The organism is Saccharothrix mutabilis subsp. mutabilis, from assembly GCF_039521145.1.
Lineage (GTDB): Bacteria > Actinomycetota > Actinomycetes > Mycobacteriales > Pseudonocardiaceae > Actinosynnema > Actinosynnema mutabilis.
In genome coordinates this window covers 627,537-684,113 of record NZ_BAAABU010000003.1, presented here as the reverse complement: position 1 = coordinate 684,113, position 56,577 = coordinate 627,537, and the positions used below count along the sequence as shown (strand labels likewise).

The 56,577-nt window shown below is 72.5% G+C and carries 52 protein-coding genes (2 of these 52 running past the window's edge); 20 read left to right on the top strand and 32 right to left on the bottom strand.

Annotation, left to right across the window (positions count from 1 at the left end):
* Window positions 1-164 carry the final stretch of a DUF5107 domain-containing protein gene (locus tag ABD126_RS10805; protein WP_343933596.1) on the top strand. 1,597 nt of this gene lie to the left of the window's left edge, so only the last 164 of its 1,761 coding nucleotides appear in the window; the start codon falls outside the window, past its left edge; it ends in the stop codon at window positions 162-164.
* A 2-nt stretch (window positions 165-166) separates the two neighbouring features.
* On the opposite strand, the gene ABD126_RS10800 is transcribed toward ABD126_RS10805, so the two are convergent.
* Window positions 167-967, bottom strand: coding sequence for a methyltransferase domain-containing protein (locus ABD126_RS10800; RefSeq protein WP_343933595.1), 801 nt, complete (start codon window positions 965-967; stop codon window positions 167-169).
* 8 nt (window positions 968-975) lie between these two features.
* The gene (locus tag ABD126_RS10795) at window positions 976-1,866 is read right to left on the bottom strand and encodes a LysR family transcriptional regulator (RefSeq protein ID WP_343933594.1); all 891 of its coding nucleotides are present in this window, start codon (window positions 1,864-1,866) and stop codon (window positions 976-978) included.
* A gap of 72 nt (window positions 1,867-1,938) precedes the next feature.
* Between ABD126_RS10795 and ABD126_RS10790 the strand changes: the two genes are divergently transcribed.
* The gene (locus ABD126_RS10790; RefSeq protein WP_343933593.1) at window positions 1,939-2,331 is read left to right on the top strand and encodes a RidA family protein; all 393 of its coding nucleotides are present in this window, start codon (window positions 1,939-1,941) and stop codon (window positions 2,329-2,331) included.
* A 485-nt stretch (window positions 2,332-2,816) separates the two neighbouring features.
* On the opposite strand, the gene ABD126_RS10785 is transcribed toward ABD126_RS10790, so the two are convergent.
* Window positions 2,817-3,641 carry an NAD(P)H-binding protein gene (locus tag ABD126_RS10785; protein ID WP_343933592.1) on the bottom strand — a complete coding sequence of 275 codons (825 nt, stop codon included), beginning with the start codon at window positions 3,639-3,641 and terminating at the stop codon, window positions 2,817-2,819.
* 105 nt (window positions 3,642-3,746) lie between these two features.
* On the opposite strand from ABD126_RS10785, the gene ABD126_RS10780 reads away from it, so the two are divergent.
* The gene (locus ABD126_RS10780; protein WP_343933591.1) at window positions 3,747-4,145 is read left to right on the top strand and encodes a winged helix-turn-helix transcriptional regulator; all 399 of its coding nucleotides are present in this window, start codon (window positions 3,747-3,749) and stop codon (window positions 4,143-4,145) included.
* Here the strand turns inward: ABD126_RS10780 and ABD126_RS10775 are convergent.
* The 3 genes from ABD126_RS10775 to ABD126_RS10765 are packed head-to-tail and all read right to left on the bottom strand — an operon-like array spanning window position 4,142 to window position 8,525.
* Window positions 4,142-4,903, bottom strand: coding sequence for a class I SAM-dependent methyltransferase (locus tag ABD126_RS10775; RefSeq protein WP_343933590.1), 762 nt, complete (start codon window positions 4,901-4,903; stop codon window positions 4,142-4,144). The two genes, ABD126_RS10780 and ABD126_RS10775, sit on opposite strands and share 4 nt — an antisense overlap.
* Before the next feature lie 41 nt (window positions 4,904-4,944).
* On the bottom strand, window positions 4,945-6,798 hold the full coding sequence (locus ABD126_RS10770; RefSeq protein ID WP_343933589.1) for an ABC transporter ATP-binding protein: 1,854 nt from the start codon (window positions 6,796-6,798) through the stop codon (window positions 4,945-4,947).
* On the bottom strand, window positions 6,795-8,525 hold the full coding sequence (locus ABD126_RS10765) for an ABC transporter ATP-binding protein (protein WP_343933588.1): 1,731 nt from the start codon (window positions 8,523-8,525) through the stop codon (window positions 6,795-6,797). Before ABD126_RS10765 ends, ABD126_RS10770 begins: the two co-directional genes overlap by 4 nt.
* A gap of 85 nt (window positions 8,526-8,610) precedes the next feature.
* Here ABD126_RS10765 and ABD126_RS10760 point away from each other — a divergent pair, with 85 nt between their 5' ends.
* Window positions 8,611-9,240, top strand: coding sequence for a TetR/AcrR family transcriptional regulator (locus ABD126_RS10760; RefSeq protein WP_343933587.1), 630 nt, complete (start codon window positions 8,611-8,613; stop codon window positions 9,238-9,240).
* A gap of 62 nt (window positions 9,241-9,302) precedes the next feature.
* Here ABD126_RS10760 and ABD126_RS10755 read toward each other — a convergent pair whose 3' ends face one another.
* Window positions 9,303-9,737, bottom strand: a complete 435-nt coding sequence (locus ABD126_RS10755) for a GNAT family N-acetyltransferase (RefSeq protein WP_343933586.1) — start codon at window positions 9,735-9,737, stop codon at window positions 9,303-9,305.
* A 53-nt stretch (window positions 9,738-9,790) separates the two neighbouring features.
* On the opposite strand from ABD126_RS10755, the gene ABD126_RS10750 reads away from it, so the two are divergent.
* Window positions 9,791-10,438 (top strand): TenA family protein, encoded by a 648-nt coding sequence (locus tag ABD126_RS10750; protein ID WP_343933585.1) that lies wholly within the window; start codon window positions 9,791-9,793, stop codon window positions 10,436-10,438.
* 64 nt (window positions 10,439-10,502) lie between these two features.
* Here the strand turns inward: ABD126_RS10750 and ABD126_RS10745 are convergent, their stop codons facing one another.
* The 4 genes from ABD126_RS10745 to ABD126_RS10730 all read right to left on the bottom strand — a co-directional run bounded on the left by ABD126_RS10745 (window position 10,503) and on the right by ABD126_RS10730 (window position 18,627).
* Window positions 10,503-12,890, bottom strand: coding sequence for a tetratricopeptide repeat protein (locus ABD126_RS10745; protein WP_343933584.1), 2,388 nt, complete (start codon window positions 12,888-12,890; stop codon window positions 10,503-10,505).
* 272 nt (window positions 12,891-13,162) lie between these two features.
* Entirely contained in the window at window positions 13,163-15,223 is a 2,061-nt protein-coding gene (locus ABD126_RS10740; protein ID WP_343933583.1) for a bifunctional diguanylate cyclase/phosphohydrolase, read from the bottom strand.
* 126 nt (window positions 15,224-15,349) lie between these two features.
* On the bottom strand, window positions 15,350-17,722 hold the full coding sequence (locus ABD126_RS10735) for an HAD-IC family P-type ATPase (RefSeq protein WP_343933582.1): 2,373 nt from the start codon (window positions 17,720-17,722) through the stop codon (window positions 15,350-15,352).
* Window positions 17,723-17,769: 47 nt separating this feature from the next.
* Entirely contained in the window at window positions 17,770-18,627 is an 858-nt protein-coding gene (locus ABD126_RS10730; RefSeq protein ID WP_343933581.1) for a protein phosphatase 2C domain-containing protein, read from the bottom strand.
* A 174-nt stretch (window positions 18,628-18,801) separates the two neighbouring features.
* On the opposite strand from ABD126_RS10730, the gene ABD126_RS10725 reads away from it, so the two are divergent.
* Entirely contained in the window at window positions 18,802-20,295 is a 1,494-nt protein-coding gene (locus ABD126_RS10725; RefSeq protein ID WP_343933580.1) for an amidase, read from the top strand.
* 280 nt (window positions 20,296-20,575) lie between these two features.
* Here the strand turns inward: ABD126_RS10725 and ABD126_RS10720 are convergent, their stop codons facing one another.
* Genes ABD126_RS10720 through ABD126_RS10700 form a run of 5 tightly spaced genes read right to left on the bottom strand, consistent with a single transcriptional unit; the run spans window position 20,576 to window position 24,888 of the window.
* Window positions 20,576-21,037, bottom strand: coding sequence for a hypothetical protein (locus ABD126_RS10720; RefSeq protein WP_343933578.1), 462 nt, complete (start codon window positions 21,035-21,037; stop codon window positions 20,576-20,578).
* On the bottom strand, window positions 21,034-21,675 hold the full coding sequence (locus ABD126_RS10715; protein WP_343933577.1) for an NUDIX hydrolase: 642 nt from the start codon (window positions 21,673-21,675) through the stop codon (window positions 21,034-21,036). The genes ABD126_RS10720 and ABD126_RS10715 overlap by 4 nt, the downstream gene beginning before the upstream one ends.
* Window positions 21,676-21,686: 11 nt before the next feature.
* Window positions 21,687-22,913, bottom strand: a complete 1,227-nt coding sequence (locus ABD126_RS10710) for an adenylosuccinate synthetase (protein ID WP_343933576.1) — start codon at window positions 22,911-22,913, stop codon at window positions 21,687-21,689.
* Entirely contained in the window at window positions 22,910-23,890 is a 981-nt protein-coding gene (locus ABD126_RS10705; protein WP_343933574.1) for a hypothetical protein, read from the bottom strand. Before ABD126_RS10705 ends, ABD126_RS10710 begins: the two co-directional genes overlap by 4 nt.
* Before the next feature lie 2 nt (window positions 23,891-23,892).
* On the bottom strand, window positions 23,893-24,888 hold the full coding sequence (locus tag ABD126_RS10700) for a serine/threonine-protein kinase (protein ID WP_343933573.1): 996 nt from the start codon (window positions 24,886-24,888) through the stop codon (window positions 23,893-23,895).
* A 95-nt stretch (window positions 24,889-24,983) separates the two neighbouring features.
* On the opposite strand from ABD126_RS10700, the gene ABD126_RS10695 reads away from it, so the two are divergent.
* The gene (locus tag ABD126_RS10695) at window positions 24,984-26,549 is read left to right on the top strand and encodes a tannase/feruloyl esterase family alpha/beta hydrolase (RefSeq protein WP_343933572.1); all 1,566 of its coding nucleotides are present in this window, start codon (window positions 24,984-24,986) and stop codon (window positions 26,547-26,549) included.
* Window positions 26,550-26,560: 11 nt separating this feature from the next.
* Window positions 26,561-27,706 carry an MFS transporter gene (locus ABD126_RS10690; protein ID WP_343933571.1) on the top strand — a complete coding sequence of 382 codons (1,146 nt, stop codon included), beginning with the start codon at window positions 26,561-26,563 and terminating at the stop codon, window positions 27,704-27,706.
* Here ABD126_RS10690 and ABD126_RS10685 read toward each other — a convergent pair.
* From ABD126_RS10685 to ABD126_RS10675, 3 genes are all read right to left on the bottom strand, one after another.
* The gene (locus tag ABD126_RS10685; protein ID WP_343933570.1) at window positions 27,694-29,154 is read right to left on the bottom strand and encodes an aldehyde dehydrogenase family protein; all 1,461 of its coding nucleotides are present in this window, start codon (window positions 29,152-29,154) and stop codon (window positions 27,694-27,696) included. The two genes, ABD126_RS10690 and ABD126_RS10685, sit on opposite strands and share 13 nt — an antisense overlap.
* A gap of 138 nt (window positions 29,155-29,292) precedes the next feature.
* Complete coding sequence (locus ABD126_RS10680; protein WP_343933569.1) at window positions 29,293-29,949, bottom strand: HNH endonuclease family protein; 657 nt, start codon at window positions 29,947-29,949, stop codon at window positions 29,293-29,295.
* Window positions 29,950-30,043: 94 nt separating this feature from the next.
* Window positions 30,044-31,105: a chitinase gene (locus ABD126_RS10675; protein WP_343933568.1), complete on the bottom strand. Its 1,062-nt coding sequence runs from the start codon at window positions 31,103-31,105 to the stop codon at window positions 30,044-30,046.
* Between the two features lie 316 nt (window positions 31,106-31,421).
* Between ABD126_RS10675 and ABD126_RS10670 the strand changes: the two genes are divergently transcribed.
* The 3 genes from ABD126_RS10670 to ABD126_RS10660 all read left to right on the top strand — a co-directional run bounded on the left by ABD126_RS10670 (window position 31,422) and on the right by ABD126_RS10660 (window position 33,644).
* The gene (locus ABD126_RS10670) at window positions 31,422-32,351 is read left to right on the top strand and encodes an NAD(P)/FAD-dependent oxidoreductase (RefSeq protein ID WP_343933567.1); all 930 of its coding nucleotides are present in this window, start codon (window positions 31,422-31,424) and stop codon (window positions 32,349-32,351) included.
* A gap of 87 nt (window positions 32,352-32,438) precedes the next feature.
* Window positions 32,439-32,960 (top strand): hypothetical protein, encoded by a 522-nt coding sequence (locus ABD126_RS10665; RefSeq protein WP_343933566.1) that lies wholly within the window; start codon window positions 32,439-32,441, stop codon window positions 32,958-32,960.
* Window positions 32,961-33,023: 63 nt separating this feature from the next.
* On the top strand, window positions 33,024-33,644 hold the full coding sequence (locus ABD126_RS10660; RefSeq protein WP_343933565.1) for a class I SAM-dependent methyltransferase: 621 nt from the start codon (window positions 33,024-33,026) through the stop codon (window positions 33,642-33,644).
* Between the two features lie 60 nt (window positions 33,645-33,704).
* Here ABD126_RS10660 and ABD126_RS10655 read toward each other — a convergent pair whose 3' ends face one another.
* From ABD126_RS10655 to ligD, 4 genes are all read right to left on the bottom strand, one after another.
* On the bottom strand, window positions 33,705-34,280 hold the full coding sequence (locus ABD126_RS10655; RefSeq protein WP_343933564.1) for a helix-turn-helix domain-containing protein: 576 nt from the start codon (window positions 34,278-34,280) through the stop codon (window positions 33,705-33,707).
* A 41-nt stretch (window positions 34,281-34,321) separates the two neighbouring features.
* Window positions 34,322-35,101, bottom strand: coding sequence for an ion transporter (locus ABD126_RS10650; RefSeq protein ID WP_343933563.1), 780 nt, complete (start codon window positions 35,099-35,101; stop codon window positions 34,322-34,324).
* Window positions 35,102-35,236: 135 nt separating this feature from the next.
* Window positions 35,237-36,448 (bottom strand): cytochrome P450, encoded by a 1,212-nt coding sequence (locus ABD126_RS10645; RefSeq protein ID WP_343933562.1) that lies wholly within the window; start codon window positions 36,446-36,448, stop codon window positions 35,237-35,239.
* An 85-nt stretch (window positions 36,449-36,533) separates the two neighbouring features.
* Window positions 36,534-37,478 (bottom strand): non-homologous end-joining DNA ligase, encoded by a 945-nt coding sequence (ligD, locus tag ABD126_RS10640; protein WP_343933561.1) that lies wholly within the window; start codon window positions 37,476-37,478, stop codon window positions 36,534-36,536.
* Window positions 37,479-37,658: 180 nt separating this feature from the next.
* Here ligD and ABD126_RS10635 point away from each other — a divergent pair, with 180 nt between their 5' ends.
* On the top strand, window positions 37,659-39,662 hold the full coding sequence (locus ABD126_RS10635; protein ID WP_343933559.1) for a neutral/alkaline ceramidase: 2,004 nt from the start codon (window positions 37,659-37,661) through the stop codon (window positions 39,660-39,662).
* A 132-nt stretch (window positions 39,663-39,794) separates the two neighbouring features.
* Here ABD126_RS10635 and ABD126_RS10630 read toward each other — a convergent pair whose 3' ends face one another.
* Window positions 39,795-41,099, bottom strand: coding sequence for a pectate lyase family protein (locus ABD126_RS10630; protein ID WP_343933557.1), 1,305 nt, complete (start codon window positions 41,097-41,099; stop codon window positions 39,795-39,797).
* A 455-nt stretch (window positions 41,100-41,554) separates the two neighbouring features.
* Between ABD126_RS10630 and ABD126_RS10625 the strand changes: the two genes are divergently transcribed.
* Window positions 41,555-42,688, top strand: coding sequence for a trypsin-like serine protease (locus ABD126_RS10625; RefSeq protein ID WP_343933556.1), 1,134 nt, complete (start codon window positions 41,555-41,557; stop codon window positions 42,686-42,688).
* 44 nt (window positions 42,689-42,732) lie between these two features.
* Here the strand turns inward: ABD126_RS10625 and ABD126_RS10620 are convergent, their stop codons facing one another.
* Complete coding sequence (locus ABD126_RS10620; RefSeq protein WP_343933555.1) at window positions 42,733-43,506, bottom strand: SDR family NAD(P)-dependent oxidoreductase; 774 nt, start codon at window positions 43,504-43,506, stop codon at window positions 42,733-42,735.
* Between the two features lie 37 nt (window positions 43,507-43,543).
* Window positions 43,544-44,233: a carbon-nitrogen hydrolase family protein gene (locus ABD126_RS10615; RefSeq protein ID WP_343933554.1), complete on the bottom strand. Its 690-nt coding sequence runs from the start codon at window positions 44,231-44,233 to the stop codon at window positions 43,544-43,546.
* 63 nt (window positions 44,234-44,296) lie between these two features.
* Here ABD126_RS10615 and ABD126_RS10610 point away from each other — a divergent pair, with 63 nt between their 5' ends.
* Window positions 44,297-45,334, top strand: coding sequence for a LacI family DNA-binding transcriptional regulator (locus ABD126_RS10610; protein ID WP_425542778.1), 1,038 nt, complete (start codon window positions 44,297-44,299; stop codon window positions 45,332-45,334).
* Between the two features lie 287 nt (window positions 45,335-45,621).
* Window positions 45,622-45,945 carry a hypothetical protein gene (locus tag ABD126_RS10600; protein ID WP_343933553.1) on the top strand — a complete coding sequence of 108 codons (324 nt, stop codon included), beginning with the start codon at window positions 45,622-45,624 and terminating at the stop codon, window positions 45,943-45,945.
* Here ABD126_RS10600 and ABD126_RS10595 read toward each other — a convergent pair.
* The 4 genes from ABD126_RS10595 to ABD126_RS10580 form a co-directional block, all read right to left on the bottom strand.
* Window positions 45,926-46,528, bottom strand: a complete 603-nt coding sequence (locus ABD126_RS10595) for a hypothetical protein (RefSeq protein WP_343933552.1) — start codon at window positions 46,526-46,528, stop codon at window positions 45,926-45,928. The two genes, ABD126_RS10600 and ABD126_RS10595, sit on opposite strands and share 20 nt — an antisense overlap.
* A 24-nt stretch (window positions 46,529-46,552) precedes the next feature.
* Window positions 46,553-47,368, bottom strand: a complete 816-nt coding sequence (locus tag ABD126_RS10590; RefSeq protein ID WP_343933551.1) for a leishmanolysin-related zinc metalloendopeptidase — start codon at window positions 47,366-47,368, stop codon at window positions 46,553-46,555.
* A 71-nt stretch (window positions 47,369-47,439) separates the two neighbouring features.
* Window positions 47,440-48,087, bottom strand: coding sequence for a response regulator (locus tag ABD126_RS10585; protein ID WP_343933550.1), 648 nt, complete (start codon window positions 48,085-48,087; stop codon window positions 47,440-47,442).
* Window positions 48,075-49,313 (bottom strand): sensor histidine kinase, encoded by a 1,239-nt coding sequence (locus tag ABD126_RS10580; protein WP_343933549.1) that lies wholly within the window; start codon window positions 49,311-49,313, stop codon window positions 48,075-48,077. The genes ABD126_RS10585 and ABD126_RS10580 overlap by 13 nt, the downstream gene beginning before the upstream one ends.
* Before the next feature lie 134 nt (window positions 49,314-49,447).
* On the opposite strand from ABD126_RS10580, the gene ABD126_RS10575 reads away from it, so the two are divergent.
* Window positions 49,448-50,221 (top strand): CPBP family glutamic-type intramembrane protease, encoded by a 774-nt coding sequence (locus ABD126_RS10575; RefSeq protein WP_343933548.1) that lies wholly within the window; start codon window positions 49,448-49,450, stop codon window positions 50,219-50,221.
* Here the strand turns inward: ABD126_RS10575 and ABD126_RS10570 are convergent.
* Window positions 50,196-50,627, bottom strand: coding sequence for a helix-turn-helix domain-containing protein (locus tag ABD126_RS10570; protein ID WP_343933547.1), 432 nt, complete (start codon window positions 50,625-50,627; stop codon window positions 50,196-50,198). The genes ABD126_RS10575 and ABD126_RS10570 overlap by 26 nt on opposite strands.
* Before the next feature lie 70 nt (window positions 50,628-50,697).
* Here ABD126_RS10570 and ABD126_RS10565 point away from each other — a divergent pair, with 70 nt between their 5' ends.
* The gene (locus tag ABD126_RS10565; RefSeq protein ID WP_343933546.1) at window positions 50,698-52,110 is read left to right on the top strand and encodes an MFS transporter; all 1,413 of its coding nucleotides are present in this window, start codon (window positions 50,698-50,700) and stop codon (window positions 52,108-52,110) included.
* Here the strand turns inward: ABD126_RS10565 and ABD126_RS10560 are convergent.
* Window positions 52,107-53,489, bottom strand: a complete 1,383-nt coding sequence (locus tag ABD126_RS10560; protein WP_343933545.1) for a KamA family radical SAM protein — start codon at window positions 53,487-53,489, stop codon at window positions 52,107-52,109. The two genes, ABD126_RS10565 and ABD126_RS10560, sit on opposite strands and share 4 nt — an antisense overlap.
* Window positions 53,490-53,596: 107 nt before the next feature.
* On the opposite strand from ABD126_RS10560, the gene ABD126_RS10555 reads away from it, so the two are divergent.
* From ABD126_RS10555 to ABD126_RS10545, 3 genes are all read left to right on the top strand, one after another.
* Window positions 53,597-54,091, top strand: coding sequence for an FxsA family protein (locus ABD126_RS10555; RefSeq protein WP_343933544.1), 495 nt, complete (start codon window positions 53,597-53,599; stop codon window positions 54,089-54,091).
* A gap of 64 nt (window positions 54,092-54,155) precedes the next feature.
* A complete protein-coding gene (locus ABD126_RS10550; protein WP_343933543.1) occupies window positions 54,156-55,115 on the top strand; it encodes a TIGR03885 family FMN-dependent LLM class oxidoreductase in 960 nt (319 codons plus the stop codon).
* A protein-coding gene (locus tag ABD126_RS10545; protein ID WP_343933542.1) for an alpha-amylase family protein crosses the window boundary here: on the top strand, window positions 55,112-56,577 show its 5' portion. The gene runs 85 nt beyond the window's last position; 1,466 of the gene's 1,551 nt are visible here — the first part of the coding sequence; the start codon lies at window positions 55,112-55,114; its stop codon lies beyond the right edge, outside the window. Before ABD126_RS10550 ends, ABD126_RS10545 begins: the two co-directional genes overlap by 4 nt.

Below are 56,577 nucleotides of genomic sequence, written 5' to 3'. Positions count from 1 at the left end.
CGCTGGCGGCGGGCGCGCGAGACCGCGCGGCGGCGGTGCTGCGGGCGGGGTTCGACGTGGACGACCTGCGGGAGGGCGAGGTGAGCCTGGACGCGCTGTGGCGCGAGGCCTGCCCCGACGAACCCCTGCCCGCCCGCTACGACTTCCGCATGAAACCGGCGTGAGATCAGACCGTGCCGGTGCCGACCAGGGCGCGGGCCCGGAAGACGGGGATCGAGGTCATCAGCTCCCGGTAGCGGGCGCGGATCGCGGCGACCGTGTCCGCGTCCTGGTCGACGAGGGCGGTTCGGGCGGCCGAGCCCATCAGGAAGTCCCAGGCCGAGTCCGGGGTCAGCGGTGCGTCGTGGTCCACCGGGTGGACCGCCACGTCCCGCAGGCCCAGGTCGGTCAGCCAGCCGGCGAGCTTGTCCTCGGAGTCCACGCGCGCGGCGGCGTTGTGGGACTGCTTCGGCGGCAGCGTCACGCCGGTGACGTCGGTGATCGCCTGGAACAGCGAACCCACCACGTCCTGCACACCGCCCTCCCGCCAGGTCGTCACGGTCACCGCGCCGCCCGAGCGCACCAGGCCGATCAACCGCCGCGTGTCGGCGTCCATGTCCGGCAGGAAGAACACGCCGAAGACGCACTGGAACCGGTCGTAGGGGCCGCCGGTCCACTCGGTCGCGTCGGCGTGGTGGAAGCGCAGGTTCGGCAGGTCCGCGGCGCGTCCCCTGGCGTGCTCCAGCAGCGACGTGGACAGGTCGATCGCGTCCACCGCACCGGTCTCGCCGACCCGGTGCGCGGCGGGGATCGCCGACGACCCGGTGCCGCAGCACACGTCCAGCACCTTCTCGCCCGGCTGGGGCGGCGCGAGCGCGACGGTGGCGGCCCCGATCGGGTCCCACAGCAGCGGGGTCCACGCGGCGAAGTGGTCGCCGCCCTGGTCGAACGCGTCGATGGTCTGGGAGGTGGCCTGCGAGTCGGTCATGGTTCCCATCATGATCCGAACTCGTGGACCAGGGTGCGGAAATGACCTAGAAGGGGGTTCGGGTCGTCCTTGCGCCAGGCGGCCATGACGTCCGTGGTCGCGTCGGAGGTGGTGTCGCGGAAGGCCACGCCCCTGAGGCGGAGGCGGCGGATGCCCTCCGGGGCCAGCGAGACGCCCAGGCCCGCGCCGACCAGGGCGCAGACGGTCTGCCACTCGACGGCCCGTTGCGCCACCCGCGGGGTGAACCCGGCCGCCCGGCACACGTCGATGACGCGGTCGTGGAAGCGGGGGCCCGCCGAGCGGGGGAGCAGGACGAACGGTTCGTCGGCCATCGATCGCAGGGGGACCGTGCGGTGGGTGGCCAGCGGATGGGTGGCGGGCAGCACGGCCACGAAACGCTCGGTGTGGACGAGGGCGGTGCGCAGGTCGGGGTCGTCCGGGTCCTCGCGCAGCAACCCCACGTCCACGGTCCGGTCGTGCAGGGCGGTGACCTGGGGTGCGCTGGTCAGCTCGTGCAGGTCCAGGCGCACGTCGGGGAACCGGTCGCGGTAGGCGCGCAGCAGCCCCGGCAGGACGGTCAGCGCGAGGGACGCGGCGAACCCGATGCGCAGGCGACCCGCCAGCCCACCCCCGACCGCGCGGGCGGCGGCCAGGCCGTCGGCGAGGTCGTCCAGGGCGCGGCGGGCCGCCGGGAGCAGTTCGCGACCCGCGGCGGTCAGGCCGATGGCCGGGGTCCGGGTGAACAGGGGGTGCCCGACCCGGTCCTCCAGGCGGCGGATCTGCTGGCTCAACGGGGGTTGCGCGATGCCCAGGCGGGCGGCGGCGCGGCCGAAGTGCAGTTCCTCGGCCAGCACGACGAACGCGTGCAGCTGGGGGAGGGCCAGTTCCGGGCGGGTCATACGTTCAGGGATATCACGTCATGGCGTGTGGTGTATTGGACGTATCGGCGCTGCTCACCTAGCTTGTGCGGCATGACGGAACGACGCGCGATCCTCAGCGGTTCGACGTTCGAGGAGCAGATCGGCTACGCCCGCGCCGTGGTGGACGGGGACTGGGTGCACGTGTCCGGCACGACCGGGTTCGACTACGCCACCATGACGATCTCCGGCGACGTGGTCACGCAGGCCGAGCAGTGCCTGACCAACATCGGCCACGCCCTGGCCGAGGCGGGCTGCACGTTCGCCGACGTGGTGCGCGTGCGGTACCTGCTGCCCGACCGCGCGGACTTCGAGCCGTGCTGGCCGGTGCTGCGCGCGGCGTTCGGCGAGGTCCGGCCCGCCGCGACGATGCTGGTGTGCGGCCTGGCCGACCCGCGCATGAAGATCGAGATCGAGGTCTACGCCCGCCGCTCGGCCAGGAACTGAGCCACGGTCCGGACTTCGGGCAGCACCTCGCGCGATCGGGCTATTGGTTACGCCGGTTGGTGGAGGGCGGCGGGGGTTGGCGGGGGTGGTGGAGGTCGGCGGGGGTCAGCGGAGGTTGGCGGAGGTTGGCGGCGGTCGGCGGGGTCGACGGGGGTCGGCGGCGTGGCTTGCGGTGGGGAGCGGTGAGGGTTGCGATGTGGAGGCGCGGGATCCGTTTCCCCGCCCGCCGCCCCCGCCAAGCCGCCCCAGCAAAGCCCCAACTGCAACCCGCCTTCGGCGGGGCCGCCTGCGGCGGCCGGCACGGCCGGCGGAGCCGGGCCGTGCCACCCCGAGCGCTGCGCGCCCGGGGTGGGCGCGCGAAGCGCGCCGGCGCGCCCCGCGCGCCTGGCTTGTGCCTGGCGGTCAGGGCGGGGGTGGGTGGGGGGCGAACCAACCGCACGCTTCCCGCGCACCCCCGCACCACGCCCCCGCCAACCCACCTCAGCTCAGCGGAAGTCGTCGGCGTGATCGGCCAGCCAGTCGCGGAACGTGCGGGCCGGAGTGCCCGTCACGTCCTCCACCGTCCTCGTCGGCGGCACCGGCTGCTCGGCGGACCGCGCCAGCCCAGCCACGAAAGCCCGCGCCACCTCCTCCGGCAGCCACCGCCGCGCCGCCGCCAACTCCTCCTCCGGCGACGTCTCGACCCAGCGCAGCGGCCGACCCAAGACCTCGCCGATCAGCCTCACCTGGTCCGCCCGGGTCACCAACTCCGGACCCGTCAGCACGTACTTCGCCCCCTGGTGACCGTCCTCCAGCAGCGCCTTCACCGCGACGGCCGCGATGTCGTCCTCGTGGACCAGCGTCACCGCCGTCCGGCCGAAGCCGCCGCGCACCTCGTCGCCGGCCAGGATCGCCGGACGCCACGCGAGGGTGTTGGTGGCGAAGCCGTGAGGGCGCAGGAACGTCCACTCGACACCCGTGCCGGCGATCGCCCGCTCCACATCGGCGTGGAACCGGCCGATGACGTTCTCCTGCACCTCCACCGAGTCGTCCACCGCGCCGCTCGACAGGAACACGATCCGGGGCGTGTGCGCGGCCAGCGCCTCGACCACCTCCCGCGCGCCGTCCGCCGTGAGCGCCGGCCACACCAGGAACGCCGCGTCGGTGCCCCGTGCCGCGCGGGCCACGGTGTCCGGGTCGAACTGGTCGCCCCGGACCGCCTCCACGCCGTCGGGCAGCGCCTCCGGTCGCCGGGACAGGCCTCGGACGGTCGTGGTCCCCGCCAGCCGCGCGGTGATCGAGCCGCCGACGTTGCCGGTCGCACCGGTCACCAGAACCTTGTTGTGCCTCAACGCTTTCCTCCTCATCGGTCGGCGGTGACGCTAGGGCGGCGGCGCGGTGCCCGGGAAGGGCTGACCTCGACGTAAGCTCAGGGTGTGGGGGTAGGCGGCGAGGGTGACGGCGGTGCGCCGGTGCGCGGTGGTGACGTGTTCCACAGCGAGGACTGCCCGGGGCGGGTGCTCTACCGGCACGTCGCGAGCCGGTGGGCGGGGTTGATCGTGCTCCAGCTGTGGCCGGGGCCGTTGCGGTTCCACCGGTTGCGTGACGCGTTGCCCGGGATCAGCGAGAAGGTGCTGGCGCAGAACCTGCGCGAGCTGGTGCGCGACGGCCTGGTGGACCGCGAGGTCGAACCGACCCGGCCACCGCAGGTCACCTACTCGCTCACGCCGCTGGGCGGGGAGCTGGCCGCCCGCGTCCACGGCCTGCTGACGTGGGTCGGCGACCACGCGCCGGAGGTGCTGGCCGCCCGGGAGCGGCACGACCGGGCGTCCTAGCGGCGGCCGGTCAGGATCCGCACGTCCACCCGTTCGGTGAACGGCGCGTGCGGTTGCAGGATGTCGCGCAGGGCGACGGTGAAGGCCGCGCGGTCGGAGGGCAGCTTGTCCACCGGCAGCGCGGACAGCACGCCCCCGACGATGTGCTCCACGTCCAGGTCGTCTTCGTACTCGACCAGGTGACGGCGGACGGTGAAGTGCTCACCCAGGGCGTCGGCGTAGCGCTGCTGGGTGTGCTCGTCGGCCCCGCACGTCAACGTCAGCCGCGTGCCCAGGTACTGCTCCATGAACGCGCGCAACGCCCGCGACCAGCCGGTGTCCTGCAACCACAGGGGAGTGCCGTTGGTGAACACCGCCACCCCGCCACCCGGTCGCACCAACGGGTGAACCGCGCGGAACAGCCGTTCGTGGTCCATCCAGTGCAGGGCCTGACCGATGGTCACCGCGCCGACCGTCCCGAGCAGCAGGCCCAGCGCCGGCACGTCGGTGTCCGCCCCGAGCACCCAGTTCACGTTCGCCGCGTCGGCCGCCCGGCGCGCGGCGGCCAGCATGTCCGGTTCCGGGTCCACCCCGACCGCCGCCCGCACCCGCCGGGCGAACGGCACCGTCAGCTGCCCGGTGCCGCACCCCAGGTCCACCACGACGTCGTCCGCGCCGAGACCGAACTCGGCCACGACCGCGTCCACCGCCGCGTCGGGGTAGCCGCGCCGGTAGCGCTGGTAGAACTCCACCACGTCACCGCGAAAACCCAGGTCCACGCTCTCCAGCGTGGACCCGGGCCCGCGATTCCCCAAGCGTTCTACAGTGCGCCCTCGGCGAACTGCGCCGCGTAGAGCCGGTGGTACGCGCCCTCCGCGGCGATCAACTCCTCGTGCGTGCCCTGCTCCACGATCCGCCCGGCCTCCATGACCAGGATCAGGTCGGCGTCGCGGATGGTGGACAGCCGGTGCGCGATGACGAAGCTGGTCCGCGACGACCGCAGCGCCGCCATCGCGTGCTGCACCAGCGACTCGGTGCGGGTGTCCACCGAGCTGGTCGCCTCGTCCAGGATCAGCAGCGCGGGGTCGGCCAGGAACGCCCGCGCGATGGTGATGAGCTGCTTCTCACCCGCGCTGACGTTGCCGCCCTCCTCGTCGATCACCGTGTCGTACCCGTCGGGCAGGGTGCGCACGAACCGGTCCACGAACGCCGCCCGCGCCGCCTCGACCACCTGCTCGTCGGTCGCGCCGGGCCGCCCGTAGGCGATGTTGTCCCGGATCGTGCCGCCGAACAGCCACGTGTCCTGAAGGACCATGCCGGTCCGGGACCGCAGGTCTTCCCGGCGCATCGCGGTCACGTCCACGCCGTCGAGCGTGATCCGCCCGCCGTCCAGCTCGTAGAACCGCATGATCAGGTTGACCAGGGTGGTCTTGCCCGCGCCGGTCGGCCCGACGATGGCCACGGTCTGGCCCGGTTCGGCGACCAGCGACAGGTCCCGGATCAGCGGCAGGTCGGGCGTGTAGGAGAAGGCCACGTCGTGGAACTCCACCCGGCCGCGCCGGTCCGCGGGTTTGACCGCGTCCACCGGGTCGGGGGTCTGCTCCTCGGCGTCGAGCAGCTCGAAGACCCGCTCCGCGGACGCCACCCCGGACTGCATGAGGTTGGCCATCGACGCCACCTGGGTCAGCGGCTGGGTGAACTGGCGCGAGTACTGGATGAACGCCTGCACCTCGCCCAGCGTCATCGCGCCGGAGGTGATGCGCAGCCCGCCGACCACGGCGATCGCCACGTAGCTGAGGTTGGACAGGAACATCATCGACGGCATGATCAGGCCGGACACGAACTGCGCGCCCGTGGAGGACTCCACCAGCTCGTCGTTGCGCCGCCGGAACTCCGCCTCGGACTCCTGCTGCCGCCCGAACACCTTGACCAGCTGGTGGCCGGTGAACGCTTCCTCGATGTGGGCGTTGAGCGCGCCGGTCTGCCGCCACTGCGCGATGAACAGCTTCTGCGACCGCTTGCGGATGCGGCCGGTGAGCACGACCGACGCGGGCACGACGGCCAGCGCGATCAACGCCAGCAACGGCGAGATCGTCACCATCATGACCAGCACGCCGATCACGGTCAGCCCGGACACCAACAGCTGGCTGAGCGTCTGCTGCAACGTGGTGGCGACGTTGTCGATGTCGTTGGTGACCCGCGACAGCAGCTCGCCGCGCGGCTGGGCGTCGAAGTAGCGCAGCGGCAGGCGGTGCAGCTTCTCCTCGACCTCCTCGCGCAGCCGGAACACGAACCGCTGCACCACGTCGTTGAGGATGCGGCCCTGCACCCAGGCGAACGCCGAGGACGCCAGGTACAGCGCGGACACCCAGGCCAGCACCTCGCCCAGGGCGGCGAAGTCGATGCCGGGGCCGCCGCGGGCCTGCCCGAGGACGCCGTTGAACACGATGTCCGTGGCGTGGCCGAGGATCTTCGGCCCGGCCACGCTCAACCCGACGCTGATCACGGCGAGCACGAGCACGGCGACCAGGACGTCGCGCTCGCCGCGCATGCGCCGGGCCAGCCGCCGCGCGGACGGCCCGAAGTTCTGCGCCTTTCCGACGGGCATGCCCATGCCGGGGAACGGGCCGCCGCCCACGCGGGCGGGCGGCCTGGTGGTGGTGGGGGCACTCATGCGACCTGCTCCACGGTGAGCTGGGACTGGACGATCTCGACGTAGGTGGGGCAGGTGTCGAGCAGTTCGGCGTGGGTGCCGACGCCGACCACGGAGCCGTTGTCCAGCACCACGATCCGGTCGGCGTCGAGGATGGTGGACACCCGCTGGGCGACCACGATCACGGCGGACTCGGTGGTGTGCGGCCGGAGCGCGGCGCGCAGGCGGGCGTCGGTGGCCACGTCGAGGGCGGAGAAGGCGTCGTCGAACAGGTACACCTCGGGCTTGCGCACCAGCGCCCGCGCGATGGACAGCCGTTGCCGCTGGCCGCCGGAGACGTTGGTGCCGCCCTGCGTGACCGCCGCGTCCAACCCGCCCATGGCCTCGACGAAGTCGCGGGCCTGCGCGACCTCCAGCGCCGCCCACAGCTCGTCCTCGGTGGCGTCGGGGTTGCCGTAGCGCAGGTTGCTCGCGACGGTGCCGGTGAACAGGTAGGGCTTCTGCGGGACCAGGCCGAGCTTGGCGCGCAGCGCGTCCGGGTCGGCCTCGCGGACGTCCACGCCGTCGACCAGCACCGCGCCGGCGGTGACGTCGATCAGCCGGGGGACCAGGTTGAGCAGGGTGGTCTTGCCCGCGCCCGTGCTGCCGATGACCGCGGTGGTCCTGCCCTTCTCGGCCCGGAAGCCCACCCCGCGCAGCACGGGGTCGGCCGCGCCGGGGTAGCGGAACTCGACGTCCCGGAACTCCACCTCGGCGTGGGCGGGCAGCTCGGTGACGGGCGTGACCGGCGGCGTCACGGACGGTTCGGCGTCGAGGACTTCGTTGATCCGTTCGGCGCACACGGCGGCGCGCGGGACCATCATCGAGATGAAGGTCGCCATGGTCACCGACATGAGGATCTGCATCAGGTAGCTCAGGAACGCGGTGAGCGCGCCGATCTTCATCTCACCGGTGTCCAGGCGCAGCGCGCCGAACCACAGCACGGCGACGCTGGAGCCGTTGAACAGCAGCATGACCACGGGAAAGGTCATCGCCTGCAACCGGCCCACCCGCAGGGCGGTCTCGGTCAGCGCGGCGTTGGCGTCGGCGAACCGCGCGGTCTCGGCGCGTTCCCGCACGAACGCCCGCACGACGCGGATGCCGGACAGCTGTTCGCGCAGCACGCGGTTGACGTCGTCGATGCGCTCCTGCATCCCCCGGAACAGCGGCACCATCCGGCTGACGATCAGGCCGACCGCGATCACCATCGCGGGCACGAACGCGACCAGCAGCCAGGACAGGCCCACGTCCTCCTGCAAGGCCATCACGATGCCCGCCGCGCACATGATCGGCGCGGTGACCAGCATCGTGCACACCATGACCACGAGCAGCTGGACCTGTTGCACGTCGTTGGTGTTGCGGGTGATCAGCGAGGACGGCCCGAACGCGGCGACCTCGCGCGCGGACAGCTCGCCGACCCGGTGGAACACCGCCGAGCGCACGTCGCGGCCGAACCCCATGGCCGTGCGGGCGCTGTAGTAGACCGCGCCGACCGAGCACACGATCTGGATGGCGGTGACCAGCAGCATCCAGCCGCCGGTGGTGAGGATGTAGTCGGTGTCGCCGGTGGCGATGCCGAAGTCGATGATGTCGGCGTTCAGGCTGGGCAGGTACAGCGAGGCGACGGTGCCGACGAGCTGGAGCGCCAACACGGCGGCCAGCTCTCGCCTATACGGCCGCAGGTAGGCGCGGAGCAGGCGGGTGAGCAAGTTTCCCCCATAAGAAACCGATCGTGTCTAATAAGAGGTACGGTAGACCGGTTGGATAAGAAACGCAACGTATCTTAGGGGTAGGGTGAGGGACTCGACGGACACCGCGCACCCCCGCGCGACCGATCCCAAGACGCGACGCCGGGGCGCGGAGCTGGAAGCGGCCATCCTCGACGCCGCCTGGGCCGAGCTGCGCGAACACGGCTACGGGCGGTTCACGATGGAGGGCGTCGCCGGCCGCGCGGGCACCAGCAAGCCCGTGCTGTACCGGCGGTGGTCCAGCCGGGCGGAGCTGGCGCTGGCCGCGTGGGACAGCCGCGTGCCGGTCGAGACCGACGTGCCCGACACCGGGTCGTTGCGGGGCGACCTGCTCGCCCTGTTCGAGCGGATCGCGCGGCGGGCCGGCGCCATGGTCAACGGCATGATCGCGGGCGTCATGGCCGACGCGTTCCGCCACCCCGAGATGGCCGAACTGCTGCGCGAGAAGCTCGCGCGCCCGACGACGCTGACCGCCGCGGTGGCCCTGATCGTGCGGCGGGCCGTGGACCGGGGCGAACTGCCGCCGGTCCGGCTGTCCCACCGGGCCGCCCGCACGCCGCTGGACCTGGTGCGCAACGAGTTCATCACCTGCGGGGGATCGGTGGACCACGACGTGCTCGCCGAACTGGTGGACGAGGTGTACCTGCCGCTGCTGCGCGGCCTGGACCGGGACTGAGCCGCCTTTTCAAGGTTTCGCCCAACGGGTCCGGCGGCGGGCCACCCGCGCCACCGCCGGAGTCAAAGCGGTACTACGTAAGAGATGAACCCCCGGTTCTCGGCGACCTGGTCGTACAGGCGGCGGGCGGTGTCGTTGGATTCGTGCGTGTGCCAGTAGACGCGCGAGCACTCGCGTTCCCGCGCCCACTCCACCACCCCGTCGATCAGCGCCCGCCCGACGCCCAGGCCCCGGGCGTCCGGCGCGGTGAACAGGTCTTGCAGGTAGCACACGTCCGGGGCGGTGGTGCTGGCGTGGACCAGGAAGTGGGCGATGCCCACGAGCCGGTCGTCGTGGCGTGCGCCGAGGGCGTGCATGCGCACGTCGCGCTGGAACTCCCGCCACGCGCGGTCGAGCAGGAGGTCGGGCAGGGTCCGGCCGTAGAAAGCGTTGTAGCCGACGAACAGTTCCTCCCAGGCCGCGCGGTCGGCCGGCAGGAGTGGCCCCAGGGTGATCATGCGCGACACCCTACGGGGCTAGGCTGCGAACCCGGACCCAGTGCGGAGGAACGATGACCCAGTCGGCGAGGCAACTACTGGACAGGATCAGGGACGAGGTCGCGGACGACCACGGCGAGAACCGCTTCGTGCCGCTGGTCGAGGCGGGCACGGCCCCGTTGACGTCGATCGGCGCGCTGGCCGCCGAGGAACTGCGGATCGTGCCGGGGGACTGGCGCAGCTTCCTGACCCTGGCGGCCGAGGCGGACACCCCGGCCGGTCGGGGCTTTTTCACCACCCTGGCCCAAGGCGAAGCCCTGGTCCTGCCCCTCCTGGACCCCCTGGCGGCGAAGGCGGGCGTGAACCCGAAGACGTACCGCTACCAACCGGGCTGCCAGGCCTACGCCTCCTACGTGGCGTGGCTGGCGCTCAACACCGACCCGGCCGTGGCGGCGGTGGCGATGCTGACCAACTTCGCCGCGTGGGGCCAGTACTGCGGCCGGATCTCCGCCGGCCTCCAAGCCCACTACGGCTTCACCCCGGACGACACGGCCTTCTTCGACTTCTTCGCCACCCCGGTGCCGGAACTGGAACAACAGGGCTTGGACGCGGTGCAGGCGGGCCTGGACGCCGGCGTGTCCTTCGACAAGGCGGTCGAACACGTCCGCCTGCTCCAGGGCTACGAACTGATGTTCTGGAACACCCTGGCCGATCTCGCCTAGGAACCGCCCGACCGTCCACTGCGTGAACCCGAAGGCCGACGCGGCGGATGGTCGGGCACCGGTTTCACCACAGCCGACTGGCGCTCGTCCCGTCCGGTTTGAGGCCGTGGCGCACGAGGTTCGCCGCTTCGGTCGCCCCCGAGCGGCTCGTGGCGGTGGCCAACCACACCAGTTCGTTCCTGGACGTGACGTCGCCGCGAAGGGCGCGTCCGCTCAACTCGGCCACCCGCCCCTGGCGCGCGAGGATCTCGGCCAGCCTGCGGGACGCGTTGACGTCGCCCTTGTCGGCCAGTTCGGCGAGCCCCCGCGGATCACCGCGCTCCGCCAACAGGTTGAGCAGGCGCCAACGCCCGTAGTCGTAGCCGCTGTCGGCGAGCTCGCGGAGCTGCTCGATCATCTCGTGGCTCGCCAGGTAGTTGGCCAGCCGGTACTGGGAGCTGGGCGGGTCGTAGCGCAGGTCGGGGCCGTCGGCCGACGCGCGCGCCGCGGGCCGAGGCTTGAGGTCGGTGCGGTAGAGCGCCGACCGGACGTCGCCGGCGTCGCTGAGCGGTTGCAGCACCGCCTCCGCGGCGTCGGCGTAGTCGTACTTCCACAGCAGGAGCGCCTGGTGCCGTTGATCCGGCACCGGTCCGCGCGTGGCCAGCGACCTCGCCCGGTCCGGTTCGCCGCGCTTGGCCAGGAGGTCGACCAGTTGGGCTTGGGCGTGGCGCGCGCACAGGTCGCCGAGCAGGCAGTTCGTGTCGTCGTGGTGGAAGGCTTCGAGCGCTCCGACCCGGTCGTGCCGGGCCATGATCGCCACCATCAGCAGGTGGGCGGCCTCGTCGCCGGGGGCCAGCACGTCGATCGCCTCGTCGATCCGGCCCTGGCGTTCGAGCAGCTGCGCCAGCTTCAAGCGCACCAAGCCTTCACCCGTCCGCTTGAACATCTGCGCCAGCTCGTCCGTGCGTCCCAGGTCGACGTAGACATCGGCCAATTTGGCGATCGCGTAGCTGTCGCCGCGGTCGGTGAGGACCTTCAGGTCGTCGATGGCACGGTGTTCGACCAAGAGGTCGATCAGCCGCTGGTGGGCGGTGAAGTCGGCACGGCTCAACATGGCCAGCGTGTGCACCTCTTCCTCGAACCGGTGCTGTGCGTGCAACAAGTCGACCAGGCACCGCTTCGCCTGCCAGTAACCCTCCTTGATGGACGACCTGAGGAACGCCTCGGCGTAGGTGTAGACGAGCCGCTCGTACGCGCTCAAGCCGATCGCGGCCCGGTCGGCGGGGGACCGGGTGTGGTCCAGGAGGCTCTTCCACAGCACCGGCGGGATCTTCCGGTAGCGGCGCGAACTGCGGCCGTGCTGCTCCAGGTAGTCGTGGACGTCGTAGCTGTCGGCCGCGCCCGGCTGGTTGTCGCTGAGCCGGGCGGGTAGCAGCAGGGAGATGCCGTGGGTCCGATCGAGGGTGGCCCGTCGCAGCCCTTGCTCGAACCAGTCCGGTGCGGCGCCCACGCGGTCCTCTTCGGCCAGGTAGGCGCTCGCCGCGGCAGCCAGGAGCCCGTGCGGGAAGGGGTCGCGGTGGCCGAGTTGGCGCGCGTCCAGCGCGACGGACACGACGGCGGTCGCGTACCGGTCCACGACGGTGTCGGGTGTCTCGAACCGGCGCACCAGCGACGGTCCGCCGACCAGGGTCTGGATGACCGCACCTTGGGGCGCCGCGGTGAGGGCGGCTTCGCGGAGCCGGGGGTCGGTCGAGGACGCGGTCAGCAGCGCGCCGACCGAGTCGGCGCTGAACCGCTCGGCGACCGTGATCCGCACCGCGCCGCCCAGCAACGACCGCACGCACGGGTGGGGATCGTTCAGCGACACCGGTTCGGAGCTGAGCGCCGCCCAGAACTCCGGCCAGAGGGTGGCCACCGCGAGGATCGGGCGCACCGCGCTCTCACTGGTGAGCCGTGCGTGCAGCTCGGCGGCCACCGTCTGCCCGTGGGGACCGGAGAAGTAGTGGTGCAGTTCGTTGAGCCACAGGATGTTGTACGGCTCGATCGTGTCGCTCTGCATGAGCTGGTACAGGTCGTCGCCAGTGCGCGGGTAGATCAGGCCCCACTGCCGGAGCGCTTCGTGCCGCGAGATCGCTTCGTACAGGGCGCGCGTCTTACCGGTCGACGACCCTCCGGCCAGGACGATCAACTTGCTCCTGGTCAGGTCGCGCAGTTCGGCGTCGAGCACGTCGTCGTGCGGCCGGCGCAGGTAGCCCGGAAGCAACGGCAAGGACTCCGCGTCGTCGGAGGTCGCCAGCGCCTGGTGGACCTGGAGGGTGTAGGGGTGCCACGCGGCGACGGGGCGCCGTTGCAGCCGCGGGCCGGATGTCGCAGGGGAGTGGAAGTGGACGTCGCGGACCGACTGCGCCTGGACGACCGGCCCCGCGTCACCCCAGACGCCGTTCGACGTCTCGCCCGGTCCTCCACCAGTCATGACAGCTGCCCGTCCTATTAGGCCTCACGGAGGCGGTCGAGTCTTCACCATGGGCGCCCACTCTGTGGAGACTTTCGCGCGTCGTTTACTCGGATGGGCTACCGCGAATCTCACCGTCGTGCCGGGGGTGCATGACGGAGAGCTAGAACCCGCAATTTTGCGAGTATTTATTCCACTGTTCAAACAGGTGCTGACCTGCGTATTTCCGGGCGTACCGCTGGATGGGTGAACCCTGCGTCGAGGTCCTGCTCGCGCATTGAATGAAAACGGCGCTAGCCGACGCGGCCCAGGTCGGGCGCGTCGATTCGACCCTCGGCGTGGAGGCCCAGGAACAGGTCCACCACGTCGGGGTCGAACAGCGTTCCCCGCCCGGCCCGCAGCACCGAGCGGGCCTCCTGCGCCGAGCGTGCCGGGCGGTGGGGGCGGTCGGCCAGCAGGGCCGCCCACACGTCGCACACCGCCACCACCCGCGCCTCCCACCGGATCGCCGTGCCCGACAACCCCTGCGGGTAGCCCGAACCGTCGTAACGCTCGTGGTGCTGCCTGATCGTCTGGGCCACCGCGAACAAGCCCGGCACGGTGTCCACCAGCCGGAACCCGTGTTCGGCGTGTTGGCGCACCACCGCCCACTCCTCGGCGTCCAGGGCCGCGGGCTTGAGCAGCACCGCGTCCGGCACGACGATCTTGCCCACGTCACGCAGCCGCCCGGCCAAGCCGGCCACCCGGATGCCGTGCTCGTCGTGCCCCAGCTCGGTCGCCAGCAGCCGCGCCCACCGGCCCACCGCGCGGCTGTCGTGCCGGGACCCCAGCCTCAGGTCCACCTGGTCGGCCATGCGGCACAGGTGGTCCACCGACGGCTGGTCGACCTCCTCCGCGCACACCACGGCCCGGTCCCGCCCGGCCACCTTCGCCGCGTACAGCGACCGGTCCGCCGCCGCGATCACCGCCGCCGGGTCGCCGCCGTGCTGCGGGTAGCACGCCGCGCCGACCGACACCGTCACGTCCAGCAGCACCGCGTCCGACGCCGCGATCGGGCTGCCCGCCACGCTCTCCCGCAGCCGCCGCGCGATCGACGCCAGCTCCGCCGGCCGCACCCCGGGCGCCAGCAGGGCGAACTCCTCACCGCCGTACCGCGCCACCACGTCACCGGCCCGCGCCGCCCGCCGCAACCGGTCCGCCACCTCCACCAGCACGCGGTCGCCCGCCGGGTGGCCGTGGCCGTCGTTGATGGACTTGAACCGGTCCACGTCGGCGATGAACACCCCGACCGACCCGGCGCCGCGCCGCGCCCGCTCCACCTCGATCGGCAGTTGCGCCACGAAGAACCGCCGGGTGTGCAGGCCGGTCAGGGCGTCGGTGATGGCCAGCCGCCGCTGGTCGGCGACCATCGCCGCGAGCCGGGCGATCACCAGCACGAACAGCATCGCGCACGCCGCCGCGATCACCGGGATGTCGTGGAAACCGCCGGTCACGTGCTGCAGCACCAGCATCGCCGGCGCGATCAGCGCCGCCCCGCACAGCGCCGCGATCCGGCCCCACCCCAGCACGTTCTCGCGCGCGGCGGTCGGCTCGGCCAGGCGCGCCATCGTCGGGTGCAGCGCCGCCGCGCCCAGGGCCAGGTTGCCGCCCAGCCAGATCGCGTCGAGGAAGTTGCCCGCCTTGTAGGTCCCGTTGAGCTGTTGCAGCACGTAGAGCGTGTCGGCGGTGAGGATCGCCAGCAGGTTCGCCGACAGCAGCGCGAACGACCCCGTCCGCCGCCCGGTGCCCAGGAACAGCCGCAGCGCCACCACGAACATCGCCAGGTCCATCACCGGGTAGCCCACCGAGGCCAGCGCCACCGGCAGCGGCTGGTCCAGCCGCGCCCGCGGACCGATCAGGTACAGCCACGACAGCATCGCCGCGACGACCGCGAGCACCGACGCGTCCAGCAGGCCGGGCAGGTCGCGGCCGGGGCTGCGGCGCCGGATCAGCAGCACCAGCGCCACCACGATCAACGGGTAGTGCCCGAGGTAGAACACGTCCGCCGCGGACGGGAAACCGGTCAGCCCCAACAGGTAGTGGTTGACGTAGAAGGTGCAGTCGGCCAGCGAGTACACCACCTGGCTCAACCCCAGCAGCAGCCACGGCACCCGCGCGCCCGCCCGGTTGCGCACCGCCGCCCACAGCACCACGACCGCCGCCGACGTGCTGGTCAGGCAGTACACGACGACCCGCGCGGCGACGCCGAACCCGTGGCGGGGGATCAGGTAGTACGCCACGATCGCGACCAGTCCGACCGTGAGGTAGCCGAGCCAGGCCCGGCCCGCTGCCGGGCGTGGGCCGTGCGCACTCATTATGTGAACTCCGCGGTGTCGCCTGCGTGGGGGTGGGCCTCCGGTCTGCGGCAGCGGCGTCCACCGGAGGCCGATCATGCCGCACCCGCACTCCGGCGGGAAACCCGGACCGGTGCTCCATTGGTGTTAAAAGGATTCAGCCGAGCGGGCCTCACTTTCGCGCACCGGGCGCAGCACCACCCGTCCGACGAGTTCGACCAGCAGCCCCGCCGCGAACCCGATCACCGCGCCGACCAGGAGGCGTTGCGGCGTCACGGCGAGCAGGAAGATCCCCGTGCCCAACGCGGGCACGGCCAGGATCAGCGCCGCGACCCCGGCCAGCCCCGCGAGCAGGGCGATCTTCCACCCGTTCAGCGGACGCGCGAGCAGCGACAACGTCCACAGCGACGCGATCAGCACGACCACCGTCGCGACCGTCTGCCCCGCGCCCCGCCCGCCGGCCGGCTCCAGGCCGCGGACCGCCAGGTCACCGGCGTAGGCCGCGAGCCCGATGACCGCGCCGGTCGGCACCGCGAACCGCAGCACCCGCCGCAGGAACCCCGGCACGTAGCGGCGGCGGTTGGGCGCCAGCGCCAGCACGAAGCCCGGGATGCCGATGGTGGTGGCCGAGATCAGCGTCAACTGGATCGGCGCGAGCGGGTAGGCCAGCGCCGTCGCCACCACGACCAGCGCCAGGACCAGCGAGTAGACGTTCTTGACCAGGAACAGGTTCGCGGCCCGCTCGATGTTGGCGATCACCCGCCGGCCCTCGGCGACCACGTCGGGCAGGTGCGCGAACCGGCTGTCCAGCAGCACCAACTGGGCCACCGCCCGGGTCGCCGCCGCGCCGTTGCCCATCGCCACCCCGATGTCGGCGTCCTTCAACGCCATCGCGTCGTTCACGCCGTCGCCGGTCATGGCCACGACGTGGCCTTCGCGTTGCAGCGCACCGACGATGGCCCGTTTCTGCTGGGGCGTGACCCGGCCGAAGACCACCTTGCGCTCCAACACGTCCGCCAGCGCGTCCGGGTCTTCGGGCAGGGTGCGGGCGTCCACGGCGTCGGTCGCGTGCCCGATCCCCGGCACGCCCACGGACACCGCCACCGCGCCCACGGTGCGCGGGTTGTCGCCGGAGATCACCTTCAGCGCCACGCCCTGCTCGGCGAAGTACCGCAGCGTGTCGGCCGCGTCGTCGCGGATGCGTTCGGCCAGCACGACCAGCGCGCGCGGCGTGAGGTCGGCGGGCAGCGTGGTGTCGGTGTGGTGGGCCGGTGTCGAGGCGAGCACCAGCACCCGCTTGCCCTCGCCCGCGATGTCCGCCGCCTCGCGCAGCAGGGGATCGTCGGCGCTGTCGGGGAAGACCATCTCCGGCGCGCCCAGCACCCAGGTGCCGTGGCCGTCCGCGCACACCGCCGACCACTTGCGCGCGGAGGAGAACGGGACGCCGCCGGTGCGCCGCCAGGTCGGGTCGGTGAACTCGTCGGCCAGCGCGGCGGAGGTGGCGTTGGCGTCGGGCGCGTTCGCGCACAGCGCCAGGGCCTCGCGCACGTCGTGCTCGTCCTCCGTGATCAGGCGGTCGAACACGATGTCGCCGTGGGTGAGGGTGCCGGTCTTGTCCAGGCACACGGTGTCCACGCGGGCCAGCACCTCGACCGCCGGGAGTTCCTGCACCAGCGTCTGCCGGCGGGCCAGCGACACGGCGGCGAGCATGAACGCGAGGCTGGTCAGCAGGACCAGGCCCTCGGGCACCATCCCGACCAGGCCCGCCACCGCGCCGGTCACCGCCTCCTGCCAGGTGTCGGTGTCCGGCGTCTCGAACTGGCTCCACAGCAGCAGCGGGCCGACCACGAGCATCAGCAGCGAGATCCACTTGAGCAGCTTGTTCGTGCCCTGCACCAGCTCCGAGCGCACGACGGTGAACCGCCGCGCCTCGGCGGCCAGCCGGGTGGCGTAGGCGTCCGCGCCGACCCCCGTGGCCACGAACCGCCCGCTGCCGGCGACCACGATCGAGCCGGAGCGGACCTCGTCGTCGGAGTCCTTGGCGACCGGGTCGGACTCGCCGGTGAGCAGGGACTCGTCGATCTCCAGGCCGTCGGAGGCGGTCAGCGTGCCGTCCGCGACGACCTGGTCCCCGGTGCGCAGTTCGATCAGGTCGTCGGCGACCACCTCGGCGACCTCGACCTCGGCGACCCGCCCTTCGCGCACGACGCGGGCGCGCGGGGCGTTGAGGACGGCGAGGCGGTCGAGGGTGCGTTTGGCGCGCAGCTCCTGGACCACGCCGATGGCCGTGTTGGCGACGATGACCAGGCCGAACAGGCCGTTCTGCCAGTGGCCGGTGAGCAGGACGAGCACGAAGAGGGTGGCCAGCAGGCCGTTGAACGGGGTGACGACGTTCGCGCGGACGATCTGCGCGGTGCTGCGACTGGTTCGCGCGCCGACGGCGTTCGTGCGGCCCGCGGCCACCCGTTCGGCGACCTGCGCGCGGGTCAGGCCGCCCGCGGTGACGAGCGTGTCGGACATCCCCACCTCCGCCGCCATCGTGCCCCGGAACCGCCGGGGCCGCCCGGTCAGCGCACGTCCACCACGACCGCGGCGGCGTTGTCCTCGGCGGCGACGGCGACCAGCGCGCGAGCGGCTTCCGCCGGGTCGGCGGCGCTGAGGGCGAGCCGTGTGACGGCTTGGTGGTCGGTGGTGCGGTGGACGCCGTTGGTGAGCAGGACCAGCCGACCCGGTCCGGCGCCGCGGACCACGCCGTGGCCGCCCTTGCGGGCGGTGGTGGTGACGACCAGGTCCATGCGCGGGTTGGCCTCGATGCCCCGGTCGCGCAGGTACCGGCCGATGGTGTGGTCGGTGGTCAGGAGGGTCGCGGGGCCGTGGTCGGGGAGGAAGTAGGCGCGGCAGTCGCCGACCCAGGCCACGGACCACTGGTGGGCGGTGCCGGCCGCGACCGCGAGCGTGGTGTCACCCGAGTGCTTTGGCGTGTGCGCCCGACCGACGTCGGGTGCGGGTGGCTGTGCGAGGCTGTCCCTGGCGGGGCGGGGGAGGGGAAGGGCGATGGGGTGGGTGGCCAGTTCGGCCTCGTGCAGGGCTCGGCGGACTTCCTCCATGGCCTCGGACACGCCGACGCGCCACGCGGCGTCCACTGCTTCGGCGGCGGCGAAGCGGGCGGCGGTGGCGGCGGCTTCGGTGTCGCCGATGCCGTCCGCGACGGCGACGGCGAACGCGACGGGGCAGGAGGTGGTGCGGGTGGTGGCGTTCGGGAAGGGCGAGGTGGCGGCAGCGGCCCGGGCGGCGTCGGCCCAGGCAGCGGGGGCGGTCCTGACTGCGGCGGCGTCGGCGGCCACGTGTCGTGCGCCTCGGGCGGTGGCCCAGCCGGCGGTGGGCAGGGCTGTGGGTGGCAGGGCTGTGGGTGGCAGGACGGTCATGGCGGGCCTCCGGAGTCCAGAGACGGGTGTCCACCTCCGATGATCCGGGCCGAGCCTGAGGGTGGCCTGTGATTCCTGGGGTAGTGGTCACGATAACTTCAGTGTTGACTGAAAGTTGCTCTCTCGCCCCGAACCACTTGACCGGGCGACCGCCGGACCACTACGGCTGAGGACATGCGACCACTGCTCGCGGCGGCGACGGCCGTGCTCCTCGGCGCTCAACCCGTCCACGCCCACGACGTGCGCCTGGACCTCGACGCGGCGACCATCCCGCAGCTCGTCCGCCGGCTCGACGCGGGCACCCTGACCTCGGTCCAGCTGACGTTGGCGTACCTGCGCCGCATCCACACCGTCGACCGCAAGGTCCGCTCGGTCGTCGCCGTCGACCCGACCGCACTGCGCCAGGCGGCGGAGAGCGACCGGCGGCGGCGGGACGGTCGGGCGCGCGGTCCGATGGACGGCATCCCGGTGCTGCTGAAGGACAACATCGACACGCGTGGTCTGGCGACGACGGCCGGCTCGCGGGCGTTGCGGGTGCCGCCGCGGGACGACGCCGAGCTGGTGACGCGGTTGCGTGACGCGGGCGCGGTCGTGTTGGGCAAGACGAACCTGTCGGAGTGGGCGAACTTCCGGTCCACGAACTCGACGTCGGGTTGGTCGGCGGTGGGCGGTCAGACGAACAGCCCGTACGTGCTGGACCGGAACCCGTGCGGGTCGTCGTCGGGGTCGGGCGCGGCGGTGGCGGCGTCGTTGGCGCAGGTGGCGGTGGGGACGGAGACGGACGGGTCGATCGTGTGCCCGGCGGGGGCGAACGGGATCGTGGGGCTGAAGCCGTCGCTGGGGGTGGTGAGCGCGGACGGGATCGTGCCGATCTCGTCGCACCAGGACACGGCGGGGCCGATGGCGCGGCACGTGGTGGACGCGGCGATCCTGATGTCGGTGCTGGACCGGCGGGAGGTGTCCTACGAGCTGAGGCCGGGGGCGTTGAGCGGGGCGCGGGTCGGGGTGTGGCGGCAGGCGGGGAAGAGCGCCGAGGCGGACCGGGTGGTGGCGTCGGCGGTGGAGGTGCTGCGGCGGGCCGGCGCGGTGGTGGTCGAGGTGGAGTTGCCGTACCAGGAGGAGATCGGGGCGGCGGAGTTCCCGGCGTTGCTGTCGGAGTTCCGGCACGAGCTGGAGGGGTACCTGGCGACGCGGGTGGGCGCGCCGCGGACGTTGGGGGAGTTGATCGCGTTCAACGAGCGTGATCCGGTGGAGCTGAGCCGGTTCGGGCAGGAGTTGTTCCTGATGGCGCGGGATGCGCCGCCGGTGACCGATCCGGGGTATGTGGAGCAGCGGCGGACGGCGACGGCGTTGGCGAAGCGGTCGATCGACGAGGTGATGGCGGAGCACGGCTTGGACGTGATCGTGTCGCCGACGAACTCGCCGGCGTGGGAGACGGATTACGCGGAGGGGGACGCGTTCGTGCTGGGGTCTTCGTCGCCGGCGGCGGTGTCGGGGTACCCGAACGTGACGGTGCCGGCGGGGTTCGCGGGTGCGTTGCCCGTGGGGTTGTCGTTCATGGCCGGGCATGGGGCGGACGCCAGGGTCTTGAGCTTCGCCGCCGCCTTCGAGTCCGCTTCTGCGTCCCGCAGGCCGCCGTCTTACCTGCCGGGCGCTTCGCTCTCTTGAGCAGACGCGCTGACGCGCTCTCAAGATCAAAAGCGGGCTTGGGAGGTCCCCGGGGGAGGAAGGGCGTCGGTCTTCCCCCGCACAACCTGCCAGAGGCAACCACGGATACCCGGGTCGCGCAAGGACAAATGGCTCGTTCCTCGCAATTTCCCCTTGCGCGACCCGGGTATCCGTGGTCGGGCTGCGCCCAGGTCGCACGGGGGAAGACCGAGGCCCTTCCTTTGGCTGGGCAGCCAAAGGAAGCCGCAGCTTGGCGGGGTGGTTGCGTGTTGCCGGGCGGTCAGGGGTGGTGCTCGATGTAGATGGCTGAGGTGAATTCGGGGCTGTCGCCTTGGCGGTGGCAGCGGTAGTAGGTGTGGTAGGTGCCGTGGGGGGCGGTGAAGGTGTTGGGTGGGTAGGGGCGTTTGTATTCCTCTACTGCGTATGGGGTCAGGTGGGGGCGGCGGGCCAGTAGGTACAGCTCGGGTGGGGTCCAGTGGTCCCAGGCCGTTTCCAGGTCGGTGATGGGTGGGGCGGTGAGGGCCAGGTCGTCGTGGTAGCCGGTCTGGATCACCAGCATGGCCATGACGTCGGTCTGGTGGTCGGCGAAGGCGGTGACCAGGGTGGTGAAGTGGTCCAGGGCGCGGGGGATCGCGTCGGCTTCGGTGTAGGTGTCGTCCAGGTCGTCGGTGTGGATGGACTCGAAGCCGTGGGTGTGGAAGTGCGGGCTGCGCAGGGCGGTGGCCAGCCAGGTCCGGATCATGGGGTGGTCCAGCGCCAGACGAGTGGGGGTCGGCCGCCTTGGGGGAGGGCGGCGGCGTGTTGGGTGGTGCGTTCCAGGCCGGGGACGCGGTCCATCGTGCGGCCCAGGTTGGCGGGGTAGGGGCGGTCGCCGGTCAGGGCTTCGGTGACGTCCAGGGCGTGGGCCGTGGTGAATTCGCGGCCCAGGAGGCCGGCGGTGAAGGTGGGGTCGCGCCAGAGCTTGTCGGCCAGGATCGGGCGGCAGTCGGTGACGATGCGGTTGTGGTCGAACGCCAAGGCCGGGACGTCGGACAGGCGGGTCCAGGTGGGGCCGGAGGCCGAAGCGGCCGGGTCGAGGGTGGCCCAGAGGGCGATGGACAGGGTGGGGCCGCGGGGGTCTCGGGACGGTTCGTCGAACGTCGCGAGTTGGCCGGTGGCCGTCACCTCCGGCAGGCCGAGCTTGGTGGTGACGGCTCGGTGGGCGGCGTCGCGCAGGCGTTCTCCCTTGCCCAGCAGGACACCGGGCAGTGCCGGTTCGCCGGCGAACGGGTCGAACGCGCGTGGCGCGATCGCCAGCAGGACGGTGTGGGCCTCGGCGTCGAAGCGGAGGGTGAGGACGTCCACCGACACCAGGGTCGATTCGATGCGCGGCGCGTTCATGGTTGCCCAGCCTAGGCGGGGGTGGGGGTGCGGACGTTGTAGGCGGTGCGGTCGGGGCCGTGGCCGGTGACTTCGACTGGGATGTCGAGGTGGTCGAACCAGTCGGGGGTGAAGGGTTCCAGCACGGGGGTGCATGCCCGCAGGTGGCGGGAGTCGGTGGTGGGCAGGGTCGTGGTGGGGCCGGTGGGGGAGTGGTAGGCGGTGGCCAGGTGGGTGGCGGGGGTGTCCTGGTGGGTCACGGCGAGGGCGTCGGGGCGGGCGCACGCGAGGGCGTGGCGGAACAGGACCGCGTCGAAGTGGCCGGTGCGCCATGCGCCTTGGTAGACGCCGGTGTCGTTGTGGAGTTCGGGGAACGGCAGGGTGTTGTCCTCGGTGGGGAACGGGCCCGCGCCGTGGCGGGTGTGGTAGGTCCGGGTGACGCCGAGGACTCGGGCGGGGCGTCCGCGGAGGAGGTCGAGGGCGTTGCGCGGGGTGGTGGTGGACCAGGTGGTGTGGGGGTGGAAGCCGTGGGTTTCGTCCAGCAGCACGCCTTGTGCGCCTTCGAAGACGAGGCGGCCGGTGTCGGCCAAAGCGCCCACGTGGTCGCCTTCGACGATGCGGACGGCGTCGGCGAAGGCGGTGTAGAGGTGGATCAGGTCGTCCACGTGGGTGCCGGCGCCGATGAGCGGTTCGTAGAAGCGGGCGAGGGTGTCGAGTTTGCGGCGCAGGAGGGTGGGGTTGCGGCAGTCGCCGACGGTGGGGGCGGGGCCGGGGTGGCCCAGGACTTCCTGGTGTTCCACGGTCTCGCCGGGGTGGTGGCCGGTCAGGAGGGAGTACCAGACGGTTTCGCCGATGCCCTTGCCGCACGAGCCGTGCCGATTGTCGCCGCGGGCGTCTTCGCGGGCGCGGTTGGCGGCGATGTGCAGGGGGGTGGTGAGCAGGGCGTCGGCGTGGACGGTGAGCAGGGCCAGCGGGTCGGGGACGCCGAGGGCGGCCAGTTCGCGGGTTTCGGTGGCCAGGGCGACGGGTTCGACCAGGACGTGCCGGGAGAGGTGGGTCGGCACGCCCGCGAGCGTGCCGGACCCGTACTGGCTGAAGGTGTGGTGGCGGCCGTCGGCGACGACGTTGTGGGCGGCCTGGGCGCCGCCGTTGAAGCGGACGACGGTGGTGACCGGTCCGCGGGCGCACAGGGCGTCCACCACCGCTCCCTTGCCCTCGTCGCCGAAGCCCAGGCCGACCACGATCACGTGCGGTGTCATGCGAGGGTGACGTCGTCGGGGCCGTCGAGGTCGTCGGGCGCGCCGGAGGTGGCGACGGCGCGCGACCCGACCTGGACCAGGGCCTTGCCGACGGCGCGGCTCTCGGCGGCGGAGCCGACCTCGGCGAGGTCGACCATGGCCTGGTCGAGGTCCACGACGCGTTCCTCCAGGCCGATGGTGGCGGCGATCAGCTCGCACACCGCGCCGGGGTCGTCGAGCTTGAGGAAGTGCTGGCCGAGCAGGCCGCGCCAGTGGTCGGCGATGTCGGGGTCGTCGTAGTAGTGGGACTGGTTGGGCAGCACGAAGTAGACGTGCCACTTGCGGGCCAGTTCGCGGTAGACGGAGGCGGGGTCGATGTCCTGGTGGACGTCGTCGCCGATGAGGCGGCGGATGTGGCGGGCTTCGAGGCGGGGCTTGTTGAGTTCGTCGCCGATGAGGAACAGGTAGCCCTTGCGTCCGCGCTTCTCCCAGGCGTCGGTGGTGACGTGGCGGGCGATGAAGTAGGCGGCGAGTTCGTAGGACTCGCTCTTCTGGCCGCCGCCGTTGCCTTCGAGGAAGATGGTGCGCAGTTGTTCGTCCATGCGGTTGTCGGATTCGAACTGGCCGACTTGGAGGGGGACGCGGTCGCTGTCGGCGTCGCCGATGCCGCCGAAGAGGATCTGGGGGTCGGTGAGGTAGCCCTTGCGTTGCAGGAGGCCGTGCAGTTTGCCGAGCTTGCGCTGCATGATCTTGGGCACCTGGCCCATGGAGCCGGTGACGTCGAACAGCACGGCGATGGGGGTCGAGTCGGCGTGGTCGGGTGAGTCGCGGCATTCGCGGACGGTGACGCGGTACGGGTCGAGGGTGGGGTCGGCCTTCCACTTGTCGCGGGGGCCGGACTTGAGCTTGGCGGTGTAGCCGAAGTCGTCCAGGCCCTTGGCGGCGCGGAAGGTGCGGGCGGCGGCGTAGGCGTTGTCGTCCCAGCGTCCGTGTCCCATGGTCAGGCTCCTCGTCGGGGGAGGGCGAAGGGTCGGAACACCCTTGCGCCGTAGGTGTCTTCCAGGAGTTGGTCGTACTCGTCGAGCAGGTCGGCGGCCTCGGGGCGGGCCGCCGGGTCGGGTTGTGTGCAGCCGCGGGCGAAGGTGCGTTGCCGTTTTTCGTTGTGCGCCAGCACGTCGAGCATGAGTCGGTGTGCCATGTGGACGTCGGTGGCGGGGGTGAGCGGTTGCTTGCGGGTGACTTCGGGTGGGTAGGTGGTGGTGCGGTCGGTGGCGAGGGCGGGTTGGCCGGGTTCGACGGCGAAGGACCAGCCGACCAGGACGATGCCGTGTTGTTCGGGGTGGACCAGGACGTTGTCGGTGGTGACCGCGCCGTGGACGAGTCCGGCTTTGTGGGCGCCGGCGAGGGCGCGCAGGAGTCGGCGGTGCATCCAGGCGTAGTCGCGGCCGTCGAGTCCGTTCGGGTTGGCGGCCTTGACCTCGGTCAGGGTGGCGAATCCGTCGATGAGGGGTTCGAGGACGGTGAAGGCGCGTTGGCCGCGTTCGATGTCTCCGGTGTCGTGGAGGGCGGGGTAGTAGGGCTTGAGCCAGCGGTGGTGGTCGGTGAAGCGGTCGAGGGTGCGCAGGGCGTGCCACTCGGCGTGCAGGAGCGGGTTGAGCTTGGGGTTGCGGGCGAGTTTGACGACGTGGCGGCCGGTGGTGCGGTAGAGGTTGGCGACGCTGCCGACGGCGTGCGGGTCGGTGAGGCGGTAGGTGCCGCGGGTGGTGCGCAGGGTGACGGGTTCGGCGTGGCGCCAGTCGTGGTAGAGGCGGGTGAGGTCGGCCGAGGCGCGGTGGGCGCGGGTGTCGTCGGGGGCGACGCGGTCGGGGTGCAGGGCGCCGGCGAGGGCGCGGTAGAGGCGTTTGGCTTCGGCTCGGCGGTCGGGGGCGGGTGGTCCGAACAGGCGGGCGGGGCTGGCTCCTTCGACTCGGTGGAGTGCCTCTTCCCTCGTGAACATGGTTTGAGTCTAACTGACTCAAACCTGTGTGGCAACCGTCGGCCGACCGGCCGGGTGGCATGTGCTTTCCTGAACCGGGAGGGAAGACCTTGTCGTTGCGTGCGCGTGTGGTGCTGGTCGTGGTCGCCTTGGTGGCGTCGTCGGTGGTGACCGGCGCGGCGTCCACGCGGTCGCGCTGCGCGGGTCTGGTGGGGGTGCTGCCCGGCGCGGTGGTCACCGACGCCGCCCTGGTCGCCGCCTCCGACACCGAGGGGGAGCACTGCGACGTGCGGGGCCTGGTCGCCCCGCGCATCCGGTTCCACCTCAAGCTGCCCACCGACTACTCCGGCCGCTACCTGCAACTGGGCTGCGGCGGGTTCTGCGGCGAACTGGCCCCGCCCACCCCGCGCGCGTGCGGGACGGTGCCCGGCGACCTGGCCGTGGCCACCACCGACGACGGCCACACCGGCGCCGGCGACGTGCCCTCGGTCGACGCGAGCTGGGCGGGCGACCGGCAGGCCCGTGACGACTGGCAGTTCCGCGCGCCGCACGTCGTGTCGCGCACCGCCAAGGACGTCATCGCCCGCTACTACGGCGCGCCGCCCACCTTCTCCTACTTCTCCGGCTGCTCCGGCGGCGGCCGGGAAGCGCTGCTGCTGGCCCAGCGCCACCCCGAGGCGTTCGACGGCATCGCCGCCGGCGCGCCCGCCGTCCAGCTCTCGGCGTTGATCGTCCACCAGGCGTGGCTGGCCCGCGTCACCACCGACCCGCGCGGCAACCCGGTCCTCACCGCCGACCGGCTGCCCGGCCTGCACGCCGCCGTCCTGGCCCGCTGCGACCACCTCGACGGCCTGACCGACGGCCAACTCGACGACCCGCGCGCCTGCGACTTCGACCCGGCCGCCCTGCTGTGCCCGGCAGGCGGCGCGGCGTGCCTGACCCCGGCGCAGGTCGAGGCCGTCCGCAAGCTCTACGACGGCCCCCGCACCCCCGACGGGCAGCGCCTCCACCCGGCGGGCCAGGCGCGCGGCTCGGAACTGGCGTGGAACCGCTGGATCGTCCCCACCGCCGAGGGCGCGCTCGCCGCCCGGCTCGCCGACCAGTACCTGCGCCACCTCGCCCACCCGCTCGGCGCGCCGCACACCACCCTGGCCGACTTCCGCTTCACCGCCGCCGAGTTCCACCGCCTGACCGCGGAAGGCCTGCGCGCCAACGCGATGAGCACCGACCTGACCGCGTTCCACCGCGCCGGCGGCAAACTGCTGATGTGGCACGGGTGGGGCGACGAGGCCATCCCCGCCGCCGGCCTGCTGGACTACCACGCCCGCCTGACCGCCCGGTACCCGCGAGGCCTGTCCGACTGGGCGAGGGTGTTCATGGTGCCGTCGCTGCACCACTGCGGCCGGGGCGAGACCCTCACCTCGTTCGACCCGCTGCCCGACCTGATCCGCTGGACCGAGCACGGCGCCGCCCCCGACCGGATCACCGCCCACGGCCACGCCCCGAACGGCACCCCGCGCTCCCGCCCGGTCTTCCCGTACCCGCTGCGCGCGACCTACGACGGCACCGGCAGCACCGACGACGCCGCCAACTTCACCCCCACCCCACCGGCGACGCCGCCCCGGGACGCCGTGGACTGGCTCGGCGCCCACCTGCACCGCCTGCCCGGACCCGTGGGGTAGCGTCCCGGCCCGTGCTCAGCCGCGTCACCGTCGCACCCCTGTACGCGGCGGGGTTCGTCACCGCGTTCGGCGCGCACGGCATCGCCGCCGGCCTCGGCGGCTACACCAACGCCTCCCTGCTCACCCTGGGCCTGCTGCTCGCGGTCTACGACGGCGCGGAGATCGTGCTCAAACCCGTCTTCGGGTCGCTGGCCGACCGCGTCGGGCCGCGCCCGGTCCTGCTGGGCGGCCTGATCGCCTTCACCCTGGCCTCCGCCGCGTTCGTGGTCGCCGGCGACCCGGCCGCCGTGGGCGTGGCCCGCCTGGCGCAGGGCGCCGCCGCCGCGGCGTTCTCCCCGGCCGCGAGCGCGATGGTGGCCCGCCTGACCCCGCAGGCCCGCCACGGCCGCGCGTTCGGCGGGTACGGCGCGTGGAAGGGCCTGGGTCACACGCTGGGCCCGGTCCTGGGCGGCGTCCTGATCCACTTCGGCGGCTACCCGGCGCTGTTCGCCGCCCTGGCCGCGTTGGCGCTGCTCGTCGCGGTGTGGGCGGCGATCACCGTCCCGGCCGTCCCGCCCCTGCCCCGCACCCGCCAGACGCTCGGGGACCTGGCCCGCCGCCTGACGCACCCCGGTTTCCTGCGCCCCACCGCCGCCCTCGCCGCCACCACCGCCGCGCTCGCGGTCGGCGTCGGCTTCCTCCCGGTCCAGGCGGCGAGCCACGGCCCGCTGGTCTCCGGCCTGGCGGTGTCCGCGATGGCCGCCGCCGCGGCCCTCGTCCAGCCCCTGGTCGGCAGGCTGCGCGACCAGGGCCGCGTCCGGGACACCGCCGGCATGGCCACCGGGCTGCTCGTCGCCGCCGCCGGGTACGCGGCAGCCGCCGCCTTCACCGGCCCGGTGGCGCTGTTCGCCGCCGCGCTCGCGATCGGCGCGGGCGCGGGTGCGGCGACCCCGTTGGGGTTCGCCGCCCTGGCCGCCGCGACCCCGCCCGAACGCCTCGGCCAGACCATGGGCAGCGCCGAGGTGGGCCGCGAGGTCGGCGACGCCGGCGGCCCGCTGCTGGTCGGGGCGATCGCCACCGCCACCACCCTCGGCGGCGGCCTGCTCGCGCTGACCGCGACCCTGGCGGCGGCGGCCGTGGCGATCATCCCCGGGAGCGGGAAGGCTCAGAACGGGTAGTGCGCGTGCTGCGTGGCCAGCGTGATCCACCGCGTCGTGGTGAACGCCTCCACGCCCCACCGCCCGCCGAACCGCCCGTACCCGCTCGCGCCCACCCCGCCGAACGGCGCCTGCGGCTCGTCACCCACCGACTGGTCGTTGACGTGCACGATCCCCGTGCGCACCCGCCGCGCCAACACCAACCCGCGCGTCCCGTTCTCCGTCAGGATCCCGCAGGTCAACCCGTGCTCGGTGGCGTTGGCCAGCGCCACCGCCTCCTCGTCGGAGGAGAACACCTCCACCGCGCACACCGGCCCGAACGCCTCCCCGGCGTAGACCTCCATCGCCGGCGTCACCCCGGTCAACACCGTCGCCGGGTGCACCGCCCCCTCCGGCTCGCCGCCGCCCACCAGCACCGACGCGCCCTTGGCCCGCGCGTCCGCCACCAGCGCCGCGACCCGCGACGCCGCCGCCGCGTTCACCAACGGCCCGATCACCGTCTCCGGCTCCCGCGGATCACCGTGGGGCAGCGCGGCCACCCGCTCCACGAACCGCGCCGTGAACTCCGCCGCCAGCGACGAGTGCACCAGCACCCGGTCCCCGGACATGCAGATCTGCCCGGAGTTCATGAACACCCCGAACACCGCCGCGTCCACCGCGTGCGACAGGTCCGCGTCGTCCAGCACGATGATCGCGTTCTTCCCACCCAGCTCCAACACCGCCGGCTTCAGGCAGGAGGCGGCCAGCCCGCCGACGACCCGCCCCACCCCGGTGGACCCGGTGAAGTTGACCACCCGCACCCGCGGGTCGCGGATCAACGCCTCGCCGACCGCCGCCGCGTCCTCCGGCGCGTTGGTCACCACGTTGAGCACCCCGGGCGGCAGACCCGCGTCGCGCAGCACGTCCGCCAGGAACAACCCCGACGCCAACGGCGCTTCCTCGCTCGGCTTGAGCACCACGGTGTTGCCCGCCGCCACCGGCGCCGCGAACGCCCGCGTCCCCAGGATCAGCGGCGCGTTCCACGGCGCGAACGCCGCCACCACCCCCACCGGCTCGCGCACCGCGAGCCCCAACGCCCCCGGCTCCTCGGCGCTGAGCACGTCACCCAGCGGCGCGGTCACCGACGCCGCCGCCTCCCGCAGGACGTTCGCCGCCAGGAACACGTTGAACCGCGCCCACCGCTGCGTCCCGCCCACCTCCGAGGCCATCAGCTCCACCGCCGCGTCGGCCCGCTGCTCCAGCAGGTCCGCCGCGTCCAGCAGGATGCGCCGCCGCGCGAACGGCCCCACCGCCGCCCACGCCGGGAACGCCCGGTCCGCCGCGGCCACGGCCGCCGCCACGTCCTCGGGCCCGGCCGCCGCGACCGTCGCGTAGACCTCCCCGGTGTAGGGGGAGGTGTCGTCGACGGTGCGGCCGGACGCGGCGGGGACTTCGTCGCCGCCGATCAGCAGGGTGCGGTGGATGGTCATGGCTGCGCCTCCTGACCAAGGCAGGGGTTGGTCGGTGCGTCGAGCCTAGGCACAACGACCGGGGCGTGGTTGTGCCAATGTGTACGCCGTTTGGCCGTGCGTGCACGGATCTTCAGCCCTGACAACTGTCAAAAAGGGCTACGGGCAGCCCGCCAGCACCCGCTCCAACGCCGCCCGTTCGGAAGCCCGCACGCTCAACCCGTACGCCGCCTTCACCCCCACGTAGATCCGCGCGTACGGGCAGGCGTACCCGGCGTTGGGCGGCAGCCACTCGTCCGGCGTGCGATCACCCTTCTCCCGGTTCACCTTCCCCTGGGTGGCGACCAGGTTGCGCAGGTCGTTGGCCGCCTGCACGCGCCGCTCCGGCGGCCACCCCGACGCGCCGCTGCGCCACATCTCCGCCAACGGCACCACGTGGTCGATCTGCACCTTGGACACGCTGGTCACGGTCTGCCCGGTGTAGGGGTCGTGCAGCGTCCCCTCCTCCACCGCGCACCGCCCCTCTTTGCGCACCACCCCCACCAGGTCCCGCGCCAGCACCTGGCTGCGCTGGTCGCACCCGTCACCGTCCACATCGGACCACGGCCGGCCGAACACGCACGCCGCCCCGTTGTCGCAGTCGCGCACGTACCCGTCCATCCCGCCGGGTTCGGCCACCGCCAACGCGCCCAGCTGCACCCGCGCGGTCGCGGTGTCCACCGTGCCCTCCGGCACCTTGTCGACCGGTGTGCTCGCACCGGGCGCGAACGCGCACCCGGACACCAACAGCAGCGCCAACACCGCATACCGGGACACGGGCACCTCCAAGGACTCCTGCCCGTGAGGTACCCGCGCCCCGGAACCGGCCTAACGGCCCCGACCGGCGCAACGCCGTGCGCCGGTCAGCCGATCACCTGCCCTGCAACGACTTCACGTTGCGCCCGAACGACCAGCCCTTGGACCCGTCCCAGTTGATCGACCAGGTCATCAGGCCCTTGAGCTGCCCGCTGTAGGTGTTCCAGGCCTGTGCGACCGATCCGGTGGACATGTACCCGCCGCCCGCGCCGGGTTGCGCCGGCAGCCCCGGCGCCTGCTTGTCGAACGGCACCCGGATCGTGGTGCCCTGCACGACCAGGCCCTTGTTCAGGCAGTTGGTCTGCGCGGTGAAGCCCTGCACGGTGCCCGCCTGGTACGAGTCGCCCGAGCAGCCGTACATGGAACCGTTGTAGTACTGCATGTTCAACCACCACAGGCGGCCGTTGTCCGCGTACTTCTTGATGATCGGCAGGTACGCGCCCCAGATCGACCCGTACACCACGCTGCCGCCGGTCACGTACGCCGTCTCCGGCGCCATGGTCAGGCCGAAGTTCGACGGCATCCGCGCCAGCACCCCGTCGATGATCCGGATCAGGTTGGCCTGCGACGCCGACAGCGTGTTGATGTTGCCGGTGCCCACCAGGCCGGTCTCGATGTCGACGTCGATGCCGTCGAAGTTGTAGCGCTGCAGGATCGGCACGATCGTGTTGACGAACCGGTCCGCCACCGCCGCCGAGGACAGGTCGATGCCCGCCGCCGCGCCGCCGATCGACATCAGGATCGTCGCGCCGGCCGCCTTCGCCGCGCACATCTCCGCCGGCGTCGCGACCTTCACGTCCACGTCCATGCCGTCCTCCCACAGCACCGTGCCGTCGGAGCGGATCACCGGGAACGCCGCGTTGATCACGTTGTAGCCGTTGGCCGCGATCCGGCTGTCGGTGATGGGGATCCAGCCCAGCGGCGGGTGCACGCCGTTCTTCGCGCCGTCCCAGTTCTCCCAGTAGCCCTGCAACACCTTCCCGGTGGGCCGGGACTTCACCGCGCACACGTCCGCCGCCTGCGCCACGGCGCTGGTCGGGGCCAGGGCGCTGGTCAGGGGAAGGGCCAGCAACGCCGCCGCCGCGACGGCGAGCAGCCTCTTGATCCGATGGGTCATCTTCGCCACTCCAATCCCGACGGGCCGGGTCCGCAGGGCCGTCCCGCCGGAGTCGTGTTCCTGGCGAGGTCCGTCGGCAGGGCGGTGACAGGGCCGCGCGAGCCGGCCGCGCGCAGGGACGTCGGGGACGACAGCGTCCCGGACGTGGGTGTCCTGGGCAGCGCAACGAACCTCCGGGGTTCTCGCTCACTGGCCCCCGGCGGGGGTGCCGCCGGTTTGCGCCGCCAGAAGTGATCTATCGGAAACCTCATGGAAGCAGCCGGTTCGAGCGGGCCACAACCCGACGATCGGAGGAACCTCTGGTAGGACGGGCGGCATGGGTGAGATCGCGGTGGTCGGGAGCGGGGTGATCGGCCTGACCTGCGCGCTGCGGCTCGCGGGGGAGGGGCACCGGGTCGAGGTGGTGGCGGCGTCCCCGCCGCGGGACACCGTGTCCGCGGTGGCGGGTGGGCTGTGGTTCCCGTACCGGGCCGCGCCGGCCGACGCCGTGCTGCGCTGGGGCCGGGTCTCGCTGCGCCGCTTCGACGAACTCGCCCGCGACCCGTCGAGCGGCGTGCACTGGCGTCCCGGCGCGGTCCTGCACCGCACCCCCGACCCCGACCTGTCCTGGACCGCCGCCGTCCCCGACCACCGCCCCGCCACCGCCCTGCCCGACGGCGTCCTGTCCGGTGTCGAGTGCACGCTGCCCGTCGCGTCCATGCCCACCTACCTGCCGTGGCTGGTCCGGCAGTGCACGGCGGCCGGGGTGACGTTCCGCCAGGCAGAGATCGACGACCTCGGTGTCCTGCCCCAGCCCACCGTCGTCGTGGCCGCCGGTCTGCGCTCCGGCCCGCTGGTCGGCGACGACGGGCTGGTCCCCGTGCGCGGCCAGGTGGTCCGGCTGGCCAACCCGGGCCTGCACCGGTGGCTCATCGACGACGACAACCCCGCCGGCCTGACCTACGTGATCCCGCGCGGCGACCACGTCGTCTGCGGCGGCACCGCCGACGAGGGAGCCACCGACCCCACCCCGTCCCCCGAGGTTGAACACGCCATCCTCGACCGGGTCCGGGCCCTGGTGCCCGAGCTGCGGGACGCGCCCGTGGTGTCCCGGGCGGTCGGGCTGCGGCCGGCGCGGTCCGCCGTGCGCGTGGACCGCGTCGAACGTGCCGGCAAGGCGGTCGTGTCGTGCTACGGCCACGGCGGGTCCGGGGTGACCCTGTCCTGGGGGTGCGCGGAGGACGTGGTGCGGCTGATCGGTTCGTGACCCCGGTTCGCGAGTCCGTTTGTGACCGGGTCGGCGCGGGCAACTCGTGGGTTACCGTTTTTCCACGCGGAGAGGGGGTGAGCGGACGTGGGATCCGGTGGCGTGGTGGCCGCGGCGGCGCTGGCGGGCGCGGTGGCGGCCGGTGCCGGCGGCCTGTCCGCACCCGACGACGAGCCGTGGCAGGCGCTGGGCCTGGAGGTGGTCGACCGGGCCACCCAGGACGACTCCGACTGCGTGTCCCACTCCTTCGGCCAGGTCCGCGACCTGCTGACCACCACCCCGTGCGTCTCGCTGACCCGGCTGCTGATGACCGTCCGCGACGACCGGGGCACGCTGATCGCGGTGTCCGTGGCGTGGGTGCGGTTCGAACGCCCCGAGGTGGCGGCCGAGTGGAAACGCGTGGAGGACATCCACGGCACCGGTGACATCACCCCGCTGTCCCCGTCCCTGCTCCAGCTCGACCCCATCACCTTCACCGCCCACCACTACGACTCGCAACAACTGGACACGACCGTCGTGGTCGCCGAGTCGGAACCGGTGAAGGGCGAACCCACCCCGGAACTGCTCAAGGACGTGGCCAAAGTCGCCGTCCGCACCCCGCACCCCTGACACCGGTTGCCGGATCGGCAAGAAATGTGGCACTCCGGCGCGGCCCCGGTGCACAGTGCGGCCATGACGACTGCCGAAGAGTTCTGGGAGACCTTCTACCAAGACCGCGACCAGGTGTGGAGCGGCAAGGTGAACCCGCTGTTGGAGCGCGAGGTGCGGGACCTGGAACCCGGCACCGCGCTCGACCTCGGGTGCGCCGAGGGCGGGGACGCCATCTGGCTGGCCCGGCGCGGCTGGCGGGTCACCGGCGTGGACATCTCCGCCACCGCCCTGGCCCGCGCCGCCGCCCGCGCCGAGCAGGCCGGGGTCGAGATCGCCTTCGAACGCCACGACCTGGCCGAGACCTTCCCCGCGGGCCGGTTCGACCTGGTCTCCGCCCAGTTCCTGCACTCGCCCGTCGAACGCGACGGCGAGCGCGACACCGTGCTCAGGCGCGCCAAGGACGCCGTGGCCCCGGGCGGGGTGCTGGTCGTGGGCGGGCACGCCGGGTGGCCGACCTGGCAGCACGACCACCCGCACCAGGACCACCGCTTCCCGACCACCGCCGACGTGCTCGCCGCCCTCGACCTGGACCAGGACTGGGTGGTGGAGACCGACGACGTGGTCGAGCGCGAGCACAACAGCCCCGACGGCGAGCCCGGCACCCGCACCGACAACGTCGTCCGCGTCCGCCGCCTCCGATAACCGGCCAGCGCGCGACAGCCGGCCAGCGTCCGACAGCCGGTCAGCGCGCGACGGCGCGGCTCAGCGCGAGCGGGCGCGCAGGTGGGCCCGCTCGCCCTGCTGGCCGAACAGGGTCAGCAACTCCACCGGGTTGCGGTCGGCGGCGTCGAAGAAGTGCGGCACGTGCGTGTCGAACTCCGCCGCCTCGCCCGGCTTGAGCACCAGGTCCTGCTCGCCCAGGTAGAGCCGGAGCTTGCCGTCCAGCACGTACATCCACTCGTAGCCCTCGTGCACGCGCAACTCCGGCTCGACGTGCGACCGCACTCCCGGGATGATCATCTTGAACGCCTGGAGCCCGCCCGCGCGCCGGGTCAGCGGGATGATCGTCCGCCCGCCGCGCCGCACCGGCTTGAGGTGCACGCGCGGGTCGCCGGTGTCGGGCGCGCCGACCAGCTCATCCAGCGGCACGCCGTGGGCGCGGGCCAGCGGCAGCAGCAGTTCCAGGTTGGCCCGCCGCTGCCCGCTCTCCAGCCGCGACAGCGTGCTCTCGGAGATGCCGGTCTGGGCGGACAGGTCGGCCAGCGTCACCTCGCGCTGCTTGCGGATCGCCCGCAGCCGCGGCCCGACCGCCTTGAGCACGTCGTCGAAGTCGTCCACCGCTCCATCTTGCCGAACCGGCAACCGCCCGGCAAACGGGGTCAGTTGCGGCCGGCGTGGTCGGGCAGCCGCACCACCGACAGCCGCCGGACCTCCTCCCGCAACGCCCGGACCTCCTGGAGCACCTGCTGGTCGGGCGAGTCCGCGTCGGACTCCATCGCGCTGCACACCACCGCGATGAACAGGTTCAGCATGGTGAACGTCCCCACCAGCAGGTAGCCCACGAAGAAGATCCACGCCAGCGGCTGGGTGACCATCAGGTCGCGCATCATGTCCGACCACCCGTCGCCGGTGGTGATCTGGAACAGCGTCAGCAGGGTGGACCCGAGGTCGGCGAACCGCGGGTCCCCGCTCGCGGTGAACAGGTTGTGCGCGATCACCGCCCCCACGTACAGCAACAGCAGCAGCAACCCGGTCAACGACACCAACCCCGGCACCGACCGGACCAGCGCGCTGACCACCCGCCGCATGCTCGGCACCACCGACACCAGCCGCAGCGCACGCAGGATGCGCAGCGACCGCACCACCGACAGCGGTCCCGCCGCCGGCAGCAGCGACACCCCGACCACGACGAAGTCGAAGCAGTTCCACGGGTCGCGGAAGAACCGCGCCCGGTGCGCGTAGAGCCGCGCCGCCAGTTCCACGACGAAGATCGCCAGCGCGACGTGGTCGATCGAGGTCAACAGCCCGCCGTAGGAGGCCACCAGCGACGGCGAGGTCTCGCACCCCAGCGCGATCGCGTTGACCACGATCACCGCGATGACCACCTGCCGGCAGCGCCTGCCGTCCACGACCTCGGCGACCCGTTCGCGCAACGCCATCCGAAACACTCCTCGCCCAGTGGGTGTGGCAAGGACGTGCATCGGCGGACCGGCCGGCGCGCTTGAGCCGGTTCACCTGGCCGGGTGATCAACTCGGCGCGGCTCCCCGCCGTGGGAGGAGCCGCGCCGAGCGGGTCAGAACGCCACGCGCAGCGACGCCAGGCGGCGGGACGCGACCTGGGTGGCCACCCAGTCCACCTTGTCGTAGGCCGGGCGCAGGTCCGGGACCTGTTCGCGCAGCACCGTGAAGCACACGTCGGCCTCCATGCGGGCCAGCGCCGCGCCCAGGCAGTAGAACGAGCCCAGGCCGAACGCCGTGTGCCGGTTGGGGGTGCGCGTGATGTCGAACCTGTCCGGGTCGGCGAACACCTCCGGGTCGCGGTTGCCGGCCAGCATCGCCAGGTAGACGTTCTTGCCGGCCGGGATCTCCTGGCCGGAGAACTCGACGGGTTCGGCGGTGACGCGGATGATCACGCTGGCCGGGCCGTCGCAGCGCAGCATCTCCTCGACGGCGCTCGCCATCAGCCCGGGCTCGCGCTTGAGCAGCTCGAACTGGTCGGGGTTCTCGAACAGCAGCACCAGGCCGTTGGCGATGAGGTTCGCGGTGGTCTCGTGGCCCGCGAACAGCAGCAGCACGCAGTTGGCGACGATCTCGTCCTCGTTGACCACGCCCTCGGCCTCGGCGGCGACGAACATGCTGATCAGGTCGTCGCGCGGGTCGGCGCGGCGGGCCGCCACCAGGCCGCGGACGTAGTCCTGCATCTCCAGGACGCTGCGCTGGCACCGGCGCAGCGCGTCCATGTCGGCGGGGGCGAACAGGGCGAGGATGTCCTTGGACCACGCCTGCAACTGCTCGCGCTCGTCGGTGGGCATGCCCAGCATCTCGGCGATCACGTTGGCGGGCAACGGGTAGGCGAGGTCGCGGACGACGTCCATGCCGCCCTGGTCCTTGACCGCGGCGACGAGTTCCCCGGCCAGCTCGCGGACGCGGGGGCGCAGCTTGTTCACCGTCGAGGGGGTGAAGTAGCGCTTGAGGAGCTGTTGGAAGCGGAGGTGGTCGGTCTCGTTGGTGTGGCCCATCCACAGCTGCACGGACTGCCAGACGGGGGCCAGCTCGTCGCGTTCTTCCTGGCTCAGCCGGTCCAGGCCCTGTCCCATGTTGGCGGGGACCAGCCTGCGGTCCTTGAGGGCGGCGACGATGTCGGCGTGGCGGGTCAGCAGGTAGCCGTGGAGGGGCTCGGCCCAGAAGACCGGGCTGTGCGTGCGGAGTTGGTGCAGGACGGGGTGCGGGTCGGCGATCAGGTCGGGGGTGAACAGGTCGGGCGGCGCGATGGCTGAATCGCTCATGTCCGCAGTCTCCTCCGACCCCGCCGGCCGGGGGTGCGGTCCAGACGAGGGATTCGCCGCGCATCCGGAGTAACCCGAGCGCGATTCACGTCTCGTCGGGCGGCTCGTCGCCGTCGCGGTCGGCCCACTCCAGCAGCGGCTCCAACGAGAACACCGCGTCGTCGATGCCCGCGTGCAGGTCGCCCAGCTCGGCGAAGCGGGCGGGGACGGTGGCGATGGTGCAGTCGCGCGGGTCCACGTCGTCGATCTCGTCCCAGCGGATCGGGGTGGACACCGTCGCCTCGGGGTTGCCGCGCACCGAGTAGGCCGCGGCGATCGTGTGGTCGCGGGCGTTCTGGTTGTAGTCGACGAACAGGTCCTTCGGGTCCCGGTCCCGCCGCCACCACGTCGTGGTCACGTCGTCGGGCGCGCGCCGCTCGACCTCCCGCGCGAACGCCAACGCGGCCCGCCGCACGTCGGAGAACCCCCACTCGGGCTTGATCCGCACGTAGATGTGCAGGCCGCGCCCGCCGGAGGTCTTGGGCCACCCGACCGCGCCGAGTTCGTCGAGCACTTCGTGGGCGACGTGCGCGACCCGTTGGACGCGGGAGAACGGGCAGTCCGGCATGGGATCGAGGTCGATGCGCCACTCGTCGGGCTTCTCGGTGTCGGCGCGGCGGGAGTTCCAGGGGTGGAACTCGACGGTGGACATCTGCACGGCCCACACCACGTCCGCCACGTCGGTGACGCACAGCTCGTCGGCGTGCCGGTTGTACCGGGGGAAGTGCACCCGGACCGTCTGGACCCACGGCGGAGCCCCCGACGGCAACCGCTTCTGGTGCACCTTCTCGCCGGTGACCCCGGACGGGAACCGGTGCAGCATGCAGGGGCGTTCCCGCAAGGCGCGCACGATCCCGTCCCCGACGGAGAGGTAGTAGCGGGCCAGGTCGAGCTTGGTCTCGCCGCGGGCGGGGAAGTACACGCGCTCGGGGTTGGAGATCCGCACGGTGCGGTCCCCGACCTCCAACTCGACGGCAGGCGACTGGCCCATGCGCCGAACCTAACCCGAAACCCCCACCCGCACAGCCCGCCGACCCCCACCGCCGAACGAGCCCCGCCCCACACCACGCCACCGCGTCCGGACAGCCGACCGCCGGGGCTTGCCGGGTGTGGCTCCGATCACCTACCGTCGAGTAAAGATGAATCCGATTCGCGTACTCGGGAGCGGCGCATGAGGTCGACCGTCACGTCCGTGCTCGCCTGCCTGGCGGGCGTGCTGGTGCTCTCCGGGCTGCCCGCCGCGCAGGCCACGGCCGAGCCGTACCTCGTCGGGCGCGGCATCTCCGACGTCACCGGGCCCGCCGCCGAGAACGGCATGATGGGCTACTCCAAGTTCGACCAGAAGACCACCGGCATCCACCAGCGCCAACGCTCCCGCGCCTACGTCGTGGTCGACCGGTCGTCCAACAAACGCGTCGTCTACGTCAACGCCGACCTCGCCATGATCTTCCGCGCGGTCCAGGAGAACGTGCTGGCCAAGCTCCAAGCCCGCTACGGCACCCTCTACACGCGCGAGAACGTCCTGCTCTCCGCCACCCACACCCACGCCGGCCCCGGCGGCTACTCGCACAACCTCGCCTACAACCTCTCCATCCTCGGCATGCAGCCCCAGACCCTGGCCGCCGTCACCGACGGCATCGTGGAGTCCGTGGTCGAGGCGCACGAAGACCTCAAGCCGGGGTCGCTGTCCCTGGGCACCGGCGAGTTGACCGACGCCAGCGTCAACCGCTCGCGGGTCGCGTTCGAGCGCAACCCCGACAAGGGGCACTTCCCGAACGCCATCGACCCGGCGATGACCGTCCTGCGGCTGCGCCAGGGCGGCGCCGACGTCGGCGCGATCTCGTGGTTCGCGACCCACAACACGTCCATGACCAACGCCAACACGCTGATCAGCCCGGACAACAAGGGTTACGCGGCCTACCAGTGGGAGCACGACGACGCCGGCGTCCGCTACCTCGACGACCGCCCCGGTTTCGTCGCCGCGTTCCCCAACACCAACGCCGGCGACATGTCACCCAACCTCAACCTGCGCCCCGGCTCCGGACCGACCGAGGACGAGGTGGAGAACACCCGCATCATCGGCGAACGCCAGAACCGCGCCGCGCAACGCGTCTACTCCGGCCCGCAGACCCCGGTGACCGGCGGCGTGGACTACCGGATGCGCTTCGTGGACATGGGCGCGGTCACCGTCGAGGGCCGCTACACCACCGACGGCCGCACCGGCCGGACGTGCTCCGGCGTGGTCGGCGCGTCCACCATCGCCGGCAGCACCGAGGACGGCCCGGCCATCCCCGGCTTCACCGAAGGCATGCAGAGCCCCATCAAGGCCCTGCTCGAACCGCTGAACGTCGAAGTGCCGCAGTGGCTCAAGGACTGCCAGTACCCCAAGGCGTCGCTCGTGCCGACCGGTCTGGTGCAGGCCACGCCGGACGTCCTGCCGTTGCAGATCGTCAAGATCGGCCAACTGCACCTGGTGGCCGTGCCCGGCGAGGTGACCATCGTGGCCGGCCTGCGCATCCGCCGGTCGGTGGCGGCGGAACTGGGCGTTCCCCTGGAGCACGTCCTGATCCAGGGCTACGCCAACGACTACAGCCAGTACGTCACCACGCCCGAGGAGTACGACCTCCAGCAGTACGAAGGCGGATCGACCCTGTTCGGCCGCAACACGACCCCCGCGTACCAGCAGGAGTTCGGCAAGCTGGCGGCGTCCCTGCGCTCCGGCACGGCCCTGACGCCCGGCCCGACCCCCGGCAAGCCGCCGTTCACCGACCTGAACCTGCAAACCGGCGTGGTCTTCGACGACAAGGCCCCCTGGCACACCTTCGGCCAGGTCCTGACCGAACCCGCCCCCGCCCACACCCGCGGCCAGACCGCCACGGCGGTGTTCGTCACCGGCCACCCGAAGAACAACCTGCGCCGCAACGGCACCTTCCTGGAGGTGCAACGCCTGGTCGACGGCGCGTGGACCAGGGTGGCGGACGACGGCGACTGGACCACCCGCTACCGCTGGCAACGCCACGGAATCGCGAACTCGGAAGCGACCATCACCTGGACCATCCCGGCCGACACCCCACCCGGCACCTACCGCCTGGTCCACCACGGCGACTGGAAGAGCGGCTGGACCGGCGCGATCACCCCGTTCACCGGCGCCACCCGCCCCTTCACCGTGAGCTGACCGCATCGGCCGACGTGGACCCGCCGGTCGAGGACGTCCGGGAGTTCTGCGCGGCCCTGGTCGGGTGATCGGGGTGCGGCCCGGCGGTGACGCGCGCCGCCGGGCCGCACCTGCTGGACGCCGGCCCCTCCGCTAGACGCTGATCTTGCCCGCGCCCGCCCCGGCCGTCACGATCGACTTCACCTCCACCGCGTTGTCCACCGCGTACGAGTACGGGATCGCCGCCACCGACCCCGCCGACTGCGGCGTGCCGGAGCCGACGAAGTGGTTGTCGCGCTGCACGAGCGTGCCCGCCGGCGAACCGGCGTACCCGACCAGCGTCGGCTCGTCCACGTTCTCGAAGTAGTTGCCCTCCACCAGGACACCGCCGTCGCAAGTGGACGCGACGCCGTACTCGTTGTCCCGGTAGTAGTTGTTGAACACGTGCACGGGGTTGCCGAACCGCACCCGCGGGTGGCGCGTGCCCGACCCGTCGAAGTGGTTGTGGTGGTAGGTCACCCGCAGGTGCCCGCGGTCCTGGGAACCGTTGTCGTCGCTGTGGCCCAGCAGCATCGTCTTGCCGTGGTTGAACGTCCGGTTCCACGACACCGTGATGTAGTCCGAGGCCCGCTTGATGTCCACGGCCCCGTCGTAGCCGTTGCTGAACGTGTTGTGGTCGATCCACACGTTCGTCGACGCCGACTCGACGTTGATCGCGTCATCGTTCCACCCGGTGAAGGTCAGGTTCCGGATGATGACGTTCATCGACCCGCTCAACGTCAGGCCGCACCCGCTGATCGTCGCCCCGGACGCGCCGAGGATGGTCTTGTTCGACCCCACCCGGATCATGCCCGAGCACGAGAACGACCCGGTCACCCGGATCACCGACGCGCCCGTGCCCGCGGCGGCGGTGGCCAGGCCGGACGCCGAGTTCACCGACACGGCCGCCGCCGACCCGCCGCCGGTCGTGCCGCCGTTCTGCGTGGCCCAGCCGACCAGGCCCGTGGGCGCGGGGTTGTTCGGCGTCGTGGTCGCGGTCGTGGTGGTGGTGGTCGTGGTGGTGCCGCCGGTGCACGACACGCCGTTGAGGGTGAACGACGTCGGGGCCGGGTTGCTGCCGGTCCACGTGCCGTTGAACCCGAGCGCCGCGGTCGCGCCGGTCGCCAGGGACGCGTTCCACGACGCGTTGGTGACCGTCACCGTGCTCCCGGACTGGCCGAACGTCCCGTTCCACCCCTGGTCGACCCGCTGCCCGGCGGTGAAGTCCCACTTCAGCGCCCAGCCGTCGAGCCGGTCGCCGAGGTTGGTCACCACGACCTCCGCGCCGAACCCGCCCTGCCACTGGTTGGTGACCTTGTAGTCCACGCGGCACCCGGTCGCCGCCCCGGCACTGGCGCCCCCCACGAGCACCAGCGCCGCCGGCAGCACCGCCGCCGCGACCCCGGCGACTATTCGCACGACCCGACGGGAACGGTTTTCCTCATGTGAACTCACGCACGCCTCCTTGCGAGCAGAAAATCTTGAGTTCATGCAGGTGAACAGCCTGGGAGCGCTCCCGGACCCGCACGCTAACGCAACCTTTTCGCCGGTCGCAAGCCCCACTTCCGGCACCCTCGGAGTTCACATCGCTGAACCGCTTAACAAATCATGGGAACCGTCCGCCGCGCCTCGCCGCCCGGCCATCCGCCGTCGCGCCGGGACCCGACCGTGCCGGAGGCGGGCACGCGATCACCGTCGGGAGTCATCCGCCTACTTTCGTAGGTGTTTGCCGGCGGTTTGGCCGGGTTACCGTTGCGCCGGTCCGGTGAAAGCGCCGGCCCGATCGCCGCAGGAATGCCTCCGCGTCATTCCGAGGTGATTTCCACGTATTTCCAGTGCCAGTTTTGTCGAACCCTGCGATGAAAGCTGACAAAATGAAGATCCGCACTCTCGGCGCCCTCGTGGGCGTCGCGGTCGGGGCTGCCCTGCTGACCCCCACCGCCTCCGCAGCGCCGGACTACGACCCGGCGATGCTCTCCGCCCTGGCCGCCGAACTGGGCACCTCGCCCGCGCAGGCCGCCGACCGCCTCGACCGGGAGAAGGCCCAGGCCGGCACGCTGGCCGACCTGCGCGACCGCGGCGTCTCCGTGGACGGCGCGTACTTCGACCGCTCGGGCAAGCTCGTGGTCAACACCACCGACGCCGCCGCCGTCACCAAGGCGGGCCTGGCCGCCCGCACCGGTGTGCGCGGCGAGAAGGCGCTGGACGCCCTCACCGCCCGCGTCGAGCAGGCCATCGGCTCCGACATCGCCCAGGTGCAGGCCTTCGGGCCGGACCTGGTGGCCGACCGGGTCGTCGTGACCGTCGAGCCGGACGCCACGTCCGCGCTGGTCGCGAAGCTGTCCCGGATCGACGGCGTCGCCGTCGAGCGGGGCGCCGCGCGGCTGGCCCCGCAGGCCGACGTCGTCCCGGGCCGGATCATGGACCTGGTCCCCGGCACGAACTGCTCGCTGGGCTTCAACGGCACCCGCAACGGCCAGAAGGTGCTGCTGACCGCCGGTCACTGCGTCGAGGGCAACCCCGACATCTACGACGCCAACGGCAACCACATCGGCAAGGGCATCGCCACCCGGTTCCCGTCCTACGACATGGGCCTGATGTCGGTGGACGCCGAGGACACCCAGCGCGCCTACGTCGACACCCGCAAGGGCACCACGGTCGCCGTGCGCGGCATGTCCAAGGCCCCGGTGGGCACCTCGCTGTGCAAGGCGGGCAACACCACCGGGTGGACCTGCGGCACGATCTCCGGCTACAACTACACGGTCCGCTACTCGGGTGAGAGCACGTCCACCCGCGGCCTGGCCCGGTCCACGGTGTGCACCGAGGGCGGCGACAGCGGCGGCGCGTACATCGCCGGCAACACCGCCCAGGGCATGACCTCCGGCGGCCCGGCCGACGGCCACGACTGCGGCTGGAACCAGGGTTCCGGCGCGACCGGCTCCTACTCCTACTACCAGCCGGTGGTGGACGCCGCGAACTACTACGGCGTCACCCTGCTGACCTCCTGATAGAAGTCGGGGATGCGGTGGCACGAGGGCGTGCCACCGCATTCTCATCTGCGCCTCTCGCCCCAGGCGCGCAACGCGCGGAGAACCCGCAGGCCCACCGTCGGAGCCAACGCGCCCAGCCGCGCCATCCCCGCCCGGTGCGCCGGGACCGCCCGCACCAGCCGCCGGCCGCCGAGCATCGCGACCGCCCGGTCGGCGACCTCGTCGGGCGGGAGCAGGCCGCCGCCGGAGAACAGGATCGCGGAGTCGGCGTCGTCGCGGACCCGGTCGACCATCGCGGTGTCGGCGGCGTCCGGGCACAGCGTGTGGACGCGGATCGGCACGCCCGCCAGGTCGAGATCGCCCTGGAGGCTGGTGGAGAAGTTCAGCACGGCCGCCTTGGTCGCCGCGTAGAGCGCCAGGCCCGGGACCGGCCCGTAGGCCGACATCGAGGCGATGTTCAGGATGCGCCCGCCGCTCGCGCGCATGGTCTCCACGGCCACCCGCGACCCGTTGACCACGCCGAGCAGGTTGACCTCGACGACCCGGCGGACCACGTCGTCGTCCTGCTCCCACACGGGCCCGGTGGCCAGCACACCGGCGTTGTTCACCCACACCGCGACCCGCCCGAGCCCCGCGGCGACCCCGGCGACGGCCCGGTGCGCGGCGGGGTCCCGCACGTCGGCCACCACACCCCGCGCCCCGAACCGCGACAGGACGTCCTCGACCACCGGATCCACATCGGTCCCCACGACCACGTACCCGCGCTCGGCCAACCGCCGCGCGATCCCGAGCCCGAACCCGCGCGCCGCTCCGGTCACCACCGCCACATCGCCCATAGCGGGAGATGCAACCACGTCGGGGTGGCGCAGGCGATCAGGCGAACGTGGCGCGGACGACCGCGCCGACCTCCGGACCGGCCGACGCCACCAGGTCACCCGCGGGCGACCACACCGCCGAACGACCCGCCGCCGAGGTGAAGCCCTCGCCGGTCGAGCCGGCGAAGCTCGCCACCGCCACCCACAGGCCGTGCTCGACGGCGATCGCGCGGGCCCGGTCCCACTGGGCGTCGGCGAGGGTGTCGGGCTTGAGGGTGCCGGCGACGTAGGCGTCCACGCCGGCGGCGGCGGTGTCGGTGGCGTGCTGTTCGGTCATGGTGTCCTTGCACACGGCCAGGCCCAGGCGCCGGCCGTCGACGGTGAGCACGCCCGGGGTGGTGCCGGGCCGGAACCGGCGCGCTTCCTGATCGCCCAGCCACATCTTGCGGTAGGCGACGGACGCGCCCGTGCCGTCGACCGCCAGCACCGCGATGTGCGGGCCGTCCACCGGTGCGCCGGCCAGGGCGATCGACCCGGTCTGCGCGCACGCCGTGACCAGCGGTTCCAGGCGCGGGTCGGCGGGGTCGAGGGTCGGCGCGTCGAGGTGGTAGCCGGTCAGGGACAGCTCGGGGAAGACGACCACCCGGGCGCCGGCCGCGCGGACGACCTCGGCGTGGGCCCGCGCGTTGGCCGCTACGTCGTAGGGGTGGCTCGGCGGCTGGGCCACGGCGATCGCGAGGGGTTGCACGGGTGCGCAGCCTATCCGGCAAACGCGCATGTGGGAGCGCTGCCCGTGGGTACACTGCGCGCTTTGCCCGAGCGGGAGAAGGGGTGTGCGGTGGGCGCACCGGTGAGCATCCGGGACGTGGCGACGCGGGCGCGGGTGTCGGTGGGCACCGTGTCCAACGTGCTCAACCGGCCCGACCTGGTCGCGCCGGCGACCCGCGAACGCGTCCTGGGCGCGATCAACGAACTCGGGTTCGTCCGCAACGACGCCGCCCGCCAGCTGCGCTCGGGCACACCCCGCGCCATCGGCCTGGTCGTCCTGGACGTGGGCAACCCGTTCTTCACCGACGTCGCCCGGGGCGTCGAGGACACCGCCAGCGACGCGGGCCACGCGGTCATCCTGTGCAACAGCGACGACTCCGCCCAGCGCGAGGCCCGGCACGTGGAGCTGCTGGCCGAGCAGCGCGTGCACGGCGTGCTGATCACCCCCGTGGACACCGACGCCCCGGTCCGGCGACTGCGCTCGCGAGGCCTTTCGGTCGTGCTGCTGGACCACCCGACCGACAACCCGGACCTGTGCTCGGTGGCCGTGGACGACCGCGCCGGCGGGCGGTTGGCGCTGACGCACCTGATCACCGAGGGCTACCGGCGGATCGTGATGGTGAACGGGCCGGAGAACCTGCACCAGGCGCGGCAGCGGTGGGCGGGCGCGGCCGAGGCCGCGCGGGTGGCCGGGCGGGAGCTGGAGGAGGTGCGCGTGCCGGCGCTGAACGTGGCGGCCGGGCAGCGGGTGGCGCGGGCGTTGCTGGAGCGGGACGTGCGACCGGACGCCGTGTTCTGCGCCAACGACCTGGTGGCGTTGGGGTTGCTCCAGGTGCTGGTGCGGGAGGGGGTGCGGGTGCCGGCCGACATGGCGGTGGTGGGGTACGACGACATCGACTTCGCGGCTGCGGCGGCCGTGCCGTTGACGTCGGTGCGGCAGCCACGGGAGTTGATCGGGCGGACGGCGGCGTCGTTGGTGATCGAGGAGACGATGGCTCCGGGGGAGCACACGCACCGGCACGTCCAGTTCCGGCCCGAGCTGGTGGTCCGCGAGTCCAGCCGCCGCGGCCGTCCCACCTGAGCTTCCGCCCGACCCGACCGCCGACCCGACCGCCGACCCTCCAAGCCGCCCTGAAGCGCCGGTTGTCCATCCGGCCGGCTCGCGGCAGATCGCCACCACCGTGGACCTCGGCAAGTACGAGTTCGCCTTCCCCTCCTCCTCCCCGGCCGCGCAGAAGATCCAGCGCGACACGCGGTCGACGGCCACCGCGCCGAGGCCGTGCGGACGATGGCCGCGACCGTGGAGTCGCTGTCGCGGGAGATCCGCCGCGCCGAGGAGCACCTGCGGCGCTCGCACGAGGGGGACCGATGAGGAAGGCACTGGCGTTCCTGCTGGTGGCGGGGCTGCTGACGGCGTGCACCGACGACCCGGCCGACCCCGGGCAGCCGGTCGGCCCGGCCGAACCGGGCACGCTGCGCGTCCTGGCGGGCAGCGAGCTGGCCGACATGCGGCCCGTGCTGGAGGAGGCGGCCAAGGCCACCGGGGTGAGCGTGGAGTTCAGCTTCACCGGCACCGCGGGCGTGTCGTGGAGCCTGGGCGCGGCCGACGGGGGACACCTGGACCGGGCGGTGGCGGCGGGCGTGGTGGACTACGGCCTGATGAACGGCCTGCTCACCGGTCGAGCAGGGTGACGAACGCGGCCAGGTCGTAGCGCCGCTCGCCGAGGGTGACGGCGCCGGTCGCGGCGTCCAGCACGACCGGCCGCCCGTCACCGTCCACACCGACCACGAGCCCACCGCCCACAGTGGACGTCTCGTCCGGCCGGAAGACCGTCAGGAACGTGCCGTCGGCCAGGAACCCGGCCCGCAACCACGACTCGCCCGCCAGGTGTTCGCGCCACGCGGCGGGCAGGTCGGGGCCGTCCACCCCGGCCCGGAACTCGGCGTCGCGGACGATCGGTCCGACGATGTGGGCGTTGAACTCGTCCAGGTCCTCGGCGGGCACCCAGTGCTCCAGCACGTCCCGACCGCCCGCCTGCTGCACGGGGTAGCGGGCCAGGAACGCGGCGTCCACGTCGAACCGGGTCACGTACCCGACCCCTTCGGCGGGCACGTTCCACTCGCGCGCGATCTTCACCGCGTACCAGCGGTTGGCCACCGGGTAGAAGATCGGCTGGTCGGGCAGGCGCGGCGGCCAGGCGCGCCACCCGGAGGCGGCCACGAGGTCCAGCTCGGCCTGCCCGGTCGGCCGCCACAGGGTCACGGTGTCGGTCACCCGCGGCAGCGTAGGTCACCGCGGTCAGGTGGCGGGAGCGGATTCCTCCGGGGCCACCACCGTGGTCGCGGGCCGCAGGAACTTCCCGCGCCGCCGCACCGGTTCGACGGCTTCCGGGCCGCCGGTCGGCAGCCGGTACGGTTCGGCGGCGTCGAGGTCCACCCGGTAGCCCAGGTCGATCAGCGAGGCGGCGGTCAGGCGGCTGATCGGGTTGCCGACCCCGCCGATCGCGCTGGACATCAGCTCGTTGCGGAACACCGACTCGCGCCAGTGGCTGTCCCGGCTGCCGTCGCCGCCCTCGTTCTCCACCGGCACCGTCTCGAACTCGCCGTCGCCCTGCAACGCCTCGTACTCGACCATCGCCACGCGCCCGGTGTAGCGGGGGTCCGGCGAACCGGGGCCGGCCACGAGCCCTTCCCAGAGCGTGCCGATGCCCAGCACGTGCCCCATCTCGTGGGTGATGACGTCCACCAGCGTGCCCTCGCCCTCCATCTGCGCGAGGTCGGCGGAGTCGAACCGCATCACCCCGCGACACGGCGGCCCACCCACCCGGACGTGCGTCGGCCCGGCTTCGCCGAGCACGTTCCCGACGCCGTCGATCGCGGTCCCCTCGGCGAGGATCAGCACGTCGTCGATCCGCTCGCCGTCGAGGGTGACGTCGGGGAGGTCCCCGACGATGATCCGCGCCCACCGGTCGGCGGCCCGCTTGAACGCCGCCTTCTGCGTCTCGCTCAAGCCGCCGACGAACTTCACCGTGATGGTGAACGGCGAGGTCGTCTCGGCGACTTCCAGCGCGCGTCCGGCGTCGGCACGCGCTTCGTAGACTTCGTACTCGGCCATGATCCCGTCCCCAATCGGCCGCGGGTCGTGTGCCTGTTCTGTCGTCCGCGACCGCAAGGCGTAACGGAGGTTCACCCGTTCGGACTACGGAGATACGTCAGAACGGCGAGGACGCGGCGGTTGGTGTCGTCGTCCGGCGGGAGGTGGAGCTTGGCCAGGATGTTGCCCACGTGCTTGCCCACGGCCGCCTCGCTGACGACCAACCGGCGGGCGATGGCGGTGTTCGACAGGCCTTCCGCGAGCAGGGACAGGACTTCGCGTTCGCGGGGCGAGAGGCGGTCCAGGGGGTCTCGGCGGCGGGACAGGAGCCGGCGCACGACCTCCGGGTCCACGGCCGTGCCGCCGGAGGCCACGCGGTGCAGGGTGGCCGCGAAGTCCTCCACGTCGACCACCCGGTCCTTGAGCAGGTAGCCGACGCCGCCGCCCGCGTCGAGCAGGTCGGCGGCCAGGCCCCGGTCCACGTACTGGCTCAGCGCCACCACCGGCAGGCCCGGGTGGTCGCGGCGCAACGCCACGGCCGCGCGCAGGCCCTCGTCGCTGAACCCCGGCGGCATCCGCACGTCGGTCAGCACCAGGTCGGGCCGGTGCCGGGCGACGGCCGCGAGCAGCGCGTCGGCGTCCCCGACGGCGGCGACCACGTCCAGGCCGAACCGCGCCAGCAGGCCCGCCAACCCCTCGCGCAGCAGCACGCCGTCCTCGGCCAGGACTACGCGGACCACGGCAGCTCCACCCGCACCACCGTGGGCCCGCCGGCCGGGCTGGACAGCGCCATCCGCCCGTCGAGCACCGCGACCCGGTCGGCCAGGCCGGTCAGCCCGGTCCCGTCCGCCGGGTCGGCCCCGCCGCGCCCGTCGTCGCGCACCTCCACCACCAGCACCCGGTCCAGGGTGGACGCGGTGACCGACGCCGACGACGCGCCGCTGTGCCGGGCGACGTTGGTCAGCGCCTCGGCGACCACGAAGTACGCGGTGGACTCGACGTGCGGCGGCAGCCGGGGCAGGTCGGCGCGGACGTCCACCGGCACCGGTCCCCGGTCGGCGAGGTCCTCCAGCGCCGCCGCCAACCCCCGGTCGGCCAGCACCTTCGGGTGGATGCCGCGCACGAGTTCCCGCAGCTCGGCCATCAGCCGCTTCGCCTCCTCGTGCGCCCGCGTGACGTGCTCGTGCGCGGGGGAGTCGGCGGGCACGTCCAGCCGCGCCAGGCCCAGCCGCAGCGTCAACCCGACCAACTTCTCCTGCGCACCGTCGTGCAGGTCGCGCTCGATGCGCCGCCGCTCGGCGTCGAACCCGTCCACCAGCCGCGCCCGCGACCGCGCCACCTCCACCAGCCGCTCGTCGTCGTGCAGCAACGCCCGCGTGACGGCGGCGTGCGCGGCGGCGACCAGCGACCACACGTAGGGCACCACCGGCAGCACCGCCAACCCGATCGCCGCATACCCGAACGACTCGGCGACCGAGTCCGTCACCACGAACCCCAACGCCACCGGACCGTCCTCGCCCATCACCAACAACGGTCCGGCCAGCAGCACGAACGGCGAAGCCGCGACCAGGAACGCCGGCACGTACACCAGCGGCCCCAACGTCAGCAGCAGCACGGCGTAGGCGACCTCCCGCCACGTCGCCGCGTCCCGGTACCCGGTGGGCCGGTGGTGCGGCACGAGCCGCGGGTCGAGCAGCCGCAACCGCCGCCGCTCCAGCCGCGCGAGCGGACGCGCCACCCACGGCAGCCCCGCGCCCACCACCGCCAACCCGACCACCGCGAACGCCACCCGCGCACCGACCGACTGCGTGGGCGACAACGCCAGGAACCCCGGCAGGCTCAACAGCCCGACCGGCACCGCGACGACGGCGGCCACGACCGGCGTGCCCGCCACGAACGCCAACGCCCGCCACGGCCACCGGGTGAGCGGGAAGTCCCGCCGCCGCAACGCTTTCCAGAAGATCACCCGGGCGACGCTAGTGCAGGCGGGGCGCGCTGTCGGTGGGTTCGCGCGTAGTCCCGGGGTAGGCCTGGCCATACCCCCGCGACGCCGTCCAGGGGTAGTGATCGACCGGCCGGTGCCGGGGTTGGCTGACCGGCATGACGATCACCGCGACCCGGACCCGAGGCGTCCGGGTGTTCCTCCTGCTGACCTTCGCCTTCTCCTGGGCGGGCATGATCGGCGCGGCCGTGCTCGGGTACTCGCTGGTCAGCCCGTGGGTGCAGCTGCCGTTCGCGTTCACGCCGGCGATCGCGGCGCTGGTGGTGCGGCTGCGCGGGGAGGGGTTCGCCGACGCCGGCCTGGCGTTGCGGTTGCGGCAGGCGTGGCGGCACTACCTGCTGGCGTGGCTGGCGCCGTTCGCGATGGTGGCGGTGGCGGCGGGGGTCGCCGTGGCGTTCGGGCTGGGTCTCGCCCCGCCGGACTGGTCGTCGGTCGTGGTGCTGCTGGTCGCGGTGCCGCTGTTGACGCCGGTGTACTGGGGCGAGGAGTTCGGGTGGACCAGCTACCTGCGGCTGCGGCTGTTCCCGGGCCGGCCGACGGCGGCGACGCTCGCGACCGGGTTGATCTGGGCGGTGTGGCACTACCCGTTGGCGTTCACCGACTACATCCGGTTCGACAACGTCCTGATCGGACTGTCGGTGTGGACGGTGTCGTTCCTGTGCCAGGAGGTGGTGCTGAGCTGGTTGCGCCTGGCCAGCGGCACGGTGTGGACGGCGAGCCTGGCCCACGCGGGCAACAACATGGTGCTGTCGCTGCTGGTCGGGGCGCTGCTGCCGGGGGTGGAGGCGACCGTGGTGACGGTGGTGCTGAGCGTGCCGGTCGCGGTGGTGGCGGGGTGGCTGCTGGTCACCGGTCGGACGGGTGGGCGGTGACCAGGAGGAGCGCGTCGAGCAGGCGGTGCCAGTCGCGTTCGGCGGGTTCGCGGCCGGTCAGGCGGCCCAGGCGGGCGAGGACGTCGAGCAGGGCGGCGGCGAGTTCGTCCTCGGGTGCGCCGGTGTGGTGGGCGAGTGTCGCCACGTCCTGCCGGAACCGCGTGCCGCGTCCCAGCCGGACCAGGCTCGCGGGCAGTTCGGGTGGGGCGGGGGAGGGGCCGAGGTCGACGTTGAGCGTCGTGCCGAGGGCTTCGGCGAGGCGGCGCAACGCGTCGACGGTCGGGTTGCCCCGGTCGTTCTCCAGGTTCGCCACGTACGGGACGGACAACCCGGCGTCCGCCGCCACCGCCGCGACCGTGCGCCCACTGGCCGCGCGCAACGCCCGCAGCCGTGCTCCGAGACCCATCGCCACCTCATCTTGACAGAACACTTCACCCGCTGGCTATCTTGTGAGGATAGCGCAGAGGGGGCTGCCGGTGTTCGTGGCGTTGCGGGTGCGGGACTTCCGGCTGCTGTGGGCGGGCCGGGCCGTGGGTGCGCTGGGGACGTGGCTGCTGGTGGTGGCCGTGCCCCTGCACGTCCTGCACCTGACCGGCTCGCCCACCGCCGCCGGCTTGACCCTGGCCGCCGAGTTCCTGCCGCCGGTGGTCCTGGGTGCGGCGGCCGGGGCCGTGGTGGACCGGTGGGACCGGCGGGCGGTGCTGGTGGCGGCGGACGTGCTGCGGGCGGCGGCGGTGGCGCTGTTGTTGCTGGTGCGCGAGGCGGACGACGTGTGGCTGGTGTACGTGGCGCTGGTGCTGGAGGGCGTCGGCACGGCGGTGTTCCGCCCGGCCGTGCAGGCCCACGTGCCGGCGATCGTGGGCACCGGCCCGCTGCTGTCGGCGGCGAACTCCCTCACCACCGCGACCGACGGCACGATCCGCCTGGTCGGCGCGCCCTTGGGGGGTGTGTTGCTGGGCGTGGCGGGCTGGGAGGCGCTGGTGGCCCTGGACGTGCTGAGCTACCTGCTCTCCGCCCTCGCCATCAGCCGCACTGTCGTACCCCGCCGGGACAATGGACCCCAGGGGCGCTCAGAGCCGACTGTCGTACCCGTGCGGGACAATGAGTCCCGGGGGCGCTCAAGCCCGACTGTCGTACCTCCGTGGGACAATGAGCCCCAGGGGCGCCCAAGCCCGACTGTCGTACCTTCGTGCGAGAATGAGCCCCAGGGGCGCTCAGGCTTGAATGTCGTACCCCCGTGGGAGAATGGAGACGGGGGCCGGAGGCCGCACCCCAGGCGCTGGCGCGACCTGCTCGCGGGCGCGCGGTTCCTGCGCCGCGATCGGACGGCCGGCGCGTTGTTCCTGGTCACCGTGCTCTTCCTGGGCGCGAACGCCGCCCTCACCGCGCTGCTCGTCCCGCACACCGCCACCGCGCTCGGCGGCCCCACCGAGACCGGCCTGGTGCTGTCCGGTCTCGGCGTCGGCTTCCTGCTCGGCGCACCCGCGACCCACCGCCTCCGCCGCCGGCCGGCCCCGCTGCTCGGCGGCGCGCTCACCGGCACTGCGGCGGGCTGCGCGCTGCTGTTCGCCGCACCCACCGTGCCGACCGCTCTCGGCGCGGCGGTGGTGGTGGGCGCGTTCGGGTCGGCCGCGCTCACCACCACCCAGACCCTCCTGCAACGCCTCACCCCGAACGCCGTCCTCGGCCGGGTCGGCGCGGCGGTGTTCACCGGTGAGGCGGTGGCGACGTTCGCGGGCGCGCTGGCCGGAGCGGCTGCCGCCGGCAACACCCCCGCCGCCGTGGCCGGGGCCTGCGCCACCACCCTCGGGGCCGCAGCGGTAGCGCTGAAAGCGTTGCCACGCGAAGAGGTCCCGGTGGACGACCACCGGGACCCCGTCACGCGCTAGGCCTGCTTCGACCACCAGGCGCGACCGGCCTCGCCCAACGTCGAGATCGGGTCGTAGTACGGGTACCGGCGGTCGAGGGCGTCCGGGTCCTCCAGCTCGATGCCGGTGCGGTAGTTCTTGGTCCAGTACGAGATGCCCAGCTCGCGGTCGTACTCGGCGACCTGGTGCACCCACCGCTTGCCCACGTACGGCACGTCGCACACGATGCGCGGCGTCGCGTAGCCGGGCAGGTAGCCCATGATCGCGTGCTGCAACTCCTGCGCCTCCCACACCGCCACGCGCCAGTGCTCGGCGTTGGGGATCATGTCGCACATGTAGAAGTAGTACGGCAGGATGTTCGCCTCGCCCTGCAACGCGAAGCACAGGTCGAGCAGGTCGTCCGGCGTCGCGTTGACGCCCTTCATCAGTACGCCCTGGTTGCGCACGTCCCGCACGCCGACGTCCAGCGCCGTCCGCGCCGCCTCCGCGACCAGCGGGGTCACCGACTGCGCGTGGTTGACGTGGGTGTGGATCGCCAGGTTCACGCCGCGGCGGTGGGCGGTGCGGGCCACGCGCTCCATGCCCTCCACGACGCGCGGCTGGAGCCAGTGCTGCGGCAGCCCGGCGAGCGCCTTGGTGGCCAGCCGGACGTCGCGCACGGTCTCGATGTCCAGCAGCCGCATCAGGAACGACTCCAGCTGCGGCCACGGCACGTTCGCCACGTCGCCGCCGGAGACCACCACGTCCCGCACGCCCGGCGTGCGCTTCAGGTAGTCGATCATCTGGTCCTGCCGGTCCACCGGCTTGAGCAGCAGCTTGTGCTTCTGCACCTGCGGGGTGGAGTTGCCGACCAGGTCCATGCGCGTGCAGTGCCCGCAGTACTGGGGGCACGTGGAGACCAGCTCGGCCAGCACCTTGGTCGGGTAGCGGTGGGTCAGGCCCTCGACCACCCACATCTCCGCCTCGTGCAGCGAGTCCCGCGACGAGTGGGGGTGGCTCGGCCAGTGCGGGTCGCGGTCGGAGCGGACCGGGATCATGTACCGGCGCACCGGGTCGGCGAAGAACGCGTCGGTGAAGTCCGCGGGCGCGGCGTCGGGCGCCATGGTGTTGAGCATCTGCGGCGGCACCAGCATGGACATCGTGGCGAGGTCGGCCTGGTCGGCGGCCAACTCGTCGTAGAACCGCTCGTCGAGCAGGTCACCCATCACGGTGCGCAGCTGCTTGACGTTCTTCACGCAGTTCACCCGCTGCCACTGGGCGTCCCGCCACTGGGCGTCGGTGACCTGCCGCCAGCCGGGGAACCGCCGCCAGTCGGGCTCGATCAGCTCGCGACGGACGTAGGTGTACGGCTGGAGGTCGGGTCGCGGCACCGCGGGCACGACGTCGTGTAGCGCAGTCATCCATGCTCCCTACCCGTTGAGTGGCGTAAAGATATGCTGCCAGAGGGGCCGTTCGACGTAAATATTTCGGCAGGGAGAGTTTTGGGCCGTTCGTTCGTTGGTCGGGTATGCGCGTGTTCGCGGTAGTGCTGATCGGTCTCGCCGTCGAGTTGCTGACCTTGGTGTGGGCGGCCGGGACGTGGGGTTTCCTGCCCACGCTCGGGCTGCTGGTCCTCGGCGGCGTCGTCGGCTCGGTGCTCATGCGCCGGGAGGGCGCGCGCACGATGGCGGCCTTCGCCGAGGCCATGCGCACCCGCCGCGCGCCCCACCAGGAGATCGCCGACGGCGTCCTCATCGCGGCGGCCGGCTTCCTGATCATCGTGCCGGGCTTCCTCAGCGACGTGGCGGGCCTGTTCCTGCTCTTCCCGCCCACCCGCCGCCTGATCAGCAGGCGCATCGCCCGCCGCTCCGAACAGCGCGAACGCGAGATGACCCTGAACCTGCGCTACGGCCGCCCGCCGACCGCCGGCGGCGTGGTGATCGACGGCGACGTGGTCGACATCCGCCCAGACGACATCCGCCCAGCCGACCCGAAACCCGCGCAGCGCCCCGAACTGACCTGACCGCCGCCCCGGTCCCGCCGATCGCGCGGTGTCACGGCCGGCCGTCGCGGGTACCACACAAGCCATGACGGTCATCGGTGTGCACGCCTCGCACGAGCAAGTTCACCCGTCCGAGCTGCTCAGGGCCGTGAAGCGCGCGGAACAGGTCGGGTTCGACGCCGCCATGTCGTCCGACCACTTCTCGCCGTGGAGCGCCCGCCAGGGCCAGTCCGGGTTCGCCTGGTCGTGGCTCGGCGCGGCCCTGGAGGGCACCAGCCTGCCGTTCGGCGTGGTCAACGCGCCGGGGCAGCGGTACCACCCCGCGGTCATCGCGCAGGCCATCGGCACGCTCGCCGCCATGTACCCCGGCCGGTTCTGGGCCGCGCTGGGGACCGGTGAGGCCAGCAACGAGCACATCACCGGGCAGCGGTGGCCCCGCAAGGAGGTCCGCACCGCCCGGCTGCGCGAGTGCGTCGACGTCATCCGCGCGCTGCTCAACGGCGAGGAGGTCAGCCACGACGGCCTGGTCACCGTCGACCGCGCCCGCGTCTGGACGCGGCCAGGGGAGCCACCCAAGCTGCTGGGCGCGGCGGTCAGCGTGGAGACCGCGCGGCAGCACGCCGAGTGGGCCGACGGGCTGATCACCGTCAACGGGCCCGTCGAGCACCTGCGCAAGGTCGTCGAGGCGTACCGGGGCGCGGGCGGCATCGGCAAGCTGTGCCTGCAGGTGCACCTGAGCTGGGCGCCCACCGAGGAACAGGCCCTGGCCACCGCGCACGAGCAGTGGCGGTCCAACGTGTTCGCCCCGCCGGTGTGCTGGGACGTCGACACCGCCGAGCAGTTCGACGTGATCTCCGCGGACGTCACCCCCGAGCAGGTCGCGCGCACCGTCAACGTCTCCGCCGACCTCGCCGAGCACGCCGCGCGGATCACCGGGTACGTCGAGCTGGGCTTCGACGAGATCTACCTGCACCACGTCGGCCAGGAGCAGGACCGGTTCCTCGACGCGTTCGGCGAGCACGTCCTGCCGGAGGTGGGCCGGTGAAGCTCACCCGGACCGCCGACCTGTGGTGGAAGAACGCCGTCGTCTACTGCCTGGACGTGGAGACCTTCCACGACTCCGACGGCGACGGCCACGGCGACTTCCGCGGCCTGACCCAGAAGATCGACCACCTGCACAACCTGGGCGTGACGTGCGTCTGGCTGATGCCGTTCTACCCCTCGCCCGACCGCGACGACGGCTACGACATCACCGACTTCTACGGCGTGGACCCGCGCCTGGGCACGCACGGCGACTTCGTGGAGTTCGTCCGCACCGCCCGCGACCGCGGCATGCGCGTGATCGCCGACCTGGTGGTCAACCACACCTCCGACCAGCACCCGTGGTTCGAGGAAGCCCGGTCGTCGCGGGACAACCCGCGCCGCGACTGGTACGTGTGGCGCGACCAGCCGCCGCCGGACGCGGAGAAGGGCGTGGTCTTCCCCGACCAGGAGAAGTCCCTGTGGGAGCTGGACAAGAAGACCGGCCAGTACTACCTGCACCGGTTCTACAAACACCAGCCGGACCTCAACGTCGCCAACCCCGAGGTGCGCGACGAGATCGCCCGCGTCATGGGGTTCTGGATGGAGCTGGGCCTGTCGGGGTTCCGCGTGGACGCGGTGCCGTTCCTGCTGGAGGCCCCGGTCCAGGACCTGCCCGACCCGCACGACTACCTGTGCGACCTGCGGGCGTTCCTGTCGCGGCGCAACGGTGAGGGTGTGCTGTTGGGTGAGGTGAACCTGCCTTACACCGACACGATGAAGTTCTTCGGCAGTGTCGACGGCGTCGGCGACGAGCTGCACATGTGCTTCGACTTCATCGGCATGCAGCAGATGTACCTGTCGTTGGCCCGCAAGGACGCCAGCCCGTTGACCCATGCGTTGAAGGAACGCCCCCTGCCGCCGCGCGACTGCCACTGGGCGACGTTCGTGCGCAACCACGACGAGTTGACGCTGGACAAGCTGACCGAGTCGGAGCGGCAGGAGGTCTTCGACGCCTTCGGGCCGGATCCGGACATGCAGCTGTACGGGCGGGGGTTGCGCCGACGCCTGCCGTCCATGCTGGGCGGTGACCTGCGGCGCATCAAGATGGTCTACAGCCTGCTGTTCACGCTTCCGGGGACGCCGGTGTTGTTCTACGGCGAGGAAGTCGGCATGACCGAGGACCTGTCGCAGGAGGGGCGGCTGGCCGTGCGGACCCCGATGTGGTGGGACGCGGCTCGGGAGCAGCGCCACGACGACGGGTCGCTGTTGGCGTGGATCAAGAAGTTGATCAAGGGGTATCGGGACTGCCCGGAGCTGGCCTGGGGGACGTTCCAGGTGATCGACGCTCCGGAGCCGGGGGTGTTGGCGCACCGGTGCGACATCGACGGCGGGACGGTGGTGGCGGTGCACAACCTGGGCGACGCGGAGGTCCAGGTCGACCTGTCCAGTGTGGAGGGTGAGCTGACCGACGTGTTCACCGAGGA

Coding starts and splice junctions, on each gene's coding strand:
- ABD126_RS10800 (WP_343933595.1), bottom strand. CDS start 967: ATGACCGACTCGCAGGCCACCTCCCAGACCATCGACGCGTTCGACCAG.
- ABD126_RS10795 (WP_343933594.1), bottom strand. CDS start 1,866: ATGACCCGCCCGGAACTGGCCCTCCCCCAGCTGCACGCGTTCGTCGTG.
- ABD126_RS10790 (WP_343933593.1), top strand. CDS start 1,939: ATGACGGAACGACGCGCGATCCTCAGCGGTTCGACGTTCGAGGAGCAG.
- ABD126_RS10770 (WP_343933589.1), bottom strand. CDS start 6,798: ATGAGTGCCCCCACCACCACCAGGCCGCCCGCCCGCGTGGGCGGCGGC.
- ABD126_RS10755 (WP_343933586.1), bottom strand. CDS start 9,737: ATGATCACCCTGGGGCCACTCCTGCCGGCCGACCGCGCGGCCTGGGAG.
- ABD126_RS10750 (WP_343933585.1), top strand. CDS start 9,791: ATGACCCAGTCGGCGAGGCAACTACTGGACAGGATCAGGGACGAGGTC.
- ABD126_RS10745 (WP_343933584.1), bottom strand. CDS start 12,890: ATGACTGGTGGAGGACCGGGCGAGACGTCGAACGGCGTCTGGGGTGAC.
- ABD126_RS10740 (WP_343933583.1), bottom strand. CDS start 15,223: ATGAGTGCGCACGGCCCACGCCCGGCAGCGGGCCGGGCCTGGCTCGGC.
- ABD126_RS10735 (WP_343933582.1), bottom strand. CDS start 17,722: ATGTCCGACACGCTCGTCACCGCGGGCGGCCTGACCCGCGCGCAGGTC.
- ABD126_RS10730 (WP_343933581.1), bottom strand. CDS start 18,627: ATGACCGTCCTGCCACCCACAGCCCTGCCACCCACAGCCCTGCCCACC.
- ABD126_RS10725 (WP_343933580.1), top strand. CDS start 18,802: ATGCGACCACTGCTCGCGGCGGCGACGGCCGTGCTCCTCGGCGCTCAA.
- ABD126_RS10720 (WP_343933578.1), bottom strand. CDS start 21,037: ATGATCCGGACCTGGCTGGCCACCGCCCTGCGCAGCCCGCACTTCCAC.
- ABD126_RS10715 (WP_343933577.1), bottom strand. CDS start 21,675: ATGAACGCGCCGCGCATCGAATCGACCCTGGTGTCGGTGGACGTCCTC.
- ABD126_RS10710 (WP_343933576.1), bottom strand. CDS start 22,913: ATGACACCGCACGTGATCGTGGTCGGCCTGGGCTTCGGCGACGAGGGC.
- ABD126_RS10705 (WP_343933574.1), bottom strand. CDS start 23,890: ATGGGACACGGACGCTGGGACGACAACGCCTACGCCGCCGCCCGCACC.
- ABD126_RS10700 (WP_343933573.1), bottom strand. CDS start 24,888: ATGTTCACGAGGGAAGAGGCACTCCACCGAGTCGAAGGAGCCAGCCCC.
- ABD126_RS10685 (WP_343933570.1), bottom strand. CDS start 29,154: ATGACCATCCACCGCACCCTGCTGATCGGCGGCGACGAAGTCCCCGCC.
- ABD126_RS10675 (WP_343933568.1), bottom strand. CDS start 31,105: ATGACCCATCGGATCAAGAGGCTGCTCGCCGTCGCGGCGGCGGCGTTG.
- ABD126_RS10670 (WP_343933567.1), top strand. CDS start 31,422: ATGGGTGAGATCGCGGTGGTCGGGAGCGGGGTGATCGGCCTGACCTGC.
- ABD126_RS10660 (WP_343933565.1), top strand. CDS start 33,024: ATGACGACTGCCGAAGAGTTCTGGGAGACCTTCTACCAAGACCGCGAC.
- ABD126_RS10650 (WP_343933563.1), bottom strand. CDS start 35,101: ATGGCGTTGCGCGAACGGGTCGCCGAGGTCGTGGACGGCAGGCGCTGC.
- ABD126_RS10645 (WP_343933562.1), bottom strand. CDS start 36,448: ATGAGCGATTCAGCCATCGCGCCGCCCGACCTGTTCACCCCCGACCTG.
- ligD (WP_343933561.1), bottom strand. CDS start 37,478: ATGGGCCAGTCGCCTGCCGTCGAGTTGGAGGTCGGGGACCGCACCGTG.
- ABD126_RS10635 (WP_343933559.1), top strand. CDS start 37,659: ATGAGGTCGACCGTCACGTCCGTGCTCGCCTGCCTGGCGGGCGTGCTG.
- ABD126_RS10625 (WP_343933556.1), top strand. CDS start 41,555: ATGAAGATCCGCACTCTCGGCGCCCTCGTGGGCGTCGCGGTCGGGGCT.
- ABD126_RS10620 (WP_343933555.1), bottom strand. CDS start 43,506: ATGGGCGATGTGGCGGTGGTGACCGGAGCGGCGCGCGGGTTCGGGCTC.
- ABD126_RS10600 (WP_343933553.1), top strand. CDS start 45,622: ATGAGGAAGGCACTGGCGTTCCTGCTGGTGGCGGGGCTGCTGACGGCG.
- ABD126_RS10590 (WP_343933551.1), bottom strand. CDS start 47,368: ATGGCCGAGTACGAAGTCTACGAAGCGCGTGCCGACGCCGGACGCGCG.
- ABD126_RS10575 (WP_343933548.1), top strand. CDS start 49,448: ATGACGATCACCGCGACCCGGACCCGAGGCGTCCGGGTGTTCCTCCTG.
- ABD126_RS10570 (WP_343933547.1), bottom strand. CDS start 50,627: ATGGGTCTCGGAGCACGGCTGCGGGCGTTGCGCGCGGCCAGTGGGCGC.
- ABD126_RS10560 (WP_343933545.1), bottom strand. CDS start 53,489: ATGACTGCGCTACACGACGTCGTGCCCGCGGTGCCGCGACCCGACCTC.
- ABD126_RS10555 (WP_343933544.1), top strand. CDS start 53,597: ATGCGCGTGTTCGCGGTAGTGCTGATCGGTCTCGCCGTCGAGTTGCTG.
- ABD126_RS10550 (WP_343933543.1), top strand. CDS start 54,156: ATGACGGTCATCGGTGTGCACGCCTCGCACGAGCAAGTTCACCCGTCC.